Annotated in this window: 56 protein-coding genes and 1 tRNA gene (1 of these 57 only partly in view); 19 read left to right on the top strand and 38 right to left on the bottom strand. The window is 66.7% G+C overall.

The window, feature by feature from the left end; all coding sequences use genetic code 11:
• Window positions 1-12: 12 nt before the first annotated feature.
• The 9 genes from modA to ACOOHP_RS18980 form a co-directional block, all read right to left on the bottom strand.
• Window positions 13-816 carry a molybdate ABC transporter substrate-binding protein gene (gene modA / locus ACOOHP_RS19020; RefSeq protein ID WP_420468051.1) on the bottom strand — a complete coding sequence of 268 codons (804 nt, stop codon included), beginning with the start codon at window positions 814-816 and terminating at the stop codon, window positions 13-15.
• On the bottom strand, window positions 813-1,652 hold the full coding sequence (locus tag ACOOHP_RS19015) for a sterol desaturase family protein (protein ID WP_420468050.1): 840 nt from the start codon (window positions 1,650-1,652) through the stop codon (window positions 813-815). Before ACOOHP_RS19015 ends, modA begins: the two co-directional genes overlap by 4 nt.
• Before the next feature lie 376 nt (window positions 1,653-2,028).
• On the bottom strand, window positions 2,029-2,646 hold the full coding sequence (locus ACOOHP_RS19010; protein WP_420468049.1) for a class I SAM-dependent methyltransferase: 618 nt from the start codon (window positions 2,644-2,646) through the stop codon (window positions 2,029-2,031).
• A 27-nt stretch (window positions 2,647-2,673) separates the two neighbouring features.
• Window positions 2,674-3,693: an arsenosugar biosynthesis radical SAM (seleno)protein ArsS gene (gene arsS / locus ACOOHP_RS19005; RefSeq protein ID WP_420468048.1), complete on the bottom strand. Its 1,020-nt coding sequence runs from the start codon at window positions 3,691-3,693 to the stop codon at window positions 2,674-2,676.
• On the bottom strand, window positions 3,693-4,772 hold the full coding sequence (locus ACOOHP_RS19000) for a methyltransferase domain-containing protein (protein WP_420468047.1): 1,080 nt from the start codon (window positions 4,770-4,772) through the stop codon (window positions 3,693-3,695). The genes arsS and ACOOHP_RS19000 overlap by 1 nt, the downstream gene beginning before the upstream one ends.
• 84 nt (window positions 4,773-4,856) lie before the next feature.
• The gene (locus tag ACOOHP_RS18995; protein ID WP_420468046.1) at window positions 4,857-6,317 is read right to left on the bottom strand and encodes a serine hydrolase domain-containing protein; all 1,461 of its coding nucleotides are present in this window, start codon (window positions 6,315-6,317) and stop codon (window positions 4,857-4,859) included.
• A 115-nt stretch (window positions 6,318-6,432) separates the two neighbouring features.
• Window positions 6,433-6,996 carry a redoxin family protein gene (locus ACOOHP_RS18990; RefSeq protein ID WP_420468045.1) on the bottom strand — a complete coding sequence of 188 codons (564 nt, stop codon included), beginning with the start codon at window positions 6,994-6,996 and terminating at the stop codon, window positions 6,433-6,435.
• Between the two features lie 81 nt (window positions 6,997-7,077).
• Window positions 7,078-7,731, bottom strand: coding sequence for a DUF3047 domain-containing protein (locus tag ACOOHP_RS18985; RefSeq protein WP_420468044.1), 654 nt, complete (start codon window positions 7,729-7,731; stop codon window positions 7,078-7,080).
• Between the two features lie 164 nt (window positions 7,732-7,895).
• The gene (locus tag ACOOHP_RS18980; RefSeq protein ID WP_420468043.1) at window positions 7,896-8,231 is read right to left on the bottom strand and encodes an arsenosugar biosynthesis-associated peroxidase-like protein; all 336 of its coding nucleotides are present in this window, start codon (window positions 8,229-8,231) and stop codon (window positions 7,896-7,898) included.
• Between the two features lie 126 nt (window positions 8,232-8,357).
• On the opposite strand from ACOOHP_RS18980, the gene ACOOHP_RS18975 reads away from it, so the two are divergent.
• The 10 genes from ACOOHP_RS18975 (at window position 8,358) to ACOOHP_RS18930 (ending at window position 17,978) form a co-directional block, all read left to right on the top strand.
• The gene (locus tag ACOOHP_RS18975) at window positions 8,358-8,660 is read left to right on the top strand and encodes an AbrB/MazE/SpoVT family DNA-binding domain-containing protein (RefSeq protein ID WP_420468042.1); all 303 of its coding nucleotides are present in this window, start codon (window positions 8,358-8,360) and stop codon (window positions 8,658-8,660) included.
• Window positions 8,657-9,064: a PIN domain-containing protein gene (locus tag ACOOHP_RS18970; RefSeq protein ID WP_420468041.1), complete on the top strand. Its 408-nt coding sequence runs from the start codon at window positions 8,657-8,659 to the stop codon at window positions 9,062-9,064. Before ACOOHP_RS18975 ends, ACOOHP_RS18970 begins: the two co-directional genes overlap by 4 nt.
• 41 nt (window positions 9,065-9,105) lie before the next feature.
• Window positions 9,106-10,497, top strand: coding sequence for a 30S ribosomal protein S12 methylthiotransferase RimO (gene rimO / locus ACOOHP_RS18965; protein ID WP_420468040.1), 1,392 nt, complete (start codon window positions 9,106-9,108; stop codon window positions 10,495-10,497).
• Entirely contained in the window at window positions 10,494-10,907 is a 414-nt protein-coding gene (locus ACOOHP_RS18960; RefSeq protein WP_420468039.1) for a nuclear transport factor 2 family protein, read from the top strand. Before rimO ends, ACOOHP_RS18960 begins: the two co-directional genes overlap by 4 nt.
• A gap of 47 nt (window positions 10,908-10,954) precedes the next feature.
• The gene (locus tag ACOOHP_RS18955) at window positions 10,955-11,494 is read left to right on the top strand and encodes a YaeQ family protein (protein WP_420468038.1); all 540 of its coding nucleotides are present in this window, start codon (window positions 10,955-10,957) and stop codon (window positions 11,492-11,494) included.
• Between the two features lie 179 nt (window positions 11,495-11,673).
• On the top strand, window positions 11,674-14,439 hold the full coding sequence (locus tag ACOOHP_RS18950; RefSeq protein ID WP_420468037.1) for a TonB-dependent receptor: 2,766 nt from the start codon (window positions 11,674-11,676) through the stop codon (window positions 14,437-14,439).
• Between the two features lie 104 nt (window positions 14,440-14,543).
• The gene (locus tag ACOOHP_RS18945; protein WP_420468036.1) at window positions 14,544-15,584 is read left to right on the top strand and encodes a phytase; all 1,041 of its coding nucleotides are present in this window, start codon (window positions 14,544-14,546) and stop codon (window positions 15,582-15,584) included.
• An 11-nt stretch (window positions 15,585-15,595) separates the two neighbouring features.
• The gene (locus tag ACOOHP_RS18940) at window positions 15,596-16,975 is read left to right on the top strand and encodes an alkaline phosphatase PhoX (protein ID WP_420468035.1); all 1,380 of its coding nucleotides are present in this window, start codon (window positions 15,596-15,598) and stop codon (window positions 16,973-16,975) included.
• Window positions 16,976-17,156: 181 nt separating this feature from the next.
• Window positions 17,157-17,561 carry a hypothetical protein gene (locus ACOOHP_RS18935; RefSeq protein WP_420468034.1) on the top strand — a complete coding sequence of 135 codons (405 nt, stop codon included), beginning with the start codon at window positions 17,157-17,159 and terminating at the stop codon, window positions 17,559-17,561.
• A 12-nt stretch (window positions 17,562-17,573) separates the two neighbouring features.
• Complete coding sequence (locus ACOOHP_RS18930; protein WP_420468033.1) at window positions 17,574-17,978, top strand: hypothetical protein; 405 nt, start codon at window positions 17,574-17,576, stop codon at window positions 17,976-17,978.
• A gap of 52 nt (window positions 17,979-18,030) precedes the next feature.
• On the opposite strand, the gene ACOOHP_RS18925 is transcribed toward ACOOHP_RS18930, so the two are convergent.
• Window positions 18,031-18,303 carry an acylphosphatase gene (locus ACOOHP_RS18925; RefSeq protein WP_420468032.1) on the bottom strand — a complete coding sequence of 91 codons (273 nt, stop codon included), beginning with the start codon at window positions 18,301-18,303 and terminating at the stop codon, window positions 18,031-18,033.
• A 45-nt stretch (window positions 18,304-18,348) separates the two neighbouring features.
• Here ACOOHP_RS18925 and ACOOHP_RS18920 point away from each other — a divergent pair, with 45 nt between their 5' ends.
• On the top strand, window positions 18,349-19,041 hold the full coding sequence (locus ACOOHP_RS18920; RefSeq protein ID WP_420468031.1) for a hypothetical protein: 693 nt from the start codon (window positions 18,349-18,351) through the stop codon (window positions 19,039-19,041).
• A gap of 29 nt (window positions 19,042-19,070) precedes the next feature.
• Window positions 19,071-20,432 (top strand): MATE family efflux transporter, encoded by a 1,362-nt coding sequence (locus tag ACOOHP_RS18915; RefSeq protein WP_420468030.1) that lies wholly within the window; start codon window positions 19,071-19,073, stop codon window positions 20,430-20,432.
• A 42-nt stretch (window positions 20,433-20,474) separates the two neighbouring features.
• On the opposite strand, the gene ACOOHP_RS18910 is transcribed toward ACOOHP_RS18915, so the two are convergent.
• From ACOOHP_RS18910 to radA, 3 genes are all read right to left on the bottom strand, one after another.
• The gene (locus ACOOHP_RS18910; protein ID WP_420468029.1) at window positions 20,475-21,500 is read right to left on the bottom strand and encodes a TerC family protein; all 1,026 of its coding nucleotides are present in this window, start codon (window positions 21,498-21,500) and stop codon (window positions 20,475-20,477) included.
• Window positions 21,501-21,742: 242 nt separating this feature from the next.
• Window positions 21,743-22,993, bottom strand: a complete 1,251-nt coding sequence (locus tag ACOOHP_RS18905; protein ID WP_420468028.1) for an MFS transporter — start codon at window positions 22,991-22,993, stop codon at window positions 21,743-21,745.
• A gap of 202 nt (window positions 22,994-23,195) precedes the next feature.
• Window positions 23,196-24,557: a DNA repair protein RadA gene (radA, locus tag ACOOHP_RS18900; protein ID WP_420468027.1), complete on the bottom strand. Its 1,362-nt coding sequence runs from the start codon at window positions 24,555-24,557 to the stop codon at window positions 23,196-23,198.
• An 89-nt stretch (window positions 24,558-24,646) separates the two neighbouring features.
• Here radA and ACOOHP_RS18895 point away from each other — a divergent pair, with 89 nt between their 5' ends.
• The 3 genes from ACOOHP_RS18895 to ACOOHP_RS18885 are packed head-to-tail and all read left to right on the top strand — an operon-like array spanning window position 24,647 to window position 28,429.
• Window positions 24,647-26,818 carry a protein kinase domain-containing protein gene (locus ACOOHP_RS18895; RefSeq protein ID WP_420468026.1) on the top strand — a complete coding sequence of 724 codons (2,172 nt, stop codon included), beginning with the start codon at window positions 24,647-24,649 and terminating at the stop codon, window positions 26,816-26,818.
• A 10-nt stretch (window positions 26,819-26,828) separates the two neighbouring features.
• Window positions 26,829-27,650: a Stp1/IreP family PP2C-type Ser/Thr phosphatase gene (locus ACOOHP_RS18890; protein WP_420468025.1), complete on the top strand. Its 822-nt coding sequence runs from the start codon at window positions 26,829-26,831 to the stop codon at window positions 27,648-27,650.
• A 44-nt stretch (window positions 27,651-27,694) separates the two neighbouring features.
• The gene (locus tag ACOOHP_RS18885; RefSeq protein ID WP_420468024.1) at window positions 27,695-28,429 is read left to right on the top strand and encodes an FHA domain-containing protein; all 735 of its coding nucleotides are present in this window, start codon (window positions 27,695-27,697) and stop codon (window positions 28,427-28,429) included.
• Window positions 28,430-28,856: 427 nt separating this feature from the next.
• Here the strand turns inward: ACOOHP_RS18885 and alr are convergent, their stop codons facing one another.
• Together alr and dnaB are read right to left on the bottom strand one after the other, a co-directional pair.
• Window positions 28,857-29,933, bottom strand: a complete 1,077-nt coding sequence (gene alr, locus ACOOHP_RS18880) for an alanine racemase (RefSeq protein WP_420468023.1) — start codon at window positions 29,931-29,933, stop codon at window positions 28,857-28,859.
• 40 nt (window positions 29,934-29,973) lie between these two features.
• Entirely contained in the window at window positions 29,974-31,335 is a 1,362-nt protein-coding gene (gene dnaB, locus ACOOHP_RS18875; protein ID WP_420468022.1) for a replicative DNA helicase, read from the bottom strand.
• A 352-nt stretch (window positions 31,336-31,687) separates the two neighbouring features.
• On the opposite strand from dnaB, the gene ACOOHP_RS18870 reads away from it, so the two are divergent.
• Complete coding sequence (locus ACOOHP_RS18870) at window positions 31,688-32,095, top strand: thermonuclease family protein (protein ID WP_420468021.1); 408 nt, start codon at window positions 31,688-31,690, stop codon at window positions 32,093-32,095.
• Between the two features lie 74 nt (window positions 32,096-32,169).
• Here the strand turns inward: ACOOHP_RS18870 and ACOOHP_RS18865 are convergent, their stop codons facing one another.
• The 9 genes from ACOOHP_RS18865 to mutL form a co-directional block, all read right to left on the bottom strand.
• The gene (locus ACOOHP_RS18865) at window positions 32,170-33,462 is read right to left on the bottom strand and encodes an adenylosuccinate synthase (protein ID WP_420468020.1); all 1,293 of its coding nucleotides are present in this window, start codon (window positions 33,460-33,462) and stop codon (window positions 32,170-32,172) included.
• A gap of 120 nt (window positions 33,463-33,582) precedes the next feature.
• On the bottom strand, window positions 33,583-34,569 hold the full coding sequence (locus tag ACOOHP_RS18860) for an ATP phosphoribosyltransferase regulatory subunit (RefSeq protein WP_420468019.1): 987 nt from the start codon (window positions 34,567-34,569) through the stop codon (window positions 33,583-33,585).
• Between the two features lie 49 nt (window positions 34,570-34,618).
• Complete coding sequence (locus ACOOHP_RS18855; RefSeq protein WP_420468018.1) at window positions 34,619-34,807, bottom strand: DUF2065 family protein; 189 nt, start codon at window positions 34,805-34,807, stop codon at window positions 34,619-34,621.
• Window positions 34,808-34,815: 8 nt separating this feature from the next.
• Entirely contained in the window at window positions 34,816-35,682 is an 867-nt protein-coding gene (gene hflC, locus ACOOHP_RS18850) for a protease modulator HflC (RefSeq protein ID WP_420468017.1), read from the bottom strand.
• On the bottom strand, window positions 35,682-36,827 hold the full coding sequence (hflK, locus tag ACOOHP_RS18845) for an FtsH protease activity modulator HflK (protein ID WP_420468016.1): 1,146 nt from the start codon (window positions 36,825-36,827) through the stop codon (window positions 35,682-35,684). The genes hflC and hflK overlap by 1 nt, the downstream gene beginning before the upstream one ends.
• Window positions 36,828-36,947: 120 nt before the next feature.
• The gene (gene hflX, locus ACOOHP_RS18840; protein WP_420468746.1) at window positions 36,948-38,258 is read right to left on the bottom strand and encodes a ribosome rescue GTPase HflX; all 1,311 of its coding nucleotides are present in this window, start codon (window positions 38,256-38,258) and stop codon (window positions 36,948-36,950) included.
• Between the two features lie 21 nt (window positions 38,259-38,279).
• Window positions 38,280-38,537, bottom strand: coding sequence for an RNA chaperone Hfq (hfq, locus tag ACOOHP_RS18835; protein ID WP_420468745.1), 258 nt, complete (start codon window positions 38,535-38,537; stop codon window positions 38,280-38,282).
• Between the two features lie 69 nt (window positions 38,538-38,606).
• On the bottom strand, window positions 38,607-39,569 hold the full coding sequence (gene miaA / locus ACOOHP_RS18830; protein ID WP_420468015.1) for a tRNA (adenosine(37)-N6)-dimethylallyltransferase MiaA: 963 nt from the start codon (window positions 39,567-39,569) through the stop codon (window positions 38,607-38,609).
• On the bottom strand, window positions 39,569-41,380 hold the full coding sequence (mutL, locus tag ACOOHP_RS18825; protein ID WP_420468014.1) for a DNA mismatch repair endonuclease MutL: 1,812 nt from the start codon (window positions 41,378-41,380) through the stop codon (window positions 39,569-39,571). Before mutL ends, miaA begins: the two co-directional genes overlap by 1 nt.
• A 74-nt stretch (window positions 41,381-41,454) precedes the next feature.
• Between mutL and ACOOHP_RS18820 the strand changes: the two genes are divergently transcribed.
• Window positions 41,455-41,856: a hypothetical protein gene (locus ACOOHP_RS18820; protein ID WP_420468013.1), complete on the top strand. Its 402-nt coding sequence runs from the start codon at window positions 41,455-41,457 to the stop codon at window positions 41,854-41,856.
• 203 nt (window positions 41,857-42,059) lie between these two features.
• Here ACOOHP_RS18820 and ACOOHP_RS18815 read toward each other — a convergent pair whose 3' ends face one another.
• From ACOOHP_RS18815 to ACOOHP_RS18805, 3 genes are all read right to left on the bottom strand, one after another.
• Window positions 42,060-43,253, bottom strand: a complete 1,194-nt coding sequence (locus ACOOHP_RS18815; protein WP_420468012.1) for an N-acetylmuramoyl-L-alanine amidase — start codon at window positions 43,251-43,253, stop codon at window positions 42,060-42,062.
• 94 nt (window positions 43,254-43,347) lie between these two features.
• Window positions 43,348-43,812, bottom strand: a complete 465-nt coding sequence (gene tsaE, locus ACOOHP_RS18810; RefSeq protein WP_420468011.1) for a tRNA (adenosine(37)-N6)-threonylcarbamoyltransferase complex ATPase subunit type 1 TsaE — start codon at window positions 43,810-43,812, stop codon at window positions 43,348-43,350.
• A complete protein-coding gene (locus ACOOHP_RS18805) occupies window positions 43,809-45,320 on the bottom strand; it encodes an NAD(P)H-hydrate dehydratase (protein ID WP_420468010.1) in 1,512 nt (503 codons plus the stop codon). The genes tsaE and ACOOHP_RS18805 overlap by 4 nt, the downstream gene beginning before the upstream one ends.
• Window positions 45,321-45,370: 50 nt before the next feature.
• Between ACOOHP_RS18805 and queG the strand changes: the two genes are divergently transcribed.
• Window positions 45,371-46,438 (top strand): tRNA epoxyqueuosine(34) reductase QueG, encoded by a 1,068-nt coding sequence (gene queG, locus ACOOHP_RS18800; protein WP_420468009.1) that lies wholly within the window; start codon window positions 45,371-45,373, stop codon window positions 46,436-46,438.
• 445 nt (window positions 46,439-46,883) lie between these two features.
• Here queG and ACOOHP_RS18795 read toward each other — a convergent pair whose 3' ends face one another.
• The 9 genes from ACOOHP_RS18795 to pcnB form a co-directional block, all read right to left on the bottom strand.
• Complete coding sequence (locus ACOOHP_RS18795; RefSeq protein ID WP_420468008.1) at window positions 46,884-47,861, bottom strand: PA2778 family cysteine peptidase; 978 nt, start codon at window positions 47,859-47,861, stop codon at window positions 46,884-46,886.
• 7 nt (window positions 47,862-47,868) lie between these two features.
• Entirely contained in the window at window positions 47,869-48,243 is a 375-nt protein-coding gene (locus ACOOHP_RS18790; RefSeq protein WP_420468007.1) for a PA2779 family protein, read from the bottom strand.
• A 64-nt stretch (window positions 48,244-48,307) separates the two neighbouring features.
• Window positions 48,308-49,939 (bottom strand): glucose-6-phosphate isomerase, encoded by a 1,632-nt coding sequence (gene pgi, locus ACOOHP_RS18785; RefSeq protein WP_420468006.1) that lies wholly within the window; start codon window positions 49,937-49,939, stop codon window positions 48,308-48,310.
• A gap of 76 nt (window positions 49,940-50,015) precedes the next feature.
• The gene (panD, locus tag ACOOHP_RS18780; RefSeq protein ID WP_420468005.1) at window positions 50,016-50,396 is read right to left on the bottom strand and encodes an aspartate 1-decarboxylase; all 381 of its coding nucleotides are present in this window, start codon (window positions 50,394-50,396) and stop codon (window positions 50,016-50,018) included.
• 173 nt (window positions 50,397-50,569) lie between these two features.
• Entirely contained in the window at window positions 50,570-51,415 is an 846-nt protein-coding gene (gene panC / locus ACOOHP_RS18775) for a pantoate--beta-alanine ligase (RefSeq protein WP_420468744.1), read from the bottom strand.
• Window positions 51,416-51,443: 28 nt separating this feature from the next.
• Entirely contained in the window at window positions 51,444-52,262 is an 819-nt protein-coding gene (panB, locus tag ACOOHP_RS18770; protein ID WP_420468004.1) for a 3-methyl-2-oxobutanoate hydroxymethyltransferase, read from the bottom strand.
• Between the two features lie 28 nt (window positions 52,263-52,290).
• Complete coding sequence (locus ACOOHP_RS18765; RefSeq protein WP_420468003.1) at window positions 52,291-52,926, bottom strand: deoxynucleoside kinase; 636 nt, start codon at window positions 52,924-52,926, stop codon at window positions 52,291-52,293.
• The gene (gene folK / locus ACOOHP_RS18760; RefSeq protein ID WP_420468002.1) at window positions 52,923-53,429 is read right to left on the bottom strand and encodes a 2-amino-4-hydroxy-6-hydroxymethyldihydropteridine diphosphokinase; all 507 of its coding nucleotides are present in this window, start codon (window positions 53,427-53,429) and stop codon (window positions 52,923-52,925) included. The genes ACOOHP_RS18765 and folK overlap by 4 nt, the downstream gene beginning before the upstream one ends.
• 7 nt (window positions 53,430-53,436) lie before the next feature.
• Window positions 53,437-54,726, bottom strand: a complete 1,290-nt coding sequence (gene pcnB / locus ACOOHP_RS18755; RefSeq protein WP_420468001.1) for a polynucleotide adenylyltransferase PcnB — start codon at window positions 54,724-54,726, stop codon at window positions 53,437-53,439.
• 168 nt (window positions 54,727-54,894) lie between these two features.
• On the opposite strand from pcnB, the gene ACOOHP_RS18750 reads away from it, so the two are divergent.
• Window positions 54,895-54,970, top strand: a tRNA-Glu gene (locus tag ACOOHP_RS18750).
• Between the two features lie 178 nt (window positions 54,971-55,148).
• Here ACOOHP_RS18750 and ACOOHP_RS18745 read toward each other — a convergent pair.
• Together ACOOHP_RS18745 and ACOOHP_RS18740 are read right to left on the bottom strand one after the other, a co-directional pair.
• The gene (locus tag ACOOHP_RS18745) at window positions 55,149-55,832 is read right to left on the bottom strand and encodes a MalM family protein (protein WP_420468000.1); all 684 of its coding nucleotides are present in this window, start codon (window positions 55,830-55,832) and stop codon (window positions 55,149-55,151) included.
• Between the two features lie 15 nt (window positions 55,833-55,847).
• Window positions 55,848-56,145, bottom strand: partial view of a hypothetical protein gene (locus tag ACOOHP_RS18740; protein WP_420467999.1) — the end only. It continues 416 nt past the right edge of the window; 298 of the gene's 714 nt are visible here — the last part of the coding sequence; its start codon lies beyond the right edge, outside the window; the stop codon is at window positions 55,848-55,850.

The following is a 56,145-nucleotide window of genomic DNA, read 5'->3' as shown; positions in this document are numbered from 1 at the left end:
TCGCCGCCGCAGTCACCGCTCGGCGTCTTCTTGCCGGCCCTGAATCTCGAACCCATATGCGGCAAGGATGGCCCGGGCGGCCGGGCCTTCGAGATGTCGCAAGAAGCGCTGCGCGACCGGTTTAGATGCGGCGCGGCGCAGCAGCACATGCCCTTGTTCGAGCGGCTGGTGCAGGGTTTGTGGAATCAACGCATGGGAACCGATGTCTTCGAGCGCGGGATCCAGCACCAGCGACAGCGCCACGATACCCACCTGTGCGTTGCCGCTGCGAACAAACTGCGCGGTCTGGGAGACGTTTTCGCCGTACACCAGCCGGTCTTGAATGGCCTCCCATACCCCGCTGGCGCGTATGGCTTCCGCGGCACGCTGGCCGTAGGGCGCGTGCCGCGGGTTGGCAATCGCGATGCGGGCGTAGCGTTCTGCGCCAAGGTCCGCCAGCGTCAACGTCGAGACATTCTCTCGCGCACTCCACAGCACCAGGCGACCAGTTGCATACGGATGCACGCCACCGACGGTCAGGCCCTGATCGACCAAGGCCTGTGCATAGGACAGATCGGCCGAAAAGAACAGATCGAAGGGGGCACCCTGCCGGATCTGCGTGCTGAGCTTTCCCGACGAACCGAATACAAGGTGAACCCGAGCGCCCGGCTCCTGCGCCTCGAAGTCCCGCACCACCTGCTTGAGCGCGAACTGCAAGTCCGATGCGGCGGCGATGGACAGGGTCGCGTCGGTAGCGCTGATCGCTGGCGGCATTGCAGCGCAGAGCAGCACCAGCAGAACTCGGAGCAATCGGTTGCGCATCGCGGTCAGGGTCAACGCTCGGCCGGCAGATCGGGCCGCGATGACAGGGGCGTCGCCGGCAGCCACAGACTCCATCCGAGCCGCTCCGGACCAGACTGCTGGTACTGCGGCAGGCCGATGGTCATGCCCTGGTGGCCGTCGCGTGGCTGCGCCACATAGGTGCCGAACAGGCGATCCCACGCCGACAGATTGAAGCCGAAGTTGCGGTTGTGCTCACCGGCATGCACCGAGTGATGCACACGGTGCATGTCCGGCGTCACAACGAGCATTCTGAGCACGCGGTCCAGCTTCACCGGCAGACGCAGATTGGCGTGATTGAACATGGCGCAGGCGTTGAGCAGCACCTCGAACACAACTACCGCCAGCATCGGCGCACCGAGCACGACGACGGCCGCCACCTTGATCAGCATGGACAGCGCGATCTCGACCGGGTGAAAGCGCAGCGCAGTGGTGACGTCGAAGTCGCGATCGGCGTGATGCACGCGATGCAGTCGCCACAGGGTCGGCACGCGGTGAAACGACCAGTGCTGGGCCCAGATCAGCGCATCGAGTACCAGCACGCACAGCAGCGCGGCCAGCCACCCGGGAATGCTCCAGACATTGAACAGACCGACGCCCGCCTGCTGTGCCCAGGCCGCAGCGCCCACCGCCAGCAGCAGCGGACTGATGGCGCCGAGCACCCGGACGGTGATGCCGCCCAGGACCAGGATGGAAAGATTGGTTGGCCAGCGTCGGCGTGCCAGCAGCAGGCTTCGGCGGGGCCACGCGGCTTCGGCGCCGAGCAGGGTCAGCAGCACCGCGGCGAATACGCCCAGGCGCAGCACCGGCTCGGATACCCCCCAGACTTCCACGCATCTCTCCTAGCCAACGTCGCAAACAAGATGGCGTCGGGCGGCCGCAGGTTCAAGTCCCGCTGCTTCAGCGATCATACGGCGTGATGGACACCGCCACCGTGCGCAGAAAGCCCGCTTCGCTGCCGTGGCGGAATGCTGGGTCCGCCGCGACGGACCGAGGTCCACGTCGATGTGCAGGCGCCCCCATGCGTCGCTGACCACAGTCCTAACTTCTTCGAGGTGCGCGATTTGACCCGCGGTTTGTGATCGCTGCGCTTCGAATCTCGTTCAGTTCGAGGTAGAGAATGCGAGCGCCGCTACATCGTGACAACTGATCTGTCTCGATGGCGGCTATACCCGACCGCTATGGAAGCACGCGCCGTAGGCGATAACCTCAAGCCGCGACGGCGACGCCGCGGGTGACCCACAGCATCGGCTTCGGGCCTTTCAGGTAGCTCGCCTCGATTTCAGTGGTCTTGAAGCCGCCGTCGCCCAACATGGTCGGCACGTCGCGATTCAGATGGCAGCCACCGGCGATCGGCTTCCACCACGGCGTCAGTCGATCCTGCCAGCGCTGGATCGGCACGTCCGGCGAACGGCCGTGTTCGCAGAACAGCAGCTCGCCGCCGGGTTTGAGCACACGGCGCATCTCGCGCAGCGCCTTGATCGGGTCCGGGATGGTGCACAGGGTGAAGGTGCACACGATGGTGTCGTAAGTGGCATCCGGCGCCGGAATCTCCTCGGCCGACAGGGTGACCAATTCCACGGTCAGGCGCGCCGCCCGCGCGCGCTGCTGCGCCTTTGGATTCATCTGCTCAGCCGGATCAAGCCCCTGCAGGGATTCCAGTCTGGCGCCATCGTAGAACGGCAGGTTGCGTCCCGTACCGATACCGATTTCGAGCACGCGGCCCTTGGCGCGCGGGATCAGCGCCGCGCGCTGGTCCTGCACCACTTTCATACCGCAGCAGACGTCGATCAGCGCCGGCATGACGTAACGGTCGTAGAGATTCATGAGTGCTCCTGAGGTCGTCGCCGCATTCTATGCCGTCGCTCCCCCGCAGGAACTCCCCGCTCCCGCGGTACACCCCAGACAGTGATCGCCGAAGCGGATCGGCCGCTTCAGCACGCGCTCGACGTCGAAGTCGAAGATGTTCAATCCCTCGCCATCAATGCCGCGGGCCTGCAGGTCCAGCATCTGGTTGAAGTCGCAATCGAAGATACGGCCATCGTGGCTGACGCTGATGATGTCTCGGCACATCACGTTCTGCGCGGCGGCCGGATTGAACGCGCCCAGCAGCTTGTCCATATAGCTGCGGTACTGCCCCGACTTCTGCAGGTGCAGGGCAAAGCGATGGATGGGCATGTTGGTGATGGTGAACAGGCCGTTGAAGCGCAGGCCGAACTTGTCCAGCAGTTCGCGCTTGAAGTCGGCTTCCAGGCTGGCCTGCGCCGCCGGCAGGTAGGGCCCCACCGGGTTGTAAACCAGGTTGAGCATCAAGCCGCTGCCGTCGAGGCCATAGCCGACGTCGTTGAGACGCCGGATCGCATCCACGCTCTTGTCGAACACGCCCTTGCCGCGCTGGGTGTCGGTCATGAAAGCCTGGTAGTACGGCAGCGATGACACCACCTCCACCCGCTGCGCGGCGAAGAATTCCGGAAGGTAAGCCTTGCTGGCACCGGTGACCGGATGGCCGTCGAACTGCACCGTGAGGTTGTGACGCACCATCACATGGCGATCCAGCGCCCGCGCGCGCTGTACCAGTTCGTCGAAGCGCGGATGCAGTTCCGGCGCGCCGCCGGTGAGATCCAGTACCTGGATTTGCGAATGCGCCGCAAGAATCTTCAGGCACTGCTCGACCCCGGCATCCGACAAGGCCTCGGTGCGCGCGGGGGAGGCATCGACGTGGCAATGTCGGCAGGCCTGGTTGCAGGTCTTGGTCAGATTGATCTGCAGGGTGCGCACTTCGCGTACCGGAAGTTGCACACCGGCGCGGTCGAGCTGGGCCTGGAAGTCGAAGCGCGTGGGCGGCGGCGCAGTAACCCCGTCCGGCGCGTTCATCAGCAACACCCGGCCTTGGCGCCGGCCTCGCTGGTCTGCGCCATGGCGCCCGGACTGCAATCGAACAGGCCGAAGTGCCGCGACTGGTCTCCGGTCACGCGGAAGTGCGACCCATAGCGCGTGCGACCGAGCATATCGGCGGTGTTGCCGCAGACCAGCATCGGCCGCCCGGTCTCCAGGCGATGATGATCGTCGAGCACGAACGCATGCGGATGGTTGGGCTCGGTGCCCAGGTACGTCGCCACCTGGCCGAAGTCCTCGCAGCGATCCTCCAGCGCCAGCTTGAACGCGCGCACGGTCATGGAGAAAAAGCGGATATGGCCGGCCTTGCGCTCGATCTCGGGGTTGTGCAGTTCCAGCGGCGTCGACGACACCACGCGCGCATCCAGGCAGCCCACCCTGGCGATCGCGCGGCGGAAGTCCTCGATGTACAGCGCCCCGCCCAGACACTCGCCCAGCAGCACCGGGTCGGTGGCCAGTTCGCGCGGCACGCGGCGGTCGGCGAACACGTCGGAGAAATACAGCTCGCCGCCGGGCTTGAGCACGCGGAAGATCTCGGCGAAGCACCGTCCCTTGTCCGGAGACAGATTGAGCACGCAGTTGGAGATGACCACATCGACCGAGGCGTCGGCGATGCCGGCGGCGCCAAGGTCCTCGATGAAACCCGTGCGGAAATCCACGTTGGCGTGACCCAGGCGCCCGGCATGCCAGCCCAGGTGACGACGGGCGACGGCGAGCTGCTCATCGGTCATGTCCACGCCGATCACGCGCCCTTGCGCGCCGACCAGCTTGGACAGCACGTAGCAGTCGCGCCCCGATCCGCTGCCCAGGTCGAGCACGGTGGCGCCGTCCAGCGCGGGCGGAATCGGCGAGCCGCAACCGTAGAAACGCTCCAGCACTTCCGGATGGACGTCCTTGAGCGCATCGCGCACGTGGACGGGGAGCGTCTCGGCCAGGCAGCAGGCGGAGGTCTTCAGGTCGGCCGAGGACTTGAGCACCTGACCGTAGTAGTCCTGGATGCTGGCATGAGTGTCAAAGCTGCCTTTGTGGGACGCGTCGATGGGGCTGTTCATGACCATGGGGAGCGAGGTGAGTTCGAAGAAAAGGGCCGCGACCTTGGAGCGTCGACGGCAAGAAAAATCCGCAGAAGGGCAGCGATGCTTTCATGATGCGCCCGGCTGCGCTTGCACGGCGTGCGGCGGCGGTTTGCGCCAGTTGCCGGACGCGCCCTGCAGGATCACCGAGCCATCGGGCTGGGTGATAAACACGTGGGTGGCCCGTGGCGAGGCCGGGCGGCGGAACTGCACGGCATCCACCGCCAGCAGCGTGCGCGCCTTCTCGCCTTGAGCGCGGGTTTCAAGCTGGCCCTCGCGCACCCGCACCTGCAAGCGCCGCTGCGCCCAATCGGCGCCGGGAAATCGCACGCTGGCGGCCAGATAGTCGCCTGCAAGGCGGGCCAACTGTTGCGACGACAGGCTGACCGCGGGCAGCGGCGTCACCTTGTCCAGCGCCTGCACCAGCCAGTCGTCGAGCAGCGCCTGCAGGGTGTCCATGACCTCGCCCTTGAACGCGGTGATGACGACGAAATACGCGCGCTGAGCTTCCACGCTGTAACCGAAGCGCGACAGGTAACCATCAGCGTCGCCACCGTGTCCGAACACGGTGTGGCCGCGATGCAGGCTGCGCCGCAGACCCAGGCCGTAGCCGGATTCGAACCCGGCGCGCGCCGCCAGGGTGGTGTGCGGCTGCTCCATGCGCGCGAGTTGCCCGGGGTTCAGAAACGCCTCGCCGTCCACGCGCCCTCGATTGAGGAACATGCGCAGTGCAGGCGCCATATCTGCCGGCACCAGATTCAGCGCACCGGCCGCCCGATAAACGATATGCCAGTACGGCAGCGGCGTGCGCGCGTCTGCGTCATAGCCTTGCGCCAGGTGCGCGAGGGTGTCGGCGTCGGCCACCAGACTGGCGCTGCGCATGCCCAGCGGACCGAACACTTCGTCTTGCGCGAACGTTTCGAACGGGCGCCCGCTGGCCTGCTGCAGAACCCAGGCCGCCAGGCCCGCGCCGGAATTGGAGTACTCGTGATGCACACCCGGTGGCCACAGGCTGGTGCGCGATGCCGGATTCAAGGCCAGCGCGGCATCCAGGTCCAGCGGGCGCGGATCGCTGCTGTCGAACTCGGCGCCGCTCATGTCCGGCCACCCGGCAGTGTGCTCCAGCAGGTGTGCCAGATTCAGCGAATGGGTCGCCTCCCAGCGGTTGTGCCAGTGGTTGTGGTGAGGCGCGCGCGGCATCCACTGGCGCAGCGGCCGGTCCAGTTGCACTACGCCGCGCGACTCGGCGCGCAACAGCGTCATCGCGGTAAACGTCTTGGTGATGGAGCCGACGCGAAAGCGGGTCTCGGCGTCCACCGGCTGTGCGCGGTTCCAGTCGCGCACACCACGGACCTCGTTCACGAGCACACGGTCCTGGTCGACCAGCACCAGCGCGGTCGCGGCAATGCCGTGACACTGGCGCAGTTGTTCGATCTGCGCAGCGAGCGCCAGCCCGGGAGGCGCAGCCAAAGCCAATGGGCCGACACTGATCGCGACCGCGCCTGCCACCCCAGCCCACTTCGAAATCATGCTGCTCCTGTTCGATCAATCTGCCGACACCCCGCTTGTACACTGGCACCAGCCCTGCGCTTCGCGCTCACGCATACCTTTACGGTAACGGTCTACATCCGGACTCGTCCGTGCTTCACGGCGCAGCAGTTTCGGCCAGCAGCGCCGCGATCTGCGCTTCCATACCCTCGGCATTGCGATCACCGGCATGGGTTTCGCCTATGAACCGGCCGCGCACGCGCCCCTGCCGGTCCACCACATAGAACGCCGGCCAGTAGCGGTTGCCCAGCGCCTTCCAGTAGCTGTAGTCGTTGTCCACCATCACCGGATGGGTGATCTTGAACTCCCTGAGCTTGGCCTTGACGTTGGCCAGCACATACTCTTGCGGCAGCTCCGGCGTGTGCACGCCCAGGATGGTGAAGTCGCCGGGAGGGAATCTTTCTTCCAGTGTATGCAGCCAGGGGATGGAGCGATAACAGTTCCAGCAGTCGAAGGTCCAGACGTCGATCAGCACCACCTTGCCGCGCAGGTCGGTCCAGCTCAGCGGCGGCGAGTTAAGCCATGCCTCCGGCGCCGTATGGGTGAACGCGGGCGCCGCGGGCGCATCGCCCGCTGCAAGCCGGCCTTGCGGCCACAGCACGGCGATGCCGGCGATCAATACCAGCAGCGCGAGCGCGGCAGGTGCAAGCAATCGGGTCATGGCAGGCTCCGGATCATCGGTGTACCGATACTGGACCCGGCCTCCTCGCGGCACGTCCCCCGAGCGTCCGCCTTTGCGGCCTTATCGTTCGGACGTCGGCGAATGCATCTGCAGATCGGCAAACCGCGCCCAGACCTCATCGCCGGTGTTGTCGGTATCGCTCATCAGCGACACGCCAATGATCGTCGGCGCCGGCCGGTGACCGAACGCCGCCTCGTAATCGGCGGCGAGGTCACGCCGATGTTCGCGCCACTGCCCGGCCTGGGCATCACCCTGGTCGAGCACGATCATGCGCACGCGGTCGGTGTAGGCATTGGGCGCGATGGTGCCGACCGCCTCGCCGCTGGCCCACACGTAGCACAGCGCGGCGCGCGGCAGGCTGTCACCGAATAGCCGACGCCCCACGGCCAGCTTGGCACGGTCGGCAAAACTCAGGTGATCGTCGGGCGGGTCAAAGATCACATACAGGCGGGCGGCAAAATCGTCGCCTGCTTTGGCGTCGAGCCGGCCATTGCGCACGCTGCGCGAAACCTGCCAGCGCCAGCTCAGTACCGTCGCGCCGGGCCATTCCACCGCCCGTGTCAGGCCGCTGGCAGCCGCAGTGGAACGGGCTTCCAGCGCCGGGCCACGGTCGGTTTCGACCTGCAGCCAATGGGTCTGCCGCTCGACCTTGGGCAGCGACTGCGAAGTCCACGCCGAAAGATTCATCGGCACCGCAATCGGGTCTGCAGCCACGACCGGCCAGCACGCCAAAAGCACCAGAGCAGAACAGGAGCGCAGGAACATCGGAAGCCTGGATCGACGGGAACCGGGCCATCTTCGGTCGATACCGCGCTCAGCGGAACCTGCGGGCGTCCGCGGATCAGCGCCGTTCGTTCGGAATTTCCGGATCGCGAGGATTACAGAATCAGTTGATCCAGCTTGTTCTGCATCTGCACCGAGTGCACCAGGGTGATGCCGGCCTGCATCGCCGCGGCCACGTGCACCGCCTCCATCATCTGCTCGGGGCTGGCACCGGCCTCCAGGCAGCCGGTGGTGTAGGCGTCGATGCAGTAGGGGCATTTTTGCGCGTGGCTGATCGCCAGGGCGATCAGGGCCTTTTCGCGTTTGGTCAGCGCGCCATCGGCACCGGTGACCTGGGTGTAGTACTTGAAGAACTGGTCGGCCAGGGCCTTGCCGTGACGACCGATGTCGCCGAATTTATTGAGGTCGTCGGATTCGTAGTAGCTGCTCATGTTCAGGTCCTTGTGGGGGTGGACCCAGTCTGTTTGGCCACCGCTGTTCGGCGCAAGCAGGCTGCCCGCAGAAGTCACTTGCGGAAGTCAAATGTAATACCTACGATCACGTACAACTAATTCCAGATGTCTTACACCATGTTCGAGTCCGCCCCCCCAACCACCTCCAACGTCAGCCCCAAGGGCCAGGTCACCGTACCCGCCGCCATGCGCAAGGCGCTCGGCATCAAGCCGGGCGGCAAGGTACGTTTCGTGCGCAAGGGCAAGCAGGTGCTGATCGAGGCCTACGAGGAACCACCGATCAGCAGCCTGTTCGGCATCCTCAAGGCGCGCAAGGGCAAGGGCGCGCCGGATATCGACAAGGCCATCGATGAAGCCATGCATCAGCGGTTTGCCCACCTGGGTCGCCGCCGCACACCTGCCAAGTGAGCGGTGGGCCGGTTGCTGCCGATACCAATGTCCTGCTGCGCGCGCTGGTCGATGACGACAGCGCTCCGGAACAATGCGCGCAGGCGCGCGCCTTGCTGGAAGGCGCATCCAAGGTTCGCATCAGCGCGGTGGTGTTCCACGAGCTGATGTGGACGCTGTCGCGACGCTTCGGCTTCGCCCGCGCGGAACTGGTGGCGACCGGCGAGGCACTGCTCGCGCACCCCAACTACGACCTCGATCTGCCCGAGCTGATCGGCGAGGCGCTGACCATCTTGGGTTCCGCTGCCATCGATTTCGCAGATGCAGTCGCGGTGGCGGACGCGCGCCGCTGCGGGGGTCCCCTGCACACCTTCGACCGCAAGCTGGCCAGGCTCCCAGGCGCGAAACTGCTGGGCAAGCCCTGACCGGGCCGTACAATGCGCGCCCGCTGGTCCTGAATACACCGATGTCCGCTTCCGCCACCCCGCCTGTCCGTCGCCGCAAGACCCCGAAGGTCGGCTTCGTCTCCCTCGGCTGCCCCAAGGCCCTGGTCGATTCCGAACGCATCCTCACCCAGTTGCGCGCCGAGGGTTATCAGACCGTCGCGACCTACGACAAGGCCGACGTGGTGGTGGTCAACACCTGCGGCTTCATCGACTCGGCGGTGGAAGAGTCGCTGGACGCCATTGGCGAGGCGCTGGCGGAGAACGGCAAGGTCATCGTCACTGGCTGTCTCGGCGCAGGTCCCAAGAGCCATGTGGTGCGCGAGAAATTCCCGGACATCCTGTCGCTGAGCGGTCCGCAGAATTACCAGGCGGTGATGGACGCGGTGCACAAGGCGGTGCCGCCGAAGCACGAACCTTTCTTCGATCTGATACCCGTGCCGCGGCGCCGCGGCGGCGCGGCAGGGAATGACATCGGCGTAAAGCTCACGCCCAAACACTACGCCTACGTGAAGATCTCCGAGGGCTGCAATCACAAATGCAGCTTCTGCATCATTCCGTCGATGCGCGGCAAGCTGGTGTCGCGGCGCATCGACGAGGTGTTGCGCGAGTCCGAGAAGCTGGTGAAGGCCGGCGTGAAGGAACTGCTGGTGATCTCGCAGGACACCAGCGCCTACGGCGTGGATCTCAGGTACGAAAAGGGCACCTGGCGCGAACGGGAATACCGCACCTCCATGCTCGACTTGTGTCGCGGCCTGGGCGAGCTGGGCGCCTGGGTGCGCCTGCACTACGTGTATCCGTACCCGCACGTGGACGACATCATCCCGCTGATGGCCGAGCGCAAGGTGGTCCCCTACCTGGACATCCCGTTTCAGCATGGCTCGCCCAGCGTGCTCAAGCGCATGAAGCGCCCCGCGTTTGCCGAGGACACGCTGGAGCGCATCGCCGCGTGGCGCCGGATTTGTCCGGACCTCACCCTGCGCAGCACCTTCATCGTCGGGTTTCCGGGCGAAACCGAGGCCGAGTTCCAGGAACTGCTGGATTGGCAGCAGGCGGCTCAGCTCGATCGCGTCGGCTGTTTCACCTACTCGCCGGTCGAGGGCGCGCGCGCCAACGCCCTGGCCGACCATGTGCCAGAAGACGTGCAGCAGGACCGCCTGAAGCGCTTCATGAAGGCGCAGGCGAAGATCAGCAAGAAAAAACTCAAGTCCAAGATCGGCAAGACCATCGACGTGATGGTCGACGACATTGGTGAAGACCACGTTGTCACCGGCCGCTCCTGGGCCGATGCGCCGGAGATCGACGGCAAGGTGTACCTGAGCTGCATCGATCCGCTCAAGCCCGGACAGATCGTGCGCGCCCATATCATCGGCGCCGACGAGCATGACCTCAACGCCGAAGTGGTGGACCCATGAATACGACCGCAACGCCTTCCGATGACCCCGTTGCGCTGTGGCACCGCGCGCTCAAGTCCAAGGACACCCGCTTGCTCGACGATCTGCTTGCGGACGAGGTGGTGTTTCTGTCGCCGGTGGTGCACACCCCGCAGGTCGGCAGAAAGATCACCAAGGCCTATCTGAGCGCGGCGTTCTTCGTGTTCGTCAACGATACGTTTCGCTACGTGCGCGAACTGCGCGGCGAGCGTGATGCGGTGCTGGAGTTCACCCTGGAGCTGGACGGCATCCAGATCAACGGCGTCGACATGATGCGCTGGAATGACGCCGGCAAGCTCACCGAGTTCAAGGTGATGCTGCGGCCGCTCAAGGCGGTGAACCTGATTCACCAGAAGATGGGCCAGGCGCTGCAGGCTGCAAAGCCCGCGTAGCAGTATCCCCTCGCGGCCGACCCGCGCCATCGATCATCGAGACCAGTATGGCGCTGACCGCGACCGTCCACGTTTTCACTGTCCAACTCGCCGACATGGACCGCGAGGTCTACGCCGATTTCGAGCTGCGCATGGCGCGTCAGCCCTCGGAGACCGCGGAGTTCATGCTGGTGCGCCTGCTCGCCTATTGCCTGGAATATGGCGAGGGCATTGCACTGACCGAGGGCGTCGCCGCAGTGGACGAGCCCGCGGTGCTGGTGCGCGATCTCACCGGCCGCATCACCGCCTGGATCGAGGTGGGCGCGCCGGATGCCGAGCGTCTGCATCGTGGCATGAAGCACGCAGGACGGGCGGCGCTGTACGTGCATCGCGATCCGGCACCGTTGTTGGCGATCTATGCCGGCAGCCGCATCCATCGTGCTGCCGAGATTCCGATTTACGACTTTGGCGTCGATTTCGTGCGTCAGGCTGCAGCCAAGCTGCAGCGCCGATCAAAGGTCGCGCTGTCGGTGACCGAGCGGCAGATCTATCTGGACATCGATGGCGACAACCTGGGCACGACCATCGTCGAGCATCGCGCCGGCTGAGGCCTGCATGCGGCGTCGCATCGCAACAATCGAGGTCGAAGCGGCCCGACCCGTGTCACCGAAATTTCACAAGCGACCGCTAGGGTCCTCCCGGATCAGACCGCGCCGATGGCGCGTGGTCATCGCCGCTTGGGGGAATAATGAATCGGCTAATTCGCTGCGGCTGCGCAGCCCTATTGATGTGGATGGTGCCACCGCTGTCTGCACAGGAATCCGTCTCCGGTCAGGAGTTGCGCGGTCGCGTGCTGGATCGCTCCGGCGACGTCGGCTTTGAGGGCGCACTGGTTCGCATCGACCCGCTGGGCCAGGAGACCGTGACCGCTCGCGATGGCCGTTATCGCTTCCTCAGCGTGCCGCCGGGCGAATACACCGTCCGCGTCGAATATCTGGGCGCGGCGCGGGAAACGGTCCCGTTGACGGTGGCGGCCGGCGTGCCGCCGCGGCTGGATATCCGCATCGGCGACGACGTGCTGCCGGTCGAGAACATCCTGGTGGTGGGCCAGGCCGCGGGACAGGCCGGCGCACTGAATCAGCAGCGCGCGGCAGACAGCTTGCGCAACATTGTGTCGGCCGATGCCATCGGCCAGTTTCCCGACCAGAACGTCGCCGAATCGCTGCAGCGCGTGCCGGGGCTGTCGATTGCACGCGATCAGGGCGAGGGTCGCTTCGTGATCATCCGCGGCATCGATCCGGCGCTGTCCAGCACCACCATCAACGGCCTGCGCGTGCCGGGTCCCGAGAGCGATTCGCGGCAGGTCAACCTGGACGTGATCTCGTCGGATCTGCTGGAAAGCCTGGAAGTGGTCAAAGCGCTGACGCCGGACATGGACGGCGATTCGGTAGGCGGCAATGTCGAACTCAAGAGCGCCACTGCGTTCGATCGCGGCAACAGCCTGAATCTGCGTGGCGAGGGCAGCTACAACGATCTGGCCGAAGAGTGGAGCCCCAAGCTCGCGGTGTCCGGCACCCGCCTGCTCAGCGTGGGCGAAGGCGTGGAGAATTTCGGCGTGGCCGCCGCCGTGAGCTGGTTCGAGCGCGACTTCGGCTCCGACAATGTCGAAACCGCCGGCTTCGAAGACCTGGAAGGCCCCGGCGGCGAATTCCGCGGACTGGAAGAAGCCGAGCAGCGCGACTACACCATCACCCGCGAACGCCTCAGCGCGGCGCTGAACTTCGACTACCGCCCCAGCGAGGCCACCGACTTGTATTGGCGCACGCTGTACAGCGATTTCAGCGACGACGAAGTGCAGCTCTCCAACGTCTACGCCTTCAATACTGACGAGATCACGGGATTGAGCAGCAGCAACGGCAACTTTGCGGACAGCGAGATCGAGAAGCTCAACGAGGCGCGCAAGGAAACCCAGCAGATACTCAGCACCGCCGTCGGTGCGGAGAACCGGCTCGGCGTCTACACCCTGGATTACGTGCTGGGCTATGCGTTCGCCGAGGAAGACAATCCCAATGGCCTGGGCGCGGCCTTCGTCGGTGAAGGGCTGGACGTTGGCTACGACTTGTCTGATCGCGAACAGCCGCGGCTGTTCAGCGACGACTCCGCGTTCGCCGATCCGTCCACTTACGCGCTGGATGAAATCGCGCTGGAAAGCAGCTTCACGCGGGAGCGCGAAACCTCGGCGGCATTCAATGTTCGTCGCGACATCAAGTTCGGCAGCGCGCCCGGCTACTGGAAATTCGGCGCCAAGGCACGCCTGCGCGACAAGGAAGGTAATCTCGACGCCGAGATCTACGACGGCTTCGGCGGCGACTTCAGCCTGGCCGATTTCCCCGGCCAGAACGTGGATTATCCGCTGGGCAACTGGGGGCCGATCCTGTCGCGCCAGACCCTGCGCAGCTTCTTCGATGCCAACCGCGCCAGCTTCGAACTCAATGGCGACGACAGCACCATCGACTCCCAGCTCGAGGACTACACGCTCGACGAGGACATCTACGCCGGCTACGCCATGGCGCGCGCCGACATCGGCCGCCTGCGCCTGGTCGGCGGCCTGCGCGTGGAGCGCACCGAGTACGACGCGCAGGGCACGCGCCTGACCATCGACGAGGAAACCGGCAGCGGCGATCCGGTGATCGAGTCGCTGAGCGCCGAGAAGCGTTACACCGACTGGCTGCCCAGCGCCAACCTGCGCTTCGAGCTGAACGAGCGCACCCTGCTACGCGCCGCGGTGTCGCGCAGCATCGCCCGACCCGGTTTCGAGCAGTCGTCGCCGCGCACCGCCATCGAGATCGAGGAAGACGAGGGCGAGTTCGAGCGCAACGCCGAGTTCGGCAATCCGGAGCTGGATCCGCTGACCTCGGACAACCTGGATCTGGCCATCGAGTTCTACCCCGGCGGCGTCGCGGTGATCTCGGCCGGTCTGTTCTACAAGCGCATCAAGGATTTCTTTGTGGTCTCCGACATCGCCGGACAGCCGGGCACCTTCGAGAACTTCGACGAGGCCATCACCACGCTCAACGGCGACAGCGCCGATCTGCTCGGCGCCGAGTTCAGCTATTCGCAGAAATTTTCCTTCCTGCCGGCACCGCTGGATGGCTTCCTGCTGCTGGCCAACCTCACCCTCACCGACAGCGAAGCCAGCCTGCCCCTGCGCAGCGACAAGGCGCCGCTGCCGCGCCAGTCCGACACCATCGGCAACCTCGCCCTGGGCTGGGAGAAGCGCGGGGTCAGCCTGCGCCTGGCCGCGACCTATCGCAGCGAATACTTGGACGAGATCGGCGCGCTGGACGACCCTGCCTTCGACCGCTACGCCGACGAGCACCTGCAGCTCGACTTCATCGGCAGCTATCGTTTCGGCAGCGCCTACCAGCTCTACTTCAACGCCGTGAACCTCAACGACGAACCCTTCTACGCCTACTTCCAGGATCGCGGCTTCGCCTCGCAGTACGAGGAATACGGCCCTACCTACGAGCTGGGCCTCAAGGCCAGCTTCTGATCGCCATGCCGAACATCCCTATGAAACCCGCTAACGCTCTTCGACGCTGCTGGATGCGGCTCAGCGTCCCGGCCGCCGCGCTCTTGCTCAGCGCCTGCCAGACCATGGGTGACTATCTCGACGACCTCAACGAGCCGCCGATCCCCGAGGTCGCCGGCCTGGTGACGGTGGCCGAGCGCTATTCCACCGAGCGCGATCTGCAGGACAACGTCGATTCCGCCGCCATCTGGCACGGCCCCGCCGGTCAGCACTGGCTGATCGCCACCGCCAAGGAAACCGATCGACTGCTGGTATACGACGCTGCCAGCGGAAAACCACAACAGAAGTTCGGCAGTTCCGGCGTCGGCCTGGGCCAGTTCGAGCGCCCCAACGGCGTGTTTGTCATCGACGATCTCGCCTTGGTGGTGGAGCGCGACAACCGTCGCGTACAGGTCCTGCGCCTGCCCGGCTTCGAACCGCTGATGCACTTCGGAAGCGTCGGCGAGCATGCGCTGCGCAAACCCTACGGCCTGTGGGTGCACAAGCTCGCCAGCGGCGATTACCGCGTGTTCGTCACCGACAATTACGAGACGCCGGACGAGCAGGTTCCCCCGCCCGCGAAGTTGGATCGCCGCGTGCAGCAGTTCCTGCTGCGCGATACCGCCGAAGGCTTTCGCGCCCAGCACGAACGCAGCTTCGGCGACACCCGGGGGCGCGGCGTGCTCCAAATCGTGGAATCGATCTGGGGCGACCCGGCCACCGGCCTGCTGATGCTCGCCGACGAAGAGGAATACGCCGAGCGCAACATCAAGGCGTATCGCCTCGACGGCAGCTTCAGCGGACAGCGCATGGGCGGCGGCGTTTTCCACTACCAGCCGGAGGGCATTGCGCTGTACGCCTGTGCCGACGGCAGCGGCTGGTGGTTCGCCGCCGACCAGGGCAAGCAGGCCAATTATTTTCACGTGTTCGAGCGCCGCAGCCTGGAGTATCACGGCAGCTTCCAGGGCAACACCACGCTCAACACCGACGGCGTGTGGATGACCCAGCAGCCCTTTCCCGGCTTTACCGGCGGCGCCTTCTTTGCGGTGCATGACGACGGCAATGTGGCCGCCTTCGACCTCAACGAAGTATTGGGCGCCATGCGCCTCAAGACCTGCGCGCCCTGAAGGCAGCCGGCATGGCGATATCGCGCCGGCAGTTCCTGGTCGCCAGCGGCGGTGCGGTCGCCGCCGCCTTCCTCGGATGGCAGCGCCTGCAGGCCGCCGGCCCCGCCAACAATCCGGCCCCGGGTTTCGGCCCGCTGCAGCCCGATCCCGGCGGCATCCTCGATCTGCCGCGGGGCTTCTCCTATCGCGTGATCGCCCGCGCAGGCGATGAAATGGCCGACGGCTTGCTGGTGCCCGGTATGGCCGACGGCATGGCAGCCTTTGCCGACCGTGACGGCCGCGTGCGCCTGGTCTGCAACCACGAATTGAACCCGGAACGGGTGCCGCTGCGCGGCGGCCCCTTTGGTCGCGATCACACCCGGCTGGCCGGGGTTGATCGCGCCCTGCTGTACGACGCCGGCGGTTCCGAGCCCTCCTGCGGCGGCACCACCACGCTGATCTACGACCCCGCCCGCGGCCAGGTCGAGCGCCAGTGGTTGAGCCTGGCCGGCACCGACACCAACTGCGCCGGCGGGCTCACGCCTTGGAATTCCTGGCTGAGCTGCGAAGAGTCGGTGTCGCGCCCCGGCCCGACTCATGCCCGCGAACATGGCTACGTGTTCGAAGTGCCGGCCGCCGCCGACCGGTTGGTGCCCGCGGTGCCGCTGAAGGCGCTCGGCCGCTTCAACCACGAGGCCGCCGCGGTGGACCCGCGCAGCGGTGTGGTGTACCTGAGCGAAGATCGCGCCGATGGCCTGCTGTACCGGCTGGTGCCGAACACGCCCGGTCGCCTGATCGCCGGCGGTCGTCTGCAGGCTCTGGCGCTGCAGGATTGGACCGCGGCAGATACGCGCAATTGGGTCAGCAACCCGCAGAAACTGGAAGCGCGCAAAGCCTTCACCGCACGCTGGGTCGACCTGGCCGACGTGGAATCGCCGGACGACAGCCTGCGCCTGCGCGGACATCGCGACGGCGCCGCGCGGTTCGCGCGCGGCGAAGGCCTGTGGTGGGGCGATGGTGCCTTGTACCTGGCCTGCACCTCGGGCGGCGCCCTCCAGGCCGGGCAGGTGTTTCGCTATACGCCCAGTCCTTTCGAAGGTGGCTCGCGCGAAACCGAAGCGCCGGGCCAACTCGAACTGTGGGTCGAATCGCGCGATCCCGACACCCTGGCCAACTGCGACAACCTCACCGTCGCGCCCTGGGGCGATCTGTTGCTGTGCGAGGACACCCAACGCCATTGCGGCGTCGTCGGCGTGACGCCCGACGGCGAGCTGTACGCCTTTGCCGACAACCCCTACAACGATTCCGAACTGGCCGGCGCCTGCTTCGCCCCTGACGGGCGCACGCTGTTTCTCAATCAGCAGACGGCGGGCCTGACCCTGGCGATTACCGGGCCGTTTCCGAGTGTTTGAGAATGGGTTGCACAGCCTCCTCTGGTCCCAACTGATCGCCGCGAATTTCTCAAGACTGCAGTTGCGGCAAGACGCGTCGAGGGCGCGCCCCATGACCTGACGCGTAATTGAGCGCTTGGCCGTGTCCGCCCACAGTCCCCGACACCGGCGGCTGGTTCGCGACGATTCGGGGAGGGGCGCAATGCTGATCTTTCACGGCACGGTGGTGCTGCTGCTCGGCCTGCTGCTCGGTTTCCCGTTCCTGCGCAGCATCGTCGCGCAAGCGCCTGCGCGTAGCGTGGAGGCCTGGCGCGCCGCGAACACCGGTCTGTGCGGCACCGGAGTCATGACCATCGCGATGGGCGCGGCCCTGCAGCTATGGAGTTCTGTGTCGGCCGCCGCCGTGATCGCGACCTGGGGCATCGCCCTGGGCGGCTACGGCATCGCGCTGGCGATGACCCTGGCGGCGATCACCGGCGCCCGCGGCCTCGCCGCGGGCGGCAGCACCTCCAACCGGATCGTGTGGGCGAGCTACAGGGTCGGCGCGCCGGCCACTCTGATCGGGACGGTCGGCTTTCTATGGCTGGCATGGGCCGAGCGGGGCTGACCGGAGAATCCGATGACCGTTCTGGTGCGCTGGCTGGTGGTCGGCGTCGCCGTGGTGAGTCTGGTCAACGCGGTCTGGATTTTCGGCTCCGTCGCCCACTGGTTTCAGTGGATTCCCGGCGTCTCCGACACCGGCGAACCCAATGATCATTTCGTGCGCGACGTCGGCCTGGTCTACGGCCTGTTCGGTGGCGCGCTGATCTGGGTGCTGCGCGCGCCGATGCAGCGCCATGCGGTGTTCGTGCTGGCCGCGCTGTTCTACCTGGGGCACGCGCTGGGCCACGTCGCAGAAATTCTGCTGGGCGCGCTGCCGCCGGATCACTGGCTGATCGATCTGCCGCTGGTGTTCTTTCCGGGTGCGGTGCTAGGCGTGCTGGCGCTACCGGGCGTGTGGCGGCGCGTGTTCAGCGACGGTTGACACTACTGCGTTCGCACTGCGCGCCGTGTTCGTTTCAAGGGGCAGCGCCGATCTACCGGCGCACCTCGTAGCCGGCGGCCGGCGTCTGCCCGGTCTCGGCCCAGTCCAGTGCCTGGACCTGGGCAGCCCGCGGACCACGCCGCAACCATGCGGCGAAGGCGTCCAGCGCATCTTGCGAGCCGGCTACCACACCTTCGACGGCGCCGTCGTCGCGGTTGCGAACCCAGCCGTCCAGACCCAGATCCAGCGCCTGCCGGCGCGAAGACTGCCGGAAAAATACCCCTTGCACGCGACCAGTGACGACGAAGCGATATGATTTGCGCATGCCTTCCATCCTTTGCGACCCGAACGACGGTCGTCCCCCGCGATCATGAGCCTGCTCAATCGACTGCGCACGCGCCTGGACGAGCTGGCGCTAGCTTCGCTGCCCGGTCTGGGCGGTGGACAGGACCACCTCGACTTCCAGGCGGAACTGCCAGCCGGTGTGTTCGGCTCCATTCTGAAGCTCAACGTCACCGTCGACAGCGAAGCGCACGGTGATGGCGAACGGATGCGGGTGCGCGCCCATCTGCAGACCAATTTCGCTTCCGTGCTCAAACCGATGTTGCAGGCGCCTTCGCCGCCGCGTACCAAAAAGCTGGGCCGCAAGCAGCGCGGCAGCGAGTCGCGCGCGCTGGCACCGGCGGCGGCCTTCATCGGCGATGTGGCGACGCGCAGTGCGCGGCGGGCATTTTCCAACCCGCTGGTACAACGCCTGGCCGAGCCCTTGATGAAGCGCGACTTCAACAACTGGATCGAGGTCACCGCGTCCACCGCCTCGCTGGATCGCGGCGCGCACGATCTGATCCCGCGCAGCGACAAGCTGGAGGCCATGGGCATCCGTCCAGCACGCCACAGCGGCCCGCATATGGAGAGCTGGTCGGGTCTGACCGCGCGCGGCAACGCGCAGGTGTCCACCTTGCAGCTCGACAAGAACAGCCTGCCGAAGAACTTGCGCAAGAAACTCGGCGATCAGCCGTTCAACCTGGCGGCGATGATCGTCAGCACGATCGAGGAGAAATAAGCCTGTCGTCGCCGTCGCCAGTCGCGCCCGTGCGCGGGCGTGTCCCGCGGCTGCCGCCGAGCTGGCGCCTGGACCAACAGCGTTCGCGCGAGGTGATGGTGCTGGCGCTGCCCATCATCGCCGCGATGGTGTCGCAGAACGTGCTCAATCTGGTGGATACCGCGATGGTCGGCCGGCTCAGTCCGGCGGCCCTGGCCGGCGTGGGCCTGGCCTCGTTCCTCAACTTCATGGCGGTGGCCTTCATCACCGGCATGTCGTCGGCGGTGCAGGCGATGGCCGCGCGCAGAGTCGGCGAGGGCAAGCTCGACGAGACCGCGGTGCCGCTCAACGGCGGCATCCTGCTGTCGCTGGCCATGGGCGTGCCGCTGGCCGCACTGCTGATCTGGCAGGCACCCGCGATCATCGGCGCGCTCAACAACGATCCCGAGGTGATCGAGGCCGGCAGCACCTATCTGCAACTGCGCCTGCTGAGCATCTTCGCCATCGGCATGAATTTTTCGTTCCGCGGCTACTGGAGCGCGATCAAACTGGCGCGGCTGTACATGTACACGCTGCTGTGGGTGCACGGCATCAACATCGCGCTCAACTATTGTTTGATCTTCGGCAAGTTCGGCTTTCCGGAAATGGGTGTAGCCGGCGCCGGCCTGGGCACCACCATCTCCATCTTCATCGGCACCCTGACCTATTTCGTTCTCGGCTGGCGCTACGCACGGCCGGCCGGCTTTCTGGCCCGTCGCCCCAGCCGCGAGCAGTTCTCCAACCTGCTACGGCTGGGCCTGCCGTCGTCGATCCAGCAACTGCTGTTCGCCGCCGGCTTCACCGTGCTGTTCTGGATCGTCGGCAAGGTTGGCACCAATGAGTTGGCGGTGGCCAACGTGCTGATCAACGTCTCGCTGGTGGCGGTGCTGCCGGGCGTTGGCTTCGGACTGGCGGCGGCGACTTTGGCCGGTCAGGCGCTGGGTCGTAACGATCCGGTTGACGCGCATCGCTGGGCCTGGGATGTGTTCAAGGTCGCCAGCATCCTGTTCCTGGGCATCGGTCTGCCGATGGTGCTGATGCCGCGCGCCATCCTCGGCATCTTTCTGCCCGACCCGGCACTGGTGGAACTGGGCGTGCTGCCGCTGCGCCTGATCGGCCTGGGCATCTTCATCGACGGCCTGGGGCTGATCCTGATGCACGCGCTGTTCGGCGTCGGCGCTGCGCGCCTGGTGATGAGCGTCAGCGTCGGCCTGCAATGGCTGCTGTTCCTGCCGCTGGCCTGGCTACTCGGCCCGGTGTGGGGCCTGGGCCTGACCGCGATCTGGCTGGCCATGACCGCGTACCGCGGCCTGCAGTCGCTGGTGCTGGCCATGGCCTGGGAGCGGCGCGGCTGGATTCATTCGCGGGCTTGAACGGGCGGGCTCGAATGATCGGCCCGCGCTCAGTCCGTGGTTTCAGGACTCCTGCTCGTCTGCACTCTCCTTCTTTCGACCAAACGGGTAGCCGCCGCGCGGCTTGTCATCGCCCCTGGGCGGGATCATGACGGACAGCGCCATGGTCAAGCCCAGGATCACGACGGTGCCGAGCAGCGACCACTGCACCGGGATCTTGTAGAGGTCAATCAGCAGCATCTTGGTGCCGATGAACACCAGCACCACGGCCAGACCGTAGGGCAGCAGGTGAAAGCGCTCATGCATGCCGGCCAGCAGGAAATACATCGCGCGCAGGCCGAGGATGGCGAACACGTTGGAGGTCAGCACGATGAAGGGGTCGGTGGTGATCGCAAAGATTGCGGGAATCGAGTCCACCGCAAACACCACGTCGACGATGCCGATCAGCAGCACCACCACCAGTAGCGGCGTGGCCATCTTGATGCCGTCGACGCGGGTGAAGAAGCGTTCGCCGTCGTAGTTCGGCGCAATCTTGAACCGTCGTCGCACCCAGTTCAGAGCGGGGTTGGAGTCCAGGTCCGGCTCCTGGCCTGCGGCCCACCACATCTTGATGCCGGTAAACACCAGGAAGGCACCGAACAGGTAGAGGATCCAGTGGAACTGGGCGATCAGCCAGGCGCCGACCAGAATCAGCGCGCCGCGCAGCACCAAAGCGGCAAGGATGCCGATCATCAGTACCCGCTTCTGGAATTCCGGCGGCACCGCGAAATAGGTGAACAGCAGCAGGAACACGAAGATGTTGTCGACCGCCAGCGCCTTTTCAATCAGGTAGCCGGTGATGAATTCCAGGGCTTTGTCGTTGGCCAGTGCGCGCGCCGCTTCGTCTGCGCCCAGACCGCCGAGCCGCCACCACAGGAAGGCGACGAACGCGAAGCTGGCGGCCACCCAGATCAGGGTCCAGATGCCGGCCTCGCGCATGGAGACGCGGTGCGCGCCCTGGCGATTGAGGGCGAAGAAGTCGATCAGCAGCGCGACGACGACGAAGGCCGCAAACAGCGACCACAGCAGCGGAGTTCCAATGGAAATCACGGCGACAAGACCTTTATCGAGTAAATGACGGACACAGGCGTTGACCAAACCCGTTCCGGTCTTGCCAGCCACACCGATGTCGAGGGTGTGGACCGCGGTGCCGGGAGATGCCAAGGCGTGGTGCCTTCGACACTCCGTGCTGACGGCACGGCAGGAGCCTTGTGGCTCCGGCTACTCCCCGTTAGAGGTCCGCGAGTTTACTTGGCGTGCCGACCGGTTCGTCAAGCCGCAAGGGGTCGGTCTCACAGGCGCACCGCGAGCAGCGCCTTCGACCGGCGCCACACGTAACCCACGGTCGCGAAGGTGGCGAAGGCGCCGAACACCACCGAGGGCACCACGCCCATCAGCTTGGCGGCGACACCGGATTCCAGCGCGCCCAGTTCATTGGACGCGGAGACGAAGACGCTGTTGACGGACGCCACCCGCCCGCGCATGCGATCTTCCACCATGGTCTGCAGCAGGGTGCCGCGGATGATCACGCTGACGCTGTCGAAGGCGCCGGTCGCCGCCAGCGCGATCACCGAGACCAGGAAGTGGGTCGACAGGCCGAACACCAGCGTGGCCAGGCCGAAGCCGAATACCGACCACAACAAATTGCGCCAGGCGTGGCGCGTGGGCGGAAACCAGGCGCACAGCACCATCGTCGCCACCGCGCCCACCGCCGGCGCTGCGCGCAGAATGCCCAGGCCTTCCGGGCCGACGCGCAGAATGTCTTCGGCAAAGATCGGCAGGATCGCCACCACGCCGCCGAACAGCATCGAGAACATGTCCAACGAAATCGAGTACAGGATGATGGGCGTGCGCCAGACGTAATCGAGCCCCTCGCCAAGGCTGCGCCACACGCCTTCGCCGGTTTGGCGTACCAGCGCCGCCGCCGGCATGCGGATGGCACCGATCAGCACGATGTTGGCCACGATCAGCAGCGCCACCGCCGCGAGGGTACCGGGCAGGCCGAACGCCGCGAAGGCGAATCCGCCCAGCGCCGGCCCCAGGATGGCGCCAGACTGCCAGGACATGCTGCTCCAGGTCGCCGAACTGCCGTAGTGCTCGCGCGGCACCAGAAACGGCTTGAGCGAGGCGTTGGCGGGACTGTAGATACCGCGCGCCAAGCCCTCAATGAACACCACCAGATAGATCAGGCCGGCGATGGCGGCATCGCTCAGCCCCACCCGCACGGTGGGCAACGAGGCCACCAGCAGGATCAGGGTGCCGAGCAGAAACACCCCGCCGGCCATCTGCATCATGCGCTGCTTGTTGCGCCGGTCCGCCAGATGCCCACCGAACAGGGCCAGACCCATGAAGGGCACCGCCTCGGCCAGACCCAGCAGACCCAGCGACAGCGGATCGCGCGTGATCAGGTACAGCGAATAGCCCAAGGCCACCCGCTGCATCTGCAAGCCGCAGGTGATGAGGAAGGTGCCCCCCATCAGATTGCGGAAGTTTGAAAAGCGCAGCGCAGCGTAAGGGTCGTGACGCGAAACCGGCGAGGACATTCGGAGCGGGAAAGGAAACGCTGGCGCGACGGGCGGCGACCATTGTCGCAGAGCGCCGGCTCAAGCCGTGCGGCGCCAGATGGCGGCTGGTCTACTGCCGAAGCTGCAGCGCATCGGCCGTTCGAGCAGCCTGCAACGAGCACAGCGAATTTCGGGAGGACGGCCTGGGTGAATCCACGAGACTTGCTGCGCTCATTACCCGCTACTGCGCAAACGCCAAGGCATCTTCGAGCCGACTCACCGGCGTCACCTGCAGGTCCAGCTTCACGCTCTTGCGCGGCTTGTTCGCCTCCGGCACCAGGGCGCGCTTGAAGCCCTGCTTGGCGGCTTCGATCAGACGCTCCTCGCCGCCTTGCACCGGGCGGATTTCGCCGGCCAGGCCGACCTCGCCGAACACGATCAGGTCGTTGGGCACCGGGCGGCCGCGAAAACTGCTCAGCGACGCCAGCAGCAGCGGCAGGTCGGCGGCGGGCTCGGAGATGCGCATGCCGCCGACCACGTTGACGAACACGTCCTGATCGCCCAGGGCGATGCCGCCATGGCGGTGCAGCACGGCCAGCAGCATGTTCAGGCGATTGCCTTCCAGCCCTAGCGCCACCCGGCGCGGGCTGCCGATGATGGATCGATCCACCAGCGCCTGCACTTCCACCAGCATCGGCCGTGAGCCCTGGCGGGTGACGGTGATGACGCTGCCCGGCACCGCGTGTTCGTGGCGCGACAGGAACAGCGCAGACGGATTGCTCACTTCCTTGAGACCGCCGTCGGTCATCGCGAACACGCCAAGCTCGTTGACCGCTCCGAAGCGGTTCTTGACCGCGCGGATCAAGCGGAAGCGCGAACCGGGGTCGTGCTCGAAATACAGCACCGTATCGACCATGTGTTCCAGCACGCGCGGGCCGGCGATGGCGCCTTCCTTGGTGACGTGGCCGACCAGGATCACCACGGTGCCGCTGGCCTTGGCATGTCGCACCAGCTGCGCGGAGCACTCGCGCAACTGCGACACCGAACCCGGCGCCGAATCCAGCGCGTCGGTGTACAGGGTCTGGATGGAGTCGATCACCACCAGCCCCGGCCGGCTCGCCGACAAGGTGGCGAGGATGGTTTCCACCGAGGTCTCCGCCAGCGCCGGCAGGTCCACCCGCGGCAGACCCAGACGCTGCGCGCGCATGGCCACCTGGCTGAGCGATTCCTCGCCGGTGACGTAGAGCGTGTCCATGCGCCCTTCCACCGCGGCCAGCACCTGCAGCAGCAAGGTGGATTTGCCGATGCCGGGATCGCCGCCGATCAGGATCACCGCGCCCCGCACCAGACCGCCGCCGAGCACGCGATCCACCTCCGGCATGCCGCAGGGCAGCCGCGGGGCGGACTCGGCGTCGACCTCGTGCAGCCGTCGGATCTGCGAGGCATGACCGGACGCGGCGCGCGCACCACCGCCCCCGCGGACCGACACCGCCGCGGTTTCGATCAGGCTGTTCCAGGCACCGCAATCGGCACATTGCCCCGACCACTTCGATGCGGCGGTCCCGCAGTTCTGACACACGTAGCCGGTTTTCACCTTGGCCATCGCTAAGGCAACTCCCTGATCCTGGTCGCGCAAGTTCCACGCTAGTATCGCTGCATCCAGCGCGCAGAACGCAGGCGAAGGGAGTCGCAGTGCTGCACCGATCAGGCGGTCTTCCATCCAGCACTGCGCTCGTCGCGGGCGCCGCGGCGGCCATTGCCGCGCTGCTGGCCTTGCTGCTGATGCGACCCCTGCAGACGCTGCAGCGCGCGCTCTACGACCTGGCGGTGCAAGCCGGAACGCCGCCGCCTTCGGACCGGGTCGCAGTCGTGCAGTGGCGCCAGGGTGAAACAACGCCGCACCGCTATGCGGCGTTGCTGGCCGCGCTGGATCGGGCCGGCGCCAAGGCGATCGCCATCGCCGAGCCGCTGAGTCTGGCGGCGGATGCCGCGGAGTCGGCTAACGCCGCCGCGCTGTCGCGCGAACTGATGCAAACACAGATCCTGCCCAAGCTCGGACAGGCGCTGTTCGCGTTCGAAAGCGAGTTGCTGGCACGCGCCGACCCCGACCAGCCGCAGGTGAATGCGCTGCTGCGGCAGTGGCGCGAACTGGGGCTGTCGGGCAGGTTCCCGCCGCAGCTCGAACGTCTGCACGCCCTGGCCGGGCCGACCGCCGATCAGGCCGATAACGCCGCGAGCCTGATCGGAGCCCTCGGCGACGCCGCCCCGGTGATTCTGCTGCGGCCGCCACCGCCCGCCGGGCTGGACGCGCGCCTGGCCGCCGCGGCCTGGGCGGTGGCAATCCAGCCCGACTCCGCGGACGCCGACGGCGTACTGCGCGCAGAGCCGGGATGGATCGGACCCGCCGGCGAATCCGCGGCGCTGCCGGCGATGAGTCTGGCCGCCGCGGCGGCGGCACTCGGGCGGGACCGCGGCGACCTGATTGCCACCGGCGACCTTCGTCTGGGCGAGCGGGTGCTGCGCGGGGGCTCCCACGCCCTGCGACTGCGTGCACATCCGCGCAGCAGCGGTCGCCCGGCCTTCAACGTGCACTCGGCAGAAGACGTGCTGCAGGGGCGCGTGGCCGCCTCGCAACTGCAGGATCGCGTGGTCATCGTCGGCGGGGTCGACGCGCAACCCCGGGTATCGCTGCCGGGCTGGCCGCGCCTGGAACCGGCTATCGCCCTGGCGCATCGGGTGTCGCTGCTTCTGCAGGGACAAACCGTCACCGTGGCGGGCGGCAACAGCCCGCTGCTGTCCGGCGTGCTGGTGCTCGCCGCGCTGGGCGTCATTGCCGGAGTCCTGGCGCCGCTGGCCGCTCACCTGGCGCTGACCGCGGCCTTGAGCGCCGCGGTGTTGCTGTTGCTTTGCGAGTTCTACCTGCTGGCCGCGTGGTCGCTGTGGCTGCCGCTGACGGCACCGGCGGCGGTGCTGGCCCTGGGCGGCCTGGCGCTGCCGCTGGCGCGCCGGCTGCTGCAGCAGCGGCTGTCGGCGGCGTCGCCGGAGCCGCTGCTGTCGCGCCTGGGGCGCTATCAGATCGACCGCGAGCTGGGCCGCGGCGCCACCGGCATCGTGTATCTGGGCCTGGATCCCAAGATCGGCCGCCAGGTGGCGATCAAGACGCTGAGCCTGCCCGCAGCACTCGACGCCGGCGATCCAGCCCCGATCAAGCAGCGCTTCTTTGCCGAGGCGGCGGCGGCGGGCCGGCTGTCGCATCCGCACATCGTGCAGATTTACGATGCTGGGGAGGATCGCGACCTGGCTTACATCGCGATGGAACTCGTCGAGGGTCAGGATCTGAGCCGGCACACGCGCCCGTACACGTTGCTACCGCATTCCGAAGTGCTGGCGTATCTGGCCGATGCGGCCGAAGCGCTCGACTACGCACATGCGCAAGGCGTGATCCATCGCGACATCAAGCCGGCGAATCTGCTGCGCGAGGACCGCAGCGGCCGCATCAAGATCACCGACTTCGGCGTGGCCGGCGTGATCGGCGCCGGCCACGCCGGCGGCACCGTGCGGGGATCGCCCGCCTACATGAGTCCCGAGCAACTCGCCGGGCGCAACCTGGACGGCCGCTCGGATCTGTTCTCGCTGGGCGTCACCGCCTACCAGCTCCTGACCGGGCAGCTGCCGTTCCAGGCGCAGGGCCTCGCCGAGTTGATGGCCTGCATCGCCAATGCCGCGCATTCGCCGCCGTGCAGCCTGCGCCGCGATCTGCCGCCGCAACTGGACGCGCTGATCGAACGGCTGCTGCACAAGCAGCCGTCGGGGCGCCATGCACGCGGCCGCGATGTCGCCGCCGATCTTCGCCGCCTGTACTGACTGTACTGACATGGCCCTGGGCAATCGCATCGCCACCGCGCTGTGCACCGATGTCGGCAAGGTGCGCGGCAACAACGAGGACTCGGTCGCCGAAGATCCGGAAATCGGCCTGTTGGTGCTGGCCGATGGCATGGGCGGCTACAACGCCGGCGAGGTCGCCAGTCAGATCGCCGTCCGCACCATCGTCGATGTCGTGCGCACAGAGTGGCAAGAGTCGTCCCTGTCGGCGCGGGTCCGTCAGGACGGCCCCTCGCCGGAGGCGGTGTTGCTGGAGCACGCCGTGCAGGCCGCGCATCAGGCCATCTTCCGGGCCGCGCAGTCCGACGCACAGATGGCCGGCATGGGTACCACGGTGGTCGCAGTGCTGTTGCACGACAACCGCATGGTTGTCGCCCACGTCGGCGACTCGCGCCTTTACCGCTATCGCTTCGGCCAGTTGCGCCAGGTCACCCGCGACCATTCGCTGCTGGAAGAACTGGTCGCGAAGGGCCACTTCAGCCGCGAAGACGCCGCCACCATGGTGCGCAAGAACATCGTCACTCGCGCGCTGGGGGTGGACCCGCAAGTGAAGGTGGACGTGACCGAGGAAGCCCTGGACGTGGGCGATTTCCTGTTGCTGTGCTCGGACGGGCTCAGCGACATGGTGCCGGACGAAGCGATGCGATTAAGCTTGCACCGCTACGGCGACGACTTGCCGGCCGCGGCCGGAAACCTGGTGGATCTGGCCCTGGCCCAGGGAGGCAAGGACAACGTGTCGGTAATCCTGGCGCGGGTTGATCGGCCCTTCGGCCGAGGGCGCGCCTGGTACGCAAGGCTGCTGGACTGGATCTGATTTTTCGCACAACGGGTACAACCAAGCGGTTCTGGGGAAGCGTCATGAGCAAGCTTGTCATCACCGACACCGAGGGCCGGACCTATGATTTCGAGCTCGACAAGGAGCGCGTCACCATCGGCCGCCAGGTCGGCAACGACATCGTGCTGGCGGACAAGGCAGTGTCCAGCCGCCATGCGGTGATCGTCACCATCCTCGACGATTCCTTCCTGGAAGACCTGGGCTCCACCAACGGCACCCAGGTCAACGGCCAGACCGTTGTGCGCCACGCGCTGGCGCACGGCGACATCGTGTCGCTGGGGCGCAACAGCCTGCGTTTCCTGGGCAATCCGAACGCAGAGCCGGCCGACGATCGCACCATGATCCTGCGTCCGGCGCGATCGTTCGCGCCCGTACCGTCGATGCCCTCAGTGCCTGCCACCTCGCCCTCTGCGCCCGCCGCCAGGCCGATGCCGCGACCCAATCCGGGCAACCTGAACCCCTCCACCCTGGCCGCACCGCCCAAGCCGGTCCTGGGCAAGCTGCGGCTGATCAGCGGCCCCAACCTGGGTCGCGAACTGGAGCTGGTCAAACCGCTCACCACCATCGGCCGGCCCGGTGTGCAGGTGGCGGCCATCACGCGCCGTGCCGACGGTTACTACATCGTGCAGGTGGGCGCGAGCAGCGGAAAGCGACTGATGCTCAACGGCCGCGAGATCGACGACCAGCCGCACAAGCTCAACGACCAGGATCAGATCGATCTGGCCGGCACCCGCATGCAGTACATGCGGGTCGGCTGATTGCACGGCGCTTTCCAACCCGGGAAAACGCCCTTGCCGCGGATTTCACGGATCAACACGGATCAACGCGGATCAAAACATAAATCTGCCGAGAATCTTTGCTGCACCGATCGGGTGCCTCGACTGGAAGCCGCATTTCAACGCAAAGCCGCGAAACCAACAGAACGGACGCCAAGGATTTTCTGGACGGCGCCCTGCACCAGATGGGTGAACGCAGTCCACAGTGTTTTCATTTGCGCCTTGCTTGCTGGTCTTTGCGTCCTTTGCGTTCAACCGCTTTTGGTAGGTTGATTGGCGCTGGCAAGTCGCCGATTTTCAATCCGTGTCATCCGTGCAATCCGTGGCAAATGCTTTTTCGAGGTTGATCCGTGTTCATCCGCGCAAGCCGCGTCCCACCGCGGTTTTCAGGGCATGAACAGCCGCAGGTTCAGACCTCGCCGACGTAGCGGAATCGCACGCGATTGGTCAGTCCGCAGAACAGCTCATAGGACAGGGTGCCGGCGCAGGCCGCGATCTCCTCCGCAGGCAGACCGTCGCCCCAGATCGTCACCGGGTCGCCGACCCGCGCATCGGGGATGCCGCGCAGATCCACGGTGATCATGTCCATCGACACCCGGCCCGCCAGCGGCGCACGGCGTCCGCGCAGCAGCACCGGGGTCCCGTTCGGGAACGAGCGATGGACGCCGTCCGCATAGCCCACCGCCACCACGCCCACCGACATGCGCTCCGGGCAAACATAGGCCGCGCCGTAACCGATGGGGCTGCCGGCCTCGTAGGTGCGGATCGCCAGCAGACGGCTTTCCAGTCGTAGGGCCGGACGAAAGCCGAGGTCGGCGCCAGTCTGACCCGGCAGCGGACTGGCACCGTACAAGGCCAGGCCCGGTCGCACCCAGTCGCGCCGCGCATCGGGCCAGGCGATCAGGCCTGCTGAATTGGCGATGGAGCGCGCCCCGGGCACGCCTTCCAGCGCCGCGTCGAAGGCGGCGATCTGCTCGGGCGTGGCACTGCAATCGGTTTCGTCAGCGCGCGCCAGGTGGGTGATCCAGCCCTGAAAACGCCAGGCCGGATGACGCTTCAGGACCTGGCGCAGGCGCGGCACCGCGTCCAGCGGAAATCCCAGGCGGTGCATGCCGCTGTCGAGCTTGAACCACAGCGCGATATTGGATTCCGCCGGCATCGTCTCCAGCAGCTCGATCTGCCAGAAATCGTGAACCACGACCTGCAGACCTTCGTAAGCGGCCAGCGCCGCCTCGTCGGTGGAGATCACGCCTTCCAGCAGCGCGATCGGCGCCTGCACGTGCGACTCCAGCAGCACCTGCGCCTCCTCCATGCAGGCGACCGCCAGCATGTCCACGCCGGCCGCGTCCAGGGTGCGCGCCACCGGCACCGCGCCATGACCGTAGGCGTCGGCCTTGACCGCCGCCATCACCCGCGAGCGCGGCGCCAGCCGGCGCACCTGCGCCAGGTTGTGGCGGACGGCGGCCAGATCGACGGTGGCGGTCACTCTCGGAATCATGGCGACGTTGCGGCCGCGGCACGCCGCGTCATTCGTAGGGCGCTCCGCCCACCGGATTCTCGAATTTGGTATTGGCGCCGATGAACTGCACCGGGATGGTCGCCAGCGGACCATTACGCTGCTTGGCGATGATGACTTCGGCATCGCGCTCGTCGGAGGTCTTGTTGTAGACCCAATCGCGGTAGATGAACACCACCAGATCAGCGTCCTGCTCGATACCGCCGGACTCGCGCAGGTCCGACATGCGCGGCCGCTTGTTGTCGCGCTGCTCTACCCCGCGGTTGAGCTGCGACAGCGCGATGACGGGAATCGCCAGTTCCTTGGCCAGGCCCTTCAACTGGCGCGAGATCTCGCTGATTTCCTGCACGCGGTTGTCGCGCATGCCGGGCACCTGCATGAGCTGGATGTAATCCACGATCAGCAGCTTGAGGTTTTCGCGCATGGCCAGGCGCCGCGCCTTGGCGCGCAGGTCCATCGGCGACAGGCCGCCGGTTTCGTCGATGAACAGCGGCGCTTCGCGCAGACGGCCGATGGCCCACACCAGGTGATCCATCTCCTGATCGTTGAGGTCGCCGTTGCGCAACTTGTGCAGCGGAATGCCGCTGCGCGAGGACAGCACGCGGAAACCCAATTGTTCGGCGCTCATTTCCATGCTGAACATGGCCACCGCCTCGCGCCGGTCGAAGGCCACGTACTCGGCGATGTTCATCGCCAGCGAGGTCTTGCCCATGGACGGACGCGCCGCCAGGATCATCAGGTCGCCTGGCCCCAGGCCGGTGGTCTTGTTGTCGAACTCGATGAAACCGGTCGGCAGCCCGGTGGCACCCTGCGGGTTCAGGCGCGCGGCATCGATGCGTTCGAACACCTGGTCGAGGACCGCCGGCATGCCGAAATAGTCCGACCGTGCCTTGGCGCCGTGCTCGCGGATGGCGAAGACCTTCTGCTCGGCATGATCGATCAACTCACCCGCCTCGCGTCCTTCCGGCCGGTAGCCCAGTTCGGCGATGTCGCCGCCGGCCGCCACCAGGCTGCGCAGCACCGAGCGTTCGCGCACGATGTCGGCGTAGGCCGACACATTGGCAGCGCTGGGCGTGTCGTTGGCCAGGGACCCCAGATAGGCCAGTCCGCCGGCTTCCTCGAGCAGATTGCGCGCGCGCAGGTGCTCGCTGAGCGTGACGAAATCGCAGGGCTTGCCGCCGGAGACCAGTTCGGAGATCGATCGCCAGATCAGTTGGTGATCGGCGCGATAGAAGTCGTTCTCGCCCAGGCGATCGGCGATGTCGTTCCAGGTGCGGTTGTCCAGCAGCACGCCTCCGAGCACCGATTGCTCGGCTTCGATCGAATAGGGCGCCTGGCGCGTCTGCGCCGTCAGCGGTCGGATTTGGGCCATGGGTCGCGGAAGCACTGGGCGGGACAGCCGGGACCGGCAGTTTACCGCCGGGGCAGGCCTGCCACGGGGGGTAAGTCTGTGTGTTGAATGTGGCGGTGCTGTGCGATTCGACGCTGCGTTAATCTTTGTCCGCAATGAACCCTCCACCCGCTACGACGCGCGAGTTCCGAGAATGAAACGGGATCGGCCATCGAGTCCGTCGTGCGGTGCGCCAAAAAGGCCGACGAGCGCGTACCGGCGCTCCTCCGCGTCATCCTTACCCCCCGGCGTTTTCGCGACGAAGCTGCCGACGGCGATCCTGCATCTGCTGTGCCTGCTGCTGTGGGTCGGCGCAGAAAACGCGGCGTCGACCGTGCGCGGCGACGCCGTGGTGGTCGACGGCGACAGCCTGGAAATCGACGGCCGGCGCGTTCGTCTGTGGGGCATCGACGCCCCCGAGGGCAGCCAGAGCTGCACCCGCGACGGCCGGCGCTGGTCTTGCGGCCGCGCAGCGGCGCAGGCGCTGCGAACGCGCGTGGACGGACGCACGGTGAGTTGTCGCACAGTGGACACCGATAGCCATGGGCGTCTGGTCGGTCGTTGCCAGGTTAGCGACCAGGAACTCAACCGCTGGATGGTGCGCCAGGGCTGGGCGCTGGACTATCGACGCTACAGCGACGGTGCTTACGCCAGCGACCAGGCGCGCGCACGTCGATCGAAACTCGGTGTCTGGTCCGGCACGTTCGAGGCGCCGGAGAACTACCGGCGACGCCAGCGCTGACACATCCGCGCGCGGGCGCCGGTGCAAGACCGCTCGGCAAGCTGGAATGCGCGCAGCCGGTTACCGAAGACGGTTCAATCGAACGGGTTGCGCAGCACCATGGTGTGATCGCGATCGGGCCCGGTGGAAATCAGCGCGATTTCGGTTTCGGTCACCTCCTGCATGCGCTGCAGGTAGCGCTGCGCTGCAACCGGCAGGTCCTGGTGGCGGGTGACGCCGTAGGTGTTGCTTTTCCAGCCCGGCATTTCCTCGTACACCGCTTCGACCTTGCCGAAACCTTCGGCACCGATCGGCGGCACCATCACCGGCTGGCCGTTCAGGCGATAACCGGTGCAGATGCGGATGACATCCAGGTCGTCCAGCACATCGAGCTTGGTCACGCACAGGCCGGTGACGCTGTTGTTGAAGATAGACCGGCGCGCCGCCACTGCGTCGAACCAGCCGCACCGGCGCGGACGCTTGGTGACGGTGCCATATTCTTGGCCCTTGTCGCGGATGGCCTGGCCGACGTCGTTGTCCAGCTCGGTCGGGAACGGTCCCGATCCGACGCGCGTGGCGTAGGCTTTGACGATGCCCAGCACGTAGTCGAGTTCGCGGGGGCCGACGCCGGTACCGGTCGCCGCGCCACCGGCGGTGGTGTTGCTGGAAGTCACGTAGGGATAGGTGCCGTGGTCGATGTCCAGCAGCGCGCCTTGGGCGCCTTCGAACAGCACGTTGTCGCCGCGGCGCAGATGCAGGCGCAGCAATTCGGTGACATCCGACACCATCGGCTTGACGATGTCTGCGTCGCGCAACAGATCGTCCAGGGTCTGCTGAAAATCGACCGGCGCTTCCTTGAAATAGTTGATCAGCACGAAATTGTGGAAGGCCAGCAGCTCGCCGAGCTTGGCCGCCAACTGTTCGCGATGGAACAGATCGCCGACGCGGATCGCGCGACGCGCCACCTTGTCCTCGTACGCCGGGCCGATGCCCTTGCCGGTGGTGCCGATCTTGGCCTCGCCGCGCGCTTTTTCACGCGCCTGGTCGAGCTTGGCGTGGACCGGCAGCACCAGCGGCGTGGCTTCGGATATACGCAGGCGATCGCGCACCGACGCGCCGGTGGCCTCGACCTTTTCGATCTCCTTGACCAGGTCCGGCAGCGACAGCACCACGCCGTTGCCGATCAGGCAGGCCACGCCGGGCCGCATGATGCCGGAGGGGATCAGGTTCAGAGCGGTCTTGACGCCGTTGATCACCAGCGTGTGGCCGGCGTTGTGCCCGCCCTGGAAGCGCACCACTGCCTGGACACGATCCGTCAGCAGGTCCACCACCTTGCCCTTGCCTTCATCACCCCATTGGGCGCCGATGACGACTACGCTTTTGCCCATTTCTCAGACCTTTTCAAGAACCACGCAAAGAATGCGAGGATGCAAAAATGTCACGCAAAGCTTTTGTCCGCGCCTGTGCCCCTCTGCGCCTTTGCGTGATTCTTTAACGCTACTGCAACGCTACTGTCCGCTTTCGCCAAGCCGCAGCAGTTCGTTCATGTCGGCAGAAAAGCCGGTCGCCGGCAGCGCGCGACCGAACTCGCGACCGACGCCATCGTAGCGCCCGCCGCGTGCCAGTTCGCGGCCAAACCCGGGGACGAAGGCGGCGAACACCAGTCCGGTGTGATAGCGAAGGCCGCGCAGTTCGGCCAGATCGACATGGATCGGTACCGACGGGAACTCGCGCGACAGATGCTGCGCGGTTCGTTCGAGCGTACGCAGCGCCGCATCGACGGTCGCATCCACAACCAGCGCCTGCCGCGCGCGTTGCAGCACCGACACGTCGCCGTTGAGGTCCATCAGGGATGCCAGCATCTGCGCCGCGCTGTCCAGACCGCGGGCGCGACCGAAGTCGGCAAGGTCGGGATGCGACTTGCGCTGCAGGATCTCGAACAGCGCGTTTTCGTCTTCGATATCCAAGGCGACGCTGGCGATCACGGCGCGATAGATATCGACGTGCCCCAGGTCCAGATGCAGTTCGCGCGCGCCGGCCAGCTCCAGGGTGCGCAGCATCAGCCGCAGCACCTCCAGATCCGCCGACAGGTCGGGCTCGCCGAACAGTTCGCAACCGACCTGGCGCGGCGAGCGCGGTCCGCCCGGATGGTCCGGCGCGGTGCGCAGCACCGTGCCCAGATAGCACAGCCGCACGACCTGACGATCGGCGTAACGGCGGGCGGCAATGCGCGCGGCCTGCGGCGTCATGTCGGCCCGCAAGCCCAGCATGCGCCCACCCTGCGGATCGGCGAACTTGAAGGTCTGGCGTTCCAGATCGTGCCCGGTGCCGGTGAGCAGGGCGTCGAGATGCTCTACCAGCGGCGGCAGGATCAGCTCGTACCCGGATCCGCGGTAGTGATCCAGCAGCCGGCGGCGCAGTTCTTCCAGCTGCCAGGAAACCGGCGGCAGTACTTCTTCCATGCCGTCAGGCAGCATCCAGCGTTTGGTGCCCATGGACTAACCGAAAAGGTAGAGGAAAGCCGGCGACGAGCCGGCCGGCCGGTCATTTTACCGCGTTGAGAATGAGCAGCCCCACCACCATGCTGGCCAGCCCCAGCCCGCGCATCCAGCGATTCTCCACCGCCGCATAGTTCAGCAGGGCTTGGCGGAATCGTGCGGGCGACATAAACGGCAGCACCCCCTCGATCACCAGCAACAGGCCCAGGGCCGTCAGCAGGTCGCTCCAGGCCATGCCCGAACTTAAGGCGCTTCGCCCTTGAAGTACTTGAACAGCTCGCCGTCAGGCTCCAGCACCAGCACGTTGTCGCGGGTGCCAAAGGATTGCCGGTAGATGTTGAGCGAACGGTAGAAGCGGAAGAACTCGCTGTCGGCACCGTACGCAGCGGCGTAAATCTCGGCCGCCTTGGCGTCACCTTCGCCGCGCAGCATTTCCGACTCGCGGTAGGCGTTGGCCAGCGTCACCTGCGCCTCGCGGTCGGCGCCGGCACGAATACGCTCGGCCTCTTCGGCACCGCGCGCACGCAGGTCGGATGCCACGCGGGTGCGCTCGGCGCGCATGCGCTGATACACCGATTCGCTGACGTCGCGCGGCAGGTCGACGCGCTTGACGCGCACGTCCACGATCACGATGCCGAGGTCGTCAACCGCCTCGGCGGCGCTCTGTTCAACCGCGCGCAGGTACTCGTCGCGCTCGCCGGAAACCACTTCCTGGATGGTGCGCGAACCGAATTCGTTGCGCAGGCCGCGGTTGACGATGGACGCCAGCCGATCCATGGCCACCAGCTCTTCGCCGCCGGTGGCGCGGTAGTAGTTGGTGGTGTCGGCGATACGCCACTTGACGAAGTAATCGACCTCGACGTTCTTCTTCTCGATGGTGAGGAAGTTTTCGGTCAGATTGTCCAGGGTCAGCACGCGGCCATCGAAGCGGCGCACGTTCTGAACGAACGGCAGTTTGACGTGCAGGCCCGGTTCGTAGTCCACGCCCTGGATCTCGCCGAGCTGGAACAGCAGCACGCGCTCGCGCTGGTCCACGGTGAAGAAGCTGGCGTTGACCAGAACCACCGCCAGCAGCGCCAGGGCGACCCACAGGATGGGAGCGTTCTTCATCACGGGCGACCCCGGTCGCGCGAGCGCGACGAATCTGCGGCGGTGCTGCTACCGGTGGGCGACGGCAGGGTCACGTAGTCCTGCGGGTAGCCCTCCGAGCGCGGCGAGGATTTCAGCAACTGGTCCAGCGGCAGATAGAACATCGGGTTGCCCTGGTCGACATCGATCATGATCTTGGAGCTTCCGGACATCACATCGCTCATGCTGTCGAGATACAGGCGGTCGCGGGTCACCGCCGGTGCCTTGCGGTATTCGGCAACCAGCTGGCTGAAGCGCGAGGCGTCGCCTTCGGCGCGCGCCACGACCTGTTCGCGATAGGCGGTGGCTTCTTCCACCTGGCGGGCGGCGGCACCACGCGCCTTGGGCAGACGATCGTTGGCGTAGGCCTCGGCCTCGTTCTTGAGGCGCTCCTGGTCTTCGCGTGCCTTGATGGCGTCGGCGAACGCTGCCTGCACCGCTTCCGGTGGCTGCGCCTGCTGCAGGTTGACTTCGGTGACGATCAGACCGGCCTTGTAGTCGTCAAGACTGTCCTGCAGCAGCACCTTGGTGTCTTCGGCGATGGACTGGCGGCCGGCGGTGAGGATGAAGTCCATCTCGCTCTGGCCCACGGTTTCGCGCACCGCCGATTTGGTGGCCTGCTGCAGGGTCATGTCGGGGTCCTGCACGTTGAACAGGAAATCTTCCGCCGACGACACCCGGTACTGCACGGTCAGTTCGATATCGACGATGTTCTCGTCCTTGGTCAGCATGCTCTGGCGATCCGTCACCTGGCGCACCCGGGTGACGTTGATGTGCTCCAGGGACTCGATCGGCCACGGCGCCCGCCAGCCGACACCCGGCGTCGAAGTGCGGTCGTAGGCGCCGAATCGCAGGATCACGCCGCGTTCCTGTTCATCGACCACATAGAAGCCCGACCCCAGCCACAGCGCCGCGACAACGATGGCGACGATACCGATCGTCGCCTTGGGGAAGGGCCCGCCGACGCCGCCGCCGCGGCCGCGACCGCCGCCGTTGGAGCCGCCACCGAATCGCGCTTTGAGGCGCTTGATCATCTCGTCCAGATCGGGCGGTCCGCCACCGCCGGGTTTGCCGCCAGGCCCCTGATTCCAGGGGTCGCGATTGGGTCCGGGTTCGTTCCAAGCCATGAGGGGCGTCGTTATGGTTCTGTAGAGGTCGATGCAGGCGCCACCTTGCCACGCGTCCGCCGGTGTGTCGCGGCCGATTGTGCGCCTACGCAGATTCAATGGGGACCGCAACCGCGGATTCTAGGGGGGGACTTCCCATTCCTCAAACACGCGCGGCTCGGGCGGCGGCGGCACCCCGGCGGCCACGCACAGCCCGCGCAAGCGCGCGTAGGGCATCGCGACTTCGAGCCGGAACTGCCCCGCGTCGTCCAGCGACTCCTGCCGCACCGCGCGCGATTCGAACAGCTGCGCGCGCAGACGCCCGGCCGCCGGCGGCAGAGTCAGCTCGAACACATCCACCGCCGGACGCAGAGATTGCGCGATGGCATCGCGCAACAGGTCCAGGCCGGCGCCGCTGCGGGCGGAGACGAACACGCGCTGCGGACGACCCTGCTCGTCGAACTCGATCCGGGGCTCCTCGCCTTCGCGCAGATCGATCTTGTTGAACACCTGCAGGCTGGGGACCGAACCTGCACCGATTTCGTGCAGGACCGCGCTGACCTGCTCGATGCGCGCCATGCGCTCCGGGTCGGCGGCGTCGACCACGTGCAGCAGCAGATCGGCGTCCCGGGATTCTTCCAGGGTGGCGCGAAATGCGGCGATCAGATCGTGGGGCAGATCGCGCACGAAACCCACCGTGTCGGCCAGCACCGCCGACTCGCCGACCGGCAGCTCCAACCGCCGCACCGTGGTGTCCAGGGTGGCGAACAGCTGACTGGAGGCGTAGGCACGGTCGCCGGTCAGGGCATTGAACAAGGTGGACTTGCCGGCGTTGGTGTAGCCGACCAGCGATACCGAGGGCACTTCGTTGCGTCGGCGCGAGGCGCGGCCCTGGGCGCGGCGGCGGCGCACCTCTTCCAGGTGACGCTTGAGCGTGGCGATGCGGTCGCGTACCAGGCGCCGGTCGACTTCCAGCTGCGTTTCGCCCGGACCGCGCAGGCCGATACCGCCCTTCTGTCGTTCGAGATGAGTCCAGCCACGCACCAGGCGGGTCGCCAGGTGCTGCAACTGCGCCAGCTCGACCTGCAGCTTGCCTTCGTGCGAGCGGGCGCGGCTGGCGAAGATGTCCAGAATCAGGCCGGCGCGATCCAGCACGCGGCACTTGAGGACTTTTTCGAGATTGCGCTCCTGGCTAGGGGACAGATCGTGGTTGAAGATCGCCAGCTCGATGTCGGCCGCGGCGACCGCGGCGGCGACTTCGTCAGCCTTGCCGCTGCCGACGAACAACCCGGAATCGGGTTTGACCCGCGACCCGCCGATCAGTGCATGAATGTGGGCACCGGCCGAGCGCGCCAGTTCCTCGAACTCGCGCCGGTCAGATTCGAAGTCCGCGCCAGGAAACTGCAGGTGGACGAGGACCGCACGCTGCCCGGTCGGCGGACGATCGAACAGCGCCTGGACAGACAAGCGACGTCAGGCGGGCGGGGCGTCGCCGGCGCCCTGATCAGCCTCGGGATCGTGCAGACGAACCGCACGGGCAGGGACGATGGTGGAGATGGCGTGCTTGTAGACCATCTGGCTGACGCTATTCTTCAACAGCACCACGAACGAATCGAACGATTCGATCTGCCCCTGCAACTTGATGCCGTTGACCAGATAGATGGAGACCGGAATCCGCTCTTTTCGCAGGGCATTCAGAAATGGTTCCTGCAATGTGTGTCCTTTCGACATGGTTTTGATCCCCAAAGGCATTTCGTTATTAACCGCACTGCGAGTACACCGCCCGCGAGGCTGCGGAGCTTAGCATGACGTTTCCGACAGCCATCCGTCGATACGCTTCAGCGCCGTATCGACATTATCGGGCGCGTCCGAGTTCATCCAGCAAAGATCGTGCTCAGACCGTAACCAGGTGATCTGGCGCTTGGCGAACTGCCGTGTGGCCGCCAATCCCTGCTCCTGGGCCTGAGCCAGACTGGCCTCGCCCTGCAGGTGGCCCCACAGCTGCCGGTAACCCACCGCACGGATCGACGGCAATCCCTCATGCAGATCGCCCCGACGGTGCAGGGCCGACACTTCCCGCAGCAGACCTTGCCCCAGCATGTGTTGCCATCTCATTGCAATGCGCGCATGCAACTGTGCTCGTGTACCGGGATTGAGGGCGAGCTTGAGGAATGCAAGCCCGGCGACGGACCCGCCTCGCCGGCCGTGCAACTCGCTCAGGGGCCGGCCGGAGTGCAGCACCACCTCCAGAGCCCGTTGGATGCGCTGGCTGTCGTTGGGGTGCAGTCGTTGCGCGGTCACCGGGTCCAAGGTCGCCAGCCGCGCGTGCAGGGCCGGCCAGCCCAGTTCCCGCGCATCGGCAGCGAGCCGGGCGCGCAGCCCGGCGTCGGCGGCCGGCAGTTCGTCCAGCCCGCGGGTGAGCGCGCGAAAGTACAGCATGGTGCCGCCGACCAGCAGCGGCAGGTGGCCGCGTGCGCGAATCCGCGCCACCAGGGCCAGGGCGTCATCGCGGAATCTGGCCGCCGAATACGGCTCGGTCGGATCGCAGACGTCGATCAGGTGATGCGCGATGCCGGCACGCTCGGTCAGATCCGGCTTGGCGGTGCCGATATCCATACCGCGATACACCTGCGCCGAATCCACGCTGATGATCTCCGCTGGCTGGCCGCGCGCCGCCAGCGCCTGGGCCAGGGCGATCGACAGCCCGGTCTTGCCTGCCGCGGTCGGGCCCATCAGCAGGATCGCGCCGCCGCCGGTGCTCATCAGCGCCCGCGCAGGAACAATCGGTCCAGCTCGCTCAGACCCAGTTGCACCCAGGTCGGCCGACCGTGATTGCACTGGTCCGACAACTCGGTCTGCTCCATGTCGCGCAGCAGGGCGTCCATCTCGGGCAGGCTCAGCCGCCGGTTGGCCTTGATCGCTGCACGACAGGCCACGTCCGCCAGCACCCGGCTTTGCGCGTCCAGCACCTCGCCCAGATGCGCATGCGGCGCGGTGCGTCCATGTTCGTCGGCCAGGCCCGCCACCAGGCTGGCGACGTCCTCGCGCGCCAGCACCGGCGGCACCGCACGCACCAGCAGCGAGGCCGGGCCGGCGCGGTCCAGTTCCAGGCCCAGGGCGGACAGCTCCACGCGGCGGGCTTCCAGCGCATCGACTTGGTCTTCGGCCAAGCTCACCGACAAGGGCACCAGCAGCGCCTGCGAAGCGATGCGTCCGGCGGCCAACTGCTGCTTCATGCGTTCGTACAGCACCCGTTCGTGCGCGGCGTGAGCGTCCACCAGCACCAGCCCGCGCGCGTTCTGCGCCAGGATGAAAACGCCGTGCAACTGCGCCAGGGCCTGCCCCAGTGCGTGCGCCCCGGCAGCTTCGGTGGCGGCAGGCGCCGACGCGGTCGCGGGAACCGCCGACGCGCCGTCGCGGGCGCCCTGCAGCAGCGCCCATCCGGTCTGCTCGAACCGCGGCTCGCGCACTTCCCACACCGATGGCCGCGAAGGCGATGAAGTCACCGCAGTCGCCGATACCGCGTCGCCACGCACCGCAAAGCCGACCTGGTGCTGCGCCAGATCCGGGCGCAGCGCGCGCAGGCGCTGCTGAATGGCGCCGAACAGGAAATCGTGCACGCGACCGGACTCGCGAAAGCGCACTTCGGTTTTCTGCGGGTGCACGTTGACATCGACGCCGCGCGGATCGATTTCCAGCCACAGCACAAAGGCCGGATGCCGGGTGGAGTGCATGGCATCGGCCAGCGCCCGGCGGATCGCGTAAGCCACCAAACGGTCGCGTACGCAACGGCCGTTGACGAAGAAATACTGCAGGTCGGCCGACGCGCGCGAAAAGCTGGGACGCGCAAACCAGCCGGACAGGCGCAGGTCCGTGCGCGACTCGTCGACCAGGACCCGATGTTCGAAGAACTCGTTGCCGCAAACCTGTGCCACGCGCGACTCGCGCTGCGACTGATCGAGCGCTGGAGTCAGTTCCAGCACGCGGCGGGCCTCCTGACGCAGACTCAGGCCCACGTCCATGCGCGCCAGCGCCAGCCGTCGCAACCATTGCTCGGCGTGCCGCAGCTCAGTGCCCGGGCTCTTGAGAAACTTGCGTCGCGCCGGCGTGTTGAAGAACAGGTCGGCGACCGTGACGGTGGTGCCCGGCGACCGCGCGACCGGCTGCGGGTGCACCGGCATGGCCAGTGCACCCGCGCCGCTCAGACTCCAACCGTGGTCATCGGCGCCCGTGCGCGAAACCAGGGTCACACGCGCCACCGACAGGATGCTGGGCAGCGCCTCACCGCGAAAACCCAGGCTGCCGACCTGCTCCAGGTCTTCGAGGTCGCGGATCTTGCTGGTGGCATGCCGTTGCAGCGCCAGCGCCAGCTGGTCAGCCGCGATGCCCGCGCCGTCGTCGCGCACGCGGATCAGGCCCAGACCGCCCTGCTCCAGCTCCACGTCGACGCGGCGCGCCCCGGCATCCAGGCTGTTCTCGACCAGCTCCTTGATGACAGCGGCTGGGCGCTCGACCACCTCGCCGGCAGCGATCTGGTTGATCAGAACATCGGGCAGAATTCGGATCGCGCTCATCTTCCACACCCCAGCCCGCTCGGTGGCCGGGGCGAGACCGTCACGGCCTCGCCCGCTCGCCACGCCAGCGACCGGTGGTCGCAAAACAGCGCGGACTCACCCTCGCCGGCAGCAATCTGGTTGATCAGAACATCGGGCAGAATCCGGATCGCGCTCATCTTCCACACCCCAGCCCGCTCGGTGGCCGGGGCGAGACCGTCACGGCCTCGCCCGTTCGCCAAGCCAGCGACCGGTGGTCGCAAAACAGCGCGGACTCACCCTCGCCGGCAGCGATCTGGCTGATCAGAACATCGGGCGGGATTCGGATTGGCATCGGGCTCGCTCACGGGAACGCGATTATCCGACATCGGATCGCGCGGGCGGCACGTCAGGATTCTGCTGCCACGGATGACCAGGATGAACGCGGTTCGATCAGGCAGACCGGGGGTTATCGCTTCACCGCATCGGCGATTCGGCCGGCCCGCAAAAGCGACTGACTTTGATCGGTGAAATCGGTGACGTCCGTGGCGGATGCGTGTTCTGCGCAGTCCGCGTCAAACCTGCCGCGTTCACCACGGACAACAGGACATGCTCAAAACAATAGGGCCGCGCATTGCTGCGCGGCCCTACGTCCCTCCCCGCCCACCCGCCCCTTTTGTATCGCTCGGCGGCGGCCTTGTTTAGTCGCCGCGTGTGGCCGTTATTCGGTGCGAACCTTCTGCAGGCGCGGCGCCGCTCCGGCGACGGTGCGCCCGGATTCGCGCGGCCGGTAACTTTCGAAATAGCCCTTGATGCCCAGGAACATGGACTGCGCCAGTCGCTGCTTGCCGGCAGGATCGCGAAGCAATTTTTCTTCGGTCGGGTTGGTGATGAAGGCCGTCTCCACCAGCACCGACGGAATGTCCGGCGCCTTGAGCACGACGAACGCCGCCTGCTGCACCTGGGTGCGCTGCAACTGGTTGACCTTGCCCAGGGCCTGCAGCATGCGGCCACCGACGTCGAAACTGGCTTCCATGGTGGAGGACTGCGACAGGTCGATCAGCACCGCCGCCAGTTCGTCGTCCTTGTTCTCCAGCGCAATGCCGCCGACCAGATCGGCGGCGTTTTCGCGGCGGGCCAGCCAGCGGGCGTGCTCGCTGCTGGCGCCGCGCGGCGACACCACGTAGACCGCCGAGCCGCGCATGCTGCGGTTCTTGAGCGCGTTGGCATGCACCGACACGAACAGATCGGCCTGCGCCTTGCGCGCGCGGGTGACGCGTTCGCGCAGGCCCAGGTAGTAGTCGCCGTCGCGCGTCAGCACCGCGCGAAAACCCGGCTCGGCATTGACCAGCCGGGCCAGGCGTTGCGCCAGGTCCAGCGCCACATTCTTCTCCTGCAGACCCGATTTGCCGATGGCGCCCGGATCTTCGCCGCCATGGCCGGCATCGATGGCGACCACAATGGGACGCGGCTGCCAAGCTTCGGCCACCACCGGTGGACCGGCGTGAACGGCGGCCTCGGGCACTGCCTGCGCGCCCTCGGGGATGGGCATGTCCAGCACCAGCCGGTGCCCGTACTGTTCCGCCGGGTCGAGCAGAAAGACGCGCGGCTCGACGTTTCGTGCCATGTCCAGCACCACGCGCAGGGAACCGTCCTCGCGTTCGGCGGCGCGCACCGAGCGGACATCACCCTTGCCCTGGGCCGCGTGGGCGGTCTGCAGTCCGCGGGTCGCGGGCAGATCGATAACGATGCGGGCGGGATTGTCGAGGGTGAACACCTTGTGCCCAGGCACGCGATCGAGTTCGAACACCACCCGCGTACCCTCCGGCGATTCCCAAAGCCGCAGGTCGCGCAGCTCTGCGCCGCTCGCGACCGAGGCGAGACAGCACAGCGTCAGGAGGCAAAGCACGCGCATGGGCGTTCTATCAGGCCGGGATCACGCGCGACCTTAGCCCGCGACTTCGTCGAATGCAAGATTTATTTGCCATTCAAACAGCGAGATATGGGTTCTACTTAATGTCGAATGTGACTTGGTCGAATGTGACCCGGCCGCTGGGCCATTCCAATTCCGCCAGCCGTGCCGGACCGTCATGCTGCAGGCGCACCACGACGTCCGCTGGCGGCAAATGACCGAGGCCACGTTGCGGCCATTCGACCAGCCACACGGTGCTATCCGGCGGATAGTCGCGCACGCCCAGGTATTCCACTTCCTCAGGGTCCACCAGCCGGTACAGGTCCAGATGCAGCAAGCGTTGATCGGCCGCGGCATAGGGCTCCAGCAGGGTGTAGGTGGGACTGCGCAGGGTGCCTTGTACGCCAGCGGCACGCAGCAGGCCTCTCGCCAGCGTGGTCTTGCCCGCACCCAGATCGCCGTAGAGATAGACCACGCCGCCGCCCGCAGTGAGCAGGCCCGCCGCCAGCCGGGCGCCCAGAGCCAGGGTGGCGGCCTCGTCCGCCAGGATCAGTCGCATCATGGGTTGAGCACCGCCCGCAGCTGCGCGATCAGATCGCCAGGCAGCAGGCCACGCTCGCCCGCTGCCGCCGCCACATCGCCGGCCCGCGCATGCCCCAGCACGCCTACGGCGGCGGCGGCGGCGGGCGCCAGGCCCTGCGCGATCAGGGCGGCAATGACACCGGTCAGCACGTCGCCAGTGCCGCCCGCGCCCATACCGGGATTACCCAGGGGACACAGCAGGCGACGGTGACCGTCCACCACCAGGCTGCCGGCGCCCTTGAGCACGACGACCGCGCCGGTCAGGGCATGCAGATCGCACGCTGCCTGCAGGCGCTGTGCCTGCACTTCGCCGGTACGACGCCCGAGCAGGCGCCCCGCTTCGCCCGGATGCGGGGTGATGACGGTGCCGGTCGGCAGCGGCCAGCACCCGTCCTGCGCCAGCAGGTTCAGGGCGTCGGCGTCGATCACCCGTGCTGCGGCCGCCGGCAGGCAAACCTCCAGCAGCGTCCGACCCCATTCCCGAGTGCCCAGCCCGGGGCCGATGGCAACGACGTCGGCGCGGGGCAACAGGGGCGCAAGATCGTCCGCCCGCTCGATGCCATGAAACATCGCTTCGGGCTGTGCCGCGGTCAGCGGCAGCGCGTGTGCGGCGCGGGTGGCCACGCTGACCAGCCCGGCTCCCGCGCGCAGGGCGCCACGAGCCGCCAGCAGCACAGCGCCGGCCATGCCGAGATCGCCACCGACGATCAGCACGTGACCATGGCGACCCTTGTGCGTATCGCGGGCGCGTCTGGGCAGCGCCGGCGCCAGCTCCTCAAGCTGCATCAGTTCGGCCACGCCGGGCGCCTGTTGCAGCAATCCGGGGTCAACGCCAAGGTCGGCGAACTCGCGCAGGCCAGCGTGGTCGGGGCCGGCGCCGGTGTAAACGCCGAGCTTGCGGCCGATGAAGCTGACGGTAACGTCGGCGCGTACCGCGGTGCCGTGCACCGCTCCGGTATCGGCGTCCAACCCGGACGGCAGGTCGATGGCCAGCGCGGCCTGCGCCGACGCACGCGCATTGATCGCCTCGATTGCAGCAAGCGCGACTCCGCCGACTTCGCGATCGATGCCGATGCCGAAGATCGCATCGACCTGGACATCGGCCTGCGCCATCGGGCCGCGGACGAAAGTCTCGTCGAATCCGCTCACCTCACCGCCGGCGTCCACCCAGGCCGCCAGTGCATGCACGGCGTCGCCGCGCTTGGGCAAGCCGCCGACACTCGCGACCTGCACCTGCAAGCCGGCAGCGCAGGCGATGCGCGCCAGTTCGTAACCGTCGCCGCCGTTGTTGCCGGGACCGCACAGCACCGCGACCGCACGCGCATGCGGCCAGTGAGCGCGCAGCGCGTCGAACGCGGCCTGCGCGGCGCGCCGCATCAGCGTGTAGCCGGGGATTCCGCCATCTTCGATGGCGCGTCGGTCCAGCTCGCGCACCTGCGTTGCCGAATACAATTGCGGACGATGAACATGCCAGTCTGCCGTGGTCATGATGCAAGTATGCGGCCGGCCGTCGCGGACCGAACAGCCCGCGCGCACCAGTGAATGACGCGGTCGCAACGCTGGCGCAGGACCTGCGCGGCTGGGCCCGACAACTGGGCTTCGCCGATGCCGGTGTGGCCCACCTGGAACTCGGCGACGACCTGTCCCGCCTGCAGCGCTGGCTGACGCTGGGTTATCACGGTTCCATGGCCTACATGCAGCGGCATGCGGAGTTGCGCGCCGATCCGCGCCGACTGCACGCCGGCACGCTCAGCGTGATCTCGGTGCGCCTGCCCTACTGGCCCGACGCCGCCGACGCCGACACAGTGCTGGCCGACCGCTCGCGCGCCTACATCTCGCGCTACGCGCTGGGCCGCGACTATCACCGCGTGTTGCGCGCACGCCTGCTGCGCCTGGGTCGCAGGCTCGAGCAGGCGATCCGCCCGCACGGCTACCGCGTGTTTGCCGACAGCGCGCCGGTGCTGGAAAAAGCCCTGGCGCGCAACGCCGGGCTGGGCTGGATCGGCAAGCACAGCCTGGTGATCCAGCGCGATGAAGGCTCGTGGTTCTTCCTGGGCGAGCTGTTCACCGACCTGTTGCTGCCGGCCGACGACGCAGCCGCAGTGCCCGACGGCTGCGGCCGCTGCAGCGCCTGCATGCGCAAGTGTCCGACCGGCGCCATCGTGGCGCCGTACACGGTGGACGCCCGTCGCTGCATTTCCTATCTGACCATCGAACATCACGGCTCGATTCCGGAGACACTACGCCCGCTGATGGGCAATCGCATCTTCGGCTGCGATGACTGCCAGCTCGCCTGTCCGTGGAATCGCCAGGCGCAGCCGTCACGGGATCCCGACTTCGCGCCGCGCCACGGCCTGGATGCCGCGCAATTGCTGGATCTGTGGCAGTGGGACGAGGCGCAATGGCTGCATCGCACCGAGGGCATGCCGCTGCGCCGGTTGGACTACGGTCGCTGGTTACGCAACCTGGCGGTGGCGCTGGGCAATGCGCCGCCTTCGACGCAAGTGCGGACGGCGCTGCAGACGCGCGCCGAACACGCCGATCCGGTGGTGCGCGAGCACGTTGCCTGGGCGCTGGCGCGACATCAGGGCGCCGGTTGCCCGTGAATCTTTAGCCCGCATTCCTCACAGGGGGATCGAGCGATGGCCGTCGGTCGAGGACGGCGTTTGGCTTAGCCGGGAGTGACATTGAGTCACTCCCTGCCAAGGCCAAACGCGCCGGAGAATCTTCCGACACTCTGTTTCCGAACCGAAACTCGAAGAATGTTGTGAGCACGGGAAATGGCCAGGGATTCTCCGGCGACCTGTGAGAAATGCGGGTTAGAGCCTGTCGAACCGAGAAAAAGACGGTCGGCCACAGATGCGACGGATAAAGCACCGAAAGAAGTTCAAACTCGAAAGCGTTGGATTGGGCTGACGGATGTCACCACCGATTCAATGATCTGAGCGGCCCGCCCAAGCTGGTGATTTTCGATCCGCGACACCCGTGAAATCGGCGGCACATGCTTTTCCGATATCGAGTGCAGGCCGGCATCCGACGCGGGGCGTTCGATCAGGGCCGCGGACACTGCGCCGACTCGGCGCGCTGACCTGAAGCAACCGCAGCGTCGATCTTGCTGCGCGTTTGCGCCACTGCCGTTTCGAAGCGCGGCGGCACCTCGTCCAATGCCTGCATATGGGCGCCGGCCGCGGCGACGCAACCGCGCTGCAGCAGCAGATTGGCGAGGTTGTTGCGCGCAACTACGGCCTGCGGATCCAGACTCACCGCGCGCAGCAAGGCGGCCTCGGCGCCAGCGTTATCGCCTGCCGCGTAACGGGCGTTGGCCAGCGCCTGCCAGGGCAGCGCCGACTGCGGCCAGCGCTGCACCGCGGCGCGATAGGCTTGCTCAGCCACTTCCAGCCGTCCCAGCGACTCGAAGGGCGCGGCCGCAGCCAACCAGCCCTGGGTACCGACAGTGACCGGCACCGCGACGGCCGGGGCCAGCACCACCGCCCAACGATCGGCACGCTCCCAGCTCGACGTGAAGCGGGCGACGCTCAGGGTTTCGCGCTCGGTGGTACCGGAACGCAGCAGGAACTCCTTCTGCGCCGGGTCGTAGCCAATCAGCACCGCGTAATGCCAGCGCGGCCAGCGACGCAAGCCCAGGTTCTGCAGCACCAGCACCGGATGCCCGGCCTGCACGGTCTGCAGCAGCACCTGCAAGCTGCCGCCCAGCTTCACGGGCAAGCGGTCGAAACGTCGCGCTGCGGACAGCATCTCGGTTTGCAGGCTGCCCTCGCGCCCGGGCACGTACACCCATTGTGCGAGTTGCCCGGGGGTGGTCTGCACGCCCTGCGCCACCAGCACGGTGGCCAGCGCGGCCGGACCGCAGTGGTGCTCGGTCTGCGGGAAAAACGGGGTCTCGCGCAGTTCCACCGTCTGTGCCGGCGGATCGAAATCGATCGCCGGGCGCATCGCGCAGGCGCTCAGCAAAAGCAAAGCGGCGGGCCCCAGCAGGACCCGCCGCTGTGCGACCGGCAGTGCCGCCATCGAACGATCAGATGGCGGTGAAGACGTTGGTCACGCCGACCAGTTCCAGGATCAACAGCACCAGGAAGATGATGCCGATCACCGCAATGGCGTCGCCGCCGGCCGGCTGGGATTCGATGTTCATCGCCAGCTGCTGCAGCTCGGCATCGCTGAGATTGGCGACACGATCGGCAGCCAGATCGGACTCCACGCCCCAGGCTTCGAGCTGCGATTGCACCTGCTCGCCCGCCATGAAGGCGTCGACGGTAGCGAGGTTGACTTCGCGCGATTGTTCGGCGACCAGACTTTCGGTTCCGATCATGCCGGCCTGGGCCGAAAAGCCCATCAGCATGAAGCTCGCCGCCAGCCAACCCAACAACATGCTGCGCAGATTGATACTCATCAGGACAACTCCCTTGTGGACCGGAAAATGTGCTCGCAGGATGCGGGTACTAGCTGAACGGGCGCTAACCGGGATCGTTCAGAGCGCCCAGATGTGCGCGGGTCGACGCATCCAGAGACGCATCTTCGCCGGCACCTGGCTGCAGCAGGCGCTGCGCCAGTTGCTTGCCCAGCTCCACGCCCCACTGGTCGAAGGGGTTGATGCCCCACAGCACCGACAGCACGAAGGTCCGATGCTCGTACAAGGCCATCAACGCGCCCAGGTGCCAGGCGTCGAGCTGCGGCAACAGCAATAGATTGCTCGGGCGGTTCCCCGGAAACACGCGATGCGGAATCGCTGCTTCCAGCTCGGCACCCGCGAGTCCGCGCCCGGCCAGTTCGGCCCGCACCTCGTCGGCGCTCTTGCCGCGCATCAGCGCTGCGGCCTGTGCCAGCACATTGGCCAACAGCAACCGATGCTGATCGGGATAGGCGTGGCCGCCGCGCAGCGCCACGATGAAATCCACGGCATGCAGCGCCGGACCCTGGTGCAGCATCTGGAAGAACGCATGCTGACTGTTGGTGCCGACATCGCCCCACAGGGCCGGCGTGGTCGACGGTACCGGCGTGCCGTCGCGCATCACACACTTGCCGTTGGATTCCATTTCCAGCTGCTGCAGCCAGGCGACGAAGTATTCGAGCCGCTGCGCGTAGGGGCTGACGACGTGGCTGGCTGCGCCGAGCGCCTGCATATTCCAGACCGCCAGCAGGGCCAGCAGCAGCGGCAGGTTGTTCACGTCGTCGGCCTCGACGAAGTGTCGATCCATGGCGTGCGCGCCCGCCAACAATTGGCGAAAACATTCCGGCCCCAGCGCCAGCATCGCCGACAGGCCCACCGCCGACCACACGGAGTAGCGTCCGCCCACCCAGTCCCAGAACGCAAAGCAGTTGTCCGGCGCGATGCCGAAGGCCGCAACCGCCTCCGAATTGGTGGACACCGCTACGAAATGCCGACCCACCGCATCTGTGCCCAGTGCGTCAACCAGCCAGCGCCGCGCATTGCCGGCGTTGGCCATGGTTTCCTGCGTGGTGAAGGTCTTGGAGGTGACCACGAACAGCGTGCGCGCCGGCTGCAGTTGCGCCAGCACATCGGCGAGCTGCGCGCCGTCCACATTGGCGACGAAGTGCGCACGCGGATCGGCACCGGCATCGCGACTGCGCAAGGCCTGCACCACCATGCGCGGACCCAGGTCGGAACCGCCGATGCCGATGTTGACGACATCGCGTATCGGCTCATCGGTGGCGCCGCGCCAACACCCACTGCGCAGGCGCTCGGCGAAGTCGCACATGCGGTCCAGCACCGCGTGCACGTCGTCGCCCACATCGACACCCAGCGCATGCAGCGGCCGGTCGCGCGGCGCGCGCAAGGCCATGTGCAGCGCGGCACGGCGTTCGGTGTGATTGATCGCAGCGCCATCGAACAGTTGGCGACGCCAGTCCGACAACTGCCGTGCGGCGGTCAGGTCCAGCAGCGCCGCCCGCGCAGCATCGTCGATGCGTTGCTTGCTGTAATCCAGCGTAAGACCACAGGCCTGCGCGCTGTAGCGGGCTGCGCGGGCCGGGTCGTCCTCGAACAGGTCACGCAGCAGCGTGGCGCGCAGGCGCTGCGCGTGGCGGTCGACCGTGGACCAGGCAGGCGTGGATTCGAGCGGCGTCATGGGCACAGGCGGGTTCGGATTCGCCCGCCACCTTGCCGCATGTCAGGGCCGCGGCCAAGCCGCGGCAACCAGTCGATCAGGCCGCCTGCACGGGAATCGTGTTGGCGCTGCGCACCACGCGGTTGGTATCGTCCAAGTACACTAGGCGCGGCTTGAACACACTGGCCTGCGCCTCGCTCATGCCGGTGTAGGCGCAGATGATGACGCGGTCGCCGACCCCGGCCTTGTGGGCCGCAGCACCATTGACCGAAATGATCCCGGAGCCGGGCTCGGCCTGGATGGCGTAGGTGGTGAACCGCTCGCCGTTGGTGATGTTGTAGATCTGGATCTGCTCAAACTCCCGAATTCCGGCGAGTTCCAGCAGCCGCGTATCGATTGCACAGGAGCCGTCGTAATCCAGTTCGGCATGGGTCACGCAGGCGCGGTGCAATTTGCACTTGAGCATCGTCAGTTGCATGGTCTGACCACTTGGCTTGGCGACCCCGGGCGGCCCACTAAGACATGCACCACGGGTTCAAGTTGTTGTACATCGACGGGCGGCCCAAAAAGACATACGCCCGGACTTTGCGACGCATTGCGCAGAGCGGACGCGGAGTGTAGCGATGCGTTATAGGCACAGCAACCGTTTCGTCACAAACGCAGATACCGGTTGTCGATCAGCCGGGTGCGACCCAGGAACGCGGCCGCCAGCACCACCCACTCGCGGGCATCCACGGTCGGCAGCTGCAGGTCGGGCGCCCTGATTGCCACGTACTGGGGTTCGAAACCGCTGGCACGCAATTGCTCCTCCGCCCGCGCCTGCAGCGCCGCGTAATCGCGTCGGGCCTGCGCCAGCGCATCGACGATGCGCTGCAATTCGCGATGCAACAGCGGCGCCAGTTTGCGTTCCTGCGCCGACAGATACTGATTGCGCGAGGACAGCGCCAGCCCGTCGGCCTCGCGCGCGGTGGGATGTCCGACGATCTCGATCGGCAGATGCAGATCCGCCACCATGCGGCGCACCACCTGCAACTGCTGCCAGTCCTTTTCGCCGAACACTGCCATGTCCGGTTGCACCTGGTTGAACAGGATGCTCACCACCGTCGCCACGCCATCGAAAAACCCGGGGCGGAATTCCCCTTCCAGAAGCTCCGACAGCGCCGGCACGCGCACGCCGCTCAGATGCTCGCGACCGTGCGGATACATCTCGGTCACGCTGGGCGCGAACAGCAGATCGCAGCCGACCGACTCCAGCTTGGCTGCGTCCTCGCTCAAGGTGCGCGGATAGCGATCGAAGTCCTCGTTGGGCCCGAACTGCAACGGATTGACGAAAACGCTGGCGACCACGCGGTCGGCCTGCTGGCGTGCGCACGTCAGCAGTTGCAGGTGACCGGCGTGCAGATTGCCCATGGTGGGAACAAAACCGACGCGCAGGCCCGCACGTTTCCACCCGCGCACGCGATCGCGCAATTCGGCCACCCGGTGAACGCTCGCCATAGCCATGGGTCGATACGCTCAGATGCGCTCAGAAGCAGTGTTCGGGCGCGGGATAGGCGGCGGACTTCACTTCCGTCACATAGGTCGCGATGGCCTGCTCGATGGTAGCGCCGCCGGTCATGTAGTTCTTCACGAAACGCGGTCGGCGCCCCAACGTGACCATCGGCGAGATGTCGAGTATGTCGTGCAGCACCAGGATCTGGCCGTCCACTGCAGGGCCGGCGCCGATACCGATCACCGGCACCGGACTGGCTTGAGCGATACGCGCGCCCAGTGCAGCCGGCACACATTCCAGCAGCAGCAGGTCGGCGCCGGCCTCGACCAGCACCTGCGCGTCGTGCAGCATTTCCTCGGCCGTGGCCTGGTCGCGACCCTGAACTTTCATTGCGCCCATCTTGTGCACGAACTGCGGCCGCAAACCGAGATGGGCGCACACCGGCACGCCGCGCACCGACAGGTATTCGACGATGCTGGCCTGCTCGCGCCCGCCCTCGAGCTTGACCATCTTGGCGCCGCCTTGCTGCATCACCCGCAGGCTGGCATCCAGCGCGCGGTCCAGGGTGGCGTAAGACAGAAACGGCAGGTCCGCCACCAGATAGGCGCGCTTGAGATGCGGGGCGACGCACCTGGCGTGGTAGACGATGTCGTCGACCGTCACCGGGGTGGTGGTGGTGCCGCCATGCAGGACCATGCCCAGCGAATCGCCGATCAGCACCAGGTCCACGCCGGCACGATCTTCCACCAGCGCGAAACTGGCGTCGTAGCAGGTCAGGCAGGCGATCTTCTCGCCGGCCGCGCGCATGCGGCGCAGTTCGGCGATCTGTACGGGTTTGAGTGTCGCGTCCATAGGGTCGGATGAAAAAAAGGCGCGGCGACTATATCAAGGCACCACGGGTTAGCCGCACCAGCGTTTCGGCCGAATCCAGCGCCGCCAGCAGCTCGGAAAAATCGTCGGGGTTGCCGACAAGGTCGTATTCGGCCGTGTCGACTTCCACCAGCGGCGCGCCGGGTCCGTCGCGCAGCCAGCGCGCATAGGCTTGCGCCAGCCGTTCGAGGTATTCGGCCTGCAGGGGTATCTCGTAGTCGCGGCCGCGCCGGGCGATGCGCGCCATAAGCACGTCGAGAGGCGCGGTCAGATACACGATGCGATCCGGTCGCGGCAGCTCGAACGCAAGCCGCTCGAAAACCTGCGCGTACAGCGCAAAGTCGCTCGAGTTCAAGGTCAGCCCGGCGAACAGCCGATCCTTTTCGAACATGAAGTCGGCCACGCAATGTCCGGAAAACAGATCGCGCTGCTGCAGGCGCTCGACCTGGCCGGCACGCTGCAGCAGGAAAGTCAGTTGCGTGGAAAACGCCGCGCTGCCCGGATCGCGATAGAAGCGCGCAAGGAACGGATTGTCGTCGGGCTGTTCGAGCAGCAGAGTGGCATCCAGGGCTGCGGCCAGCTTGCGTGCCACCGTGGTCTTGCCGGCCCCGATCACACCTTCAACCACGATGTAAGACGGTTTCACGACCGCACGTCCGGCGAGTCCGACTCCCACAGTTCGAGGCCGTCGCGACCCAGCGTCGCGGCGCGCTCCTGCACCGGTCCGATGCCCGCAATCTCCAGGTCCGGCGCCACTTCCGCCAACGGGGTCAGCACGAAATTGCGCTGCGCAATGCCCGGATGCGGCAACCACAGACCGGGCTCGTCGCAAACCACCCCGACCACGTGCAACAGGTCCAGGTCCAACGCGCGCGGACCCCAGCGCGGCCCGCCGCGCACGCGGCCGGCCTTGCGTTCGATGGCGATCATCGCAGCCAGCAGGTCGCGCGGCGCGAGCGCGGTTTGCACGCAGCAGGCGGCGTTGCAGTAGTCGGGCTGGTCCGCCGGACCCATCGGCGCGGAGCGAAAGAATCGCGACACGTGCAGCATCCGCGTAGACGGCAATGCCGCGATGGCAGCCACCGCCGCGCGCAGTTGCTCAGCCGGCTGCCCGAGATTGGCGCCGAGTCCGATGTAAGCGGTGTGCATGCCCCGATCAGCCGGCCGGTGCGGCCTCGCCTCCGGTACGGCGACCGCCGCGACGGCGACGGCGACGACGCTTGCCCGGCTCATCGGCGGCGCGAGCCTCGTCGGTTGCGGCATCGGGACCTTCACTCTGGTCCGCAGCGCTGGACGGCAGTGGCGGCAACTCCCGATCGGCCTGCGCGCGCGTCCACCAGTCGGCCAGTTCCATCAACGCCGGATCGCCGTTGCGCGCGCGCAGCAGCAGAAAGTCGTAGGCGGCGCGAAAGCGCGGATGCGTCATCAATCGCCGTGCGCGGGCCGGGCTGCGCTGCGTGAGCCGCGCCTGCATCGACCAGATCTCCCGCATCGGCAGTGCAAAGCGCTTGGGGATCGCCACTCGCGCGCAGGCCCTGGCGATGACTTCCTCGCCGGCCTGCTCCATCGCCAAGTGCTCAGGGTGGCCTTCCTTGTCCTGCAACTGGCGCGCGCGGCGCTCGGTCGGCGCCCACAGCAGCGCCGCATACAAAAAAGCCGGGCTCACCGGCAGATCCTGCTCGATCCGCTCGGCGGAATTGCGCAGCGCGTCGTTGAGAAACGCCAGTTGCGCAGCCTCACCGAGCAAAGCCTCGGTGGCGGGGAACAGGTGGCGGAACAGACCGTAAACGCGCAGCCCGTAGAGGTTATCCACGCCCTCGCGGCACAACAGCACCTTGAGCACTTCGTCGAACAGGCGCGCGGCGGGAATCTCGGCGAGCAGGGCGGACAGGCGGCCGATCGGTGCGGCGGTGGCCGGGTCCAGCCGGAAGTGCAGCTTGTTGGCGATGCGGATCGCCCGCAGCATGCGCACCGGGTCTTCGCGATAGCGCAACTCGGGATCGCCGATCAGACGCAAGGTCCCGGCCTTCAGGTCTTCGAGCCCGCCGCAGTAATCGACGATGGAAAAATCGCGGATGTCGTAATACAGCGCATTGACGGTGAAGTCGCGGCGAAAAGCATCCTCCTCCAGGGTGCCGTAGTCGTTGTCCACCAGCACGCGACCGGTTTCGTCGCGCTGATGCATGTCGGTGATGGCGCCACGAAACGTGGTGACCTCCAGCACTTCCTGGCCGAAGCGCACGTGACAGATGACGAAACGCCGGCCCACCAGCCGACACGCGCGAAACAGTTTCTTGACCTGCTCCGGATGCGCGTTGGTGGCCACGTCGAAATCCTTGGGCGTGATGCCAGCCAGCAGATCGCGCACGCCGCCACCCACCATGTAGGCCTCGTAGCCCGCCTCCTTGAGCGTGTAGAGCGTCTTGAGCGTGCCCGGGGAGATCATCGAGCGCGAGATCGGGTGCTCGGCGCGCGGTATGCGTCGGGGCTGAGTAATGGCGTCTATCCTGAAAATGAATTTCGAGTACGGCAACCGCAACCGCCGGACACATTTCGTTTGTCGGCGTCGCGCTTATCCCGCTAAGAGTCCCTATAATACGCGGCCTGTCGCCTCGCTCCTATCGTCTAGAGGCCTAGGACGGAGCCCTCTCAAGGCTTAAACCCGGGTTCGAATCCCGGTAGGAGCGCCAAGCAGTCCCCGTCAAAGCCCCGGTCAACGGGGCTTTTTCATGACTTCTTCATGGCCCGTTCGTGGCCGTCGGGTTTGGGCGAGAACCGAACTGCGCCGAGCGTTGCATCCGACACCAGCACGGGATCGAACTGGCTACGGCAATGCTGTGCTGCCGCACCAACCCTCAACGCCAACCCTCAACGCAGATAGGTTTTCAGCTCGGCGCGCGCCAGATCGGAGGCCTTGGGCGCGTCGCGCTTGGGCGTACGCGAGCGCGCCTGCAACTGCACCCGTCCCGCATGCGAGTAGGTATAGCGACGTTCGCGCTCGGTGCCCTGCACGTAGAGGATCGGCATCACCGCGTTCAGGATGGGCAGGAAGAACGAGCGACTCACGACCCGCTCATCGGAGCGGCCGACCGCCTGTGGTGCGGAGCGCAGCAGCAGATAGGACTCTTCCGCGTCCTCGGCACCGAAGAACAGATTGGCCTGCAGGCGATCGCCGCGCATGACGAAGCGATCCAGCGGCAGTTCGCGCCGCACCCGTCCGTCGGCGTCCAGGGTGGCGACTTCCGGGGCGAACAGGCTGCTGCCGTCGATCAGGCTTTCCAGGCTCAGGCTCCAGGGCCCGTCGAAGGCCGGTAGCCGCAGCACCGTGTAGTTGCTCACCCGGCCGTCTTCCAGAAATCCGCAGCGGCTACCGGCATCCAGTCGTAGTACCTGCGGCCGCACCTCGTCCAGTGCCAGCGGTTGCGCCGATTGCAGTTGCCAATGACGGTCGCAGGGCGAGGCCACCTGGGTCATCGGTGCCGGGCCGCGGGACGCGCAGCCGGCGGTGCCAAGCAGCAACAGGGCGATCGACAGCAGGCCAGGTCGGTTCATGAAATTTATCCGGGCTTAGCGCAGTTGCATGGCCAGGGCCTCGCCGGTGGCGCGCATCGCCACCTGCAGGCCTTCCATCGCGTGATCGGGGCGCGCCACCAGTTGTTCGAAGCCGCGAAATTCGTAGCCGCGTTCGGCCGTCAGCGTGATGGCGCCGCCACCGTCGCCGAAGGGGTTGTAGGCAATGCGATCCTGATACAGCACGCGATGGTCGCTGGCACGCACCAGGCGCACATTCAGATAGACGGTGGGCCGGTAGGGCGTGTTGGCACCGGCCGCGGTATAGCCCACCAGCCCCGAGTACAGATCCAGA

It is taken from the genome of Panacagrimonas sp. (assembly GCF_965216805.1).
GTDB lineage: Bacteria > Pseudomonadota > Gammaproteobacteria > Nevskiales > Nevskiaceae > Panacagrimonas.
Note: the sequence above shows the minus strand (reverse complement) of the source record. Positions and strands in the feature narration are given on the sequence as shown.

Bases quoted from the DNA above. Each gene is read 5' to 3' on its own strand.
- ACOOHP_RS19010 (WP_420468049.1), bottom strand. From the start codon at position 2,646: ATGAATCTCTACGACCGTTACGTCATGCCGGCGCTGATCGACGTCTGC.
- arsS (WP_420468048.1), bottom strand. From the start codon at position 3,693: ATGAACGCGCCGGACGGGGTTACTGCGCCGCCGCCCACGCGCTTCGAC.
- ACOOHP_RS19000 (WP_420468047.1), bottom strand. From the start codon at position 4,772: ATGGTCATGAACAGCCCCATCGACGCGTCCCACAAAGGCAGCTTTGAC.
- ACOOHP_RS18995 (WP_420468046.1), bottom strand. From the start codon at position 6,317: ATGATTTCGAAGTGGGCTGGGGTGGCAGGCGCGGTCGCGATCAGTGTC.
- ACOOHP_RS18990 (WP_420468045.1), bottom strand. From the start codon at position 6,996: ATGACCCGATTGCTTGCACCTGCCGCGCTCGCGCTGCTGGTATTGATC.
- ACOOHP_RS18980 (WP_420468043.1), bottom strand. From the start codon at position 8,231: ATGAGCAGCTACTACGAATCCGACGACCTCAATAAATTCGGCGACATC.
- ACOOHP_RS18975 (WP_420468042.1), top strand. From the start codon at position 8,358: ATGTCTTACACCATGTTCGAGTCCGCCCCCCCAACCACCTCCAACGTC.
- rimO (WP_420468040.1), top strand. From the start codon at position 9,106: ATGTCCGCTTCCGCCACCCCGCCTGTCCGTCGCCGCAAGACCCCGAAG.
- ACOOHP_RS18960 (WP_420468039.1), top strand. From the start codon at position 10,494: ATGAATACGACCGCAACGCCTTCCGATGACCCCGTTGCGCTGTGGCAC.
- ACOOHP_RS18955 (WP_420468038.1), top strand. From the start codon at position 10,955: ATGGCGCTGACCGCGACCGTCCACGTTTTCACTGTCCAACTCGCCGAC.
- ACOOHP_RS18950 (WP_420468037.1), top strand. From the start codon at position 11,674: ATGTGGATGGTGCCACCGCTGTCTGCACAGGAATCCGTCTCCGGTCAG.
- ACOOHP_RS18945 (WP_420468036.1), top strand. From the start codon at position 14,544: ATGGGTGACTATCTCGACGACCTCAACGAGCCGCCGATCCCCGAGGTC.
- ACOOHP_RS18940 (WP_420468035.1), top strand. From the start codon at position 15,596: ATGGCGATATCGCGCCGGCAGTTCCTGGTCGCCAGCGGCGGTGCGGTC.
- ACOOHP_RS18935 (WP_420468034.1), top strand. From the start codon at position 17,157: ATGCTGATCTTTCACGGCACGGTGGTGCTGCTGCTCGGCCTGCTGCTC.
- ACOOHP_RS18930 (WP_420468033.1), top strand. From the start codon at position 17,574: ATGACCGTTCTGGTGCGCTGGCTGGTGGTCGGCGTCGCCGTGGTGAGT.
- ACOOHP_RS18925 (WP_420468032.1), bottom strand. From the start codon at position 18,303: ATGCGCAAATCATATCGCTTCGTCGTCACTGGTCGCGTGCAAGGGGTA.
- ACOOHP_RS18920 (WP_420468031.1), top strand. From the start codon at position 18,349: ATGAGCCTGCTCAATCGACTGCGCACGCGCCTGGACGAGCTGGCGCTA.
- ACOOHP_RS18905 (WP_420468028.1), bottom strand. From the start codon at position 22,993: ATGTCCTCGCCGGTTTCGCGTCACGACCCTTACGCTGCGCTGCGCTTT.
- radA (WP_420468027.1), bottom strand. From the start codon at position 24,557: ATGGCCAAGGTGAAAACCGGCTACGTGTGTCAGAACTGCGGGACCGCC.
- ACOOHP_RS18890 (WP_420468025.1), top strand. From the start codon at position 26,829: ATGGCCCTGGGCAATCGCATCGCCACCGCGCTGTGCACCGATGTCGGC.
- ACOOHP_RS18885 (WP_420468024.1), top strand. From the start codon at position 27,695: ATGAGCAAGCTTGTCATCACCGACACCGAGGGCCGGACCTATGATTTC.
- dnaB (WP_420468022.1), bottom strand. From the start codon at position 31,335: ATGGCCCAAATCCGACCGCTGACGGCGCAGACGCGCCAGGCGCCCTAT.
- ACOOHP_RS18865 (WP_420468020.1), bottom strand. From the start codon at position 33,462: ATGGGCAAAAGCGTAGTCGTCATCGGCGCCCAATGGGGTGATGAAGGC.
- ACOOHP_RS18860 (WP_420468019.1), bottom strand. From the start codon at position 34,569: ATGGGCACCAAACGCTGGATGCTGCCTGACGGCATGGAAGAAGTACTG.
- ACOOHP_RS18855 (WP_420468018.1), bottom strand. From the start codon at position 34,807: ATGGCCTGGAGCGACCTGCTGACGGCCCTGGGCCTGTTGCTGGTGATC.
- hflC (WP_420468017.1), bottom strand. From the start codon at position 35,682: ATGAAGAACGCTCCCATCCTGTGGGTCGCCCTGGCGCTGCTGGCGGTG.
- hflK (WP_420468016.1), bottom strand. From the start codon at position 36,827: ATGGCTTGGAACGAACCCGGACCCAATCGCGACCCCTGGAATCAGGGG.
- hfq (WP_420468745.1), bottom strand. From the start codon at position 38,537: ATGTCGAAAGGACACACATTGCAGGAACCATTTCTGAATGCCCTGCGA.
- miaA (WP_420468015.1), bottom strand. From the start codon at position 39,569: ATGAGCACCGGCGGCGGCGCGATCCTGCTGATGGGCCCGACCGCGGCA.
- mutL (WP_420468014.1), bottom strand. From the start codon at position 41,380: ATGAGCGCGATCCGAATTCTGCCCGATGTTCTGATCAACCAGATCGCT.
- ACOOHP_RS18815 (WP_420468012.1), bottom strand. From the start codon at position 43,253: ATGCGCGTGCTTTGCCTCCTGACGCTGTGCTGTCTCGCCTCGGTCGCG.
- tsaE (WP_420468011.1), bottom strand. From the start codon at position 43,812: ATGATGCGACTGATCCTGGCGGACGAGGCCGCCACCCTGGCTCTGGGC.
- ACOOHP_RS18805 (WP_420468010.1), bottom strand. From the start codon at position 45,320: ATGACCACGGCAGACTGGCATGTTCATCGTCCGCAATTGTATTCGGCA.
- ACOOHP_RS18795 (WP_420468008.1), bottom strand. From the start codon at position 47,861: ATGGCGGCACTGCCGGTCGCACAGCGGCGGGTCCTGCTGGGGCCCGCC.
- ACOOHP_RS18790 (WP_420468007.1), bottom strand. From the start codon at position 48,243: ATGAGTATCAATCTGCGCAGCATGTTGTTGGGTTGGCTGGCGGCGAGC.
- pgi (WP_420468006.1), bottom strand. From the start codon at position 49,939: ATGACGCCGCTCGAATCCACGCCTGCCTGGTCCACGGTCGACCGCCAC.
- panD (WP_420468005.1), bottom strand. From the start codon at position 50,396: ATGCAACTGACGATGCTCAAGTGCAAATTGCACCGCGCCTGCGTGACC.
- panC (WP_420468744.1), bottom strand. From the start codon at position 51,415: ATGGCGAGCGTTCACCGGGTGGCCGAATTGCGCGATCGCGTGCGCGGG.
- panB (WP_420468004.1), bottom strand. From the start codon at position 52,262: ATGGACGCGACACTCAAACCCGTACAGATCGCCGAACTGCGCCGCATG.
- folK (WP_420468002.1), bottom strand. From the start codon at position 53,429: ATGCACACCGCTTACATCGGACTCGGCGCCAATCTCGGGCAGCCGGCT.
- pcnB (WP_420468001.1), bottom strand. From the start codon at position 54,726: ATGATCTCCCCGGGCACGCTCAAGACGCTCTACACGCTCAAGGAGGCG.
- ACOOHP_RS18745 (WP_420468000.1), bottom strand. From the start codon at position 55,832: ATGAACCGACCTGGCCTGCTGTCGATCGCCCTGTTGCTGCTTGGCACC.